A 57,671-nucleotide genomic window follows, 5' to 3' on the forward strand; every position below is an offset into this window, starting at 1 on the left:
GCACCCTAAAACGCCGTGTTGAGCGACGGGTTTCCCCAGGGAAAAGCCCTCCACGGTGGCCGTGGAGGGCGGGAGTGTCGCCGCTCGGTGCGCGGGGACCGGCAGGCGGTGGCGGGACCGGGAGGTCCGGGGCCCGGAGGGGCTCAGAACGGGTAGTCGACCAGGACCCAGGTCGCGAACTCGCGCCACCGGGCCGCCGCGGCCTGGTGGGCGGGGTGGTCGATGTACCGCTGGAGCGCGTCCGTGTCGGCCACCGACGAGTTGATCGCGAAGTCGTAGGCGATGGGCCGGTCGGTGACGTTCCAGGCGCACTCCCACGAGGCCAGCTCCGGGATCTGCCCGCCCAGCGCGCGGAACGCCTCGACCCCGGCGACCACGCGCGGGTCGTCGCGCCGCACGCCGTCGTTGAGCTTGAACAGGACGAGGTGACGGATCACGGGAACTCCTCGGCGGAACGGAACTCCGGCCCCGCGGGGCCGGGCGGAGGTGCGGCTACTCGCCGCCGTTGGCGACCCAGGTCATGAAGTCGCCGATGGCCCGGGCGGCGTTCGAGATGCCTTCGAAGCCTATCTGCACGTAATCCGCAGCCTGGGCCGGGTCCGTGATGATCACGTAGAGCAAGAAGACGACGACGACGTACAAAGCGATCTTTTTCGCGTGCACCACGGTGGTGCCCTCCCCTGTCGTCCAGCCTGGCACGTCCCCCGTCACCGGCGGTGCAGTGTAACCCGGGACCAACGGCCCTCCCATGGAGGCCCTTTGTCCATCGTGCGGCGGCCGGCGCTGCGGCAGGCTGTTACCCGAGCCCGGCGGGGTCTGGCAGGAACCCGCGCGGGGCTCAGGGACGAACCCCTCTGCGGGGCCCGGAGCGCACCGCGTGTCCCCTGGTGACGGTCCGGGCTTGGGGAGCGTCCTCATGGGAGGGGCGGCGAACCCCCGTCGCCGTCCCTCCCGCCAACGACCGGCCCCGTGACGCCTTCGTGGGGGAAGGCGTCACGGGGCTCATCCGTTCCCGGGGGACGGCAGCCGGGCGGCTACCGGAGGGTGCGGAGGAAGACGTCCGCCCTGCCGTTGGTGTCGCCGGGCACGAGGTCGTCGGCCGCGGAGGTGAAGACCACCCGGCGTCCGCCCGTGCTGACGGCGTCGACCCCGGCCGAGGCGGGCCGGTCGGTGACGATCTCGTCGGTGCCCGTCTCCAGGTCGCGCAGGGCGAGCGGGGCCGGTCCCGTGGTGCCGGACGGGGTGTGGAGCAGGTAGCGGCCGGTGGGGTCGATGGCCACGCCCTGCACGCCGGGGACCAGCAGGGCGGTGCCCGAGGCGGTGTCGTGGACGTGGGTGTCGGGGCCCGAGAGGTAGACGACCTTGCTGCCGTCGTCACTGAGTTGGACCAGCGACGCGGCCTTGGCCGGACCCTCGATCGGGCCGGCGACCGCGTTGCTCGTCCGCTGCCACAGGAAGACGTCCCGTTCCCCGCCGTCCTGGTAGGCGAGGACGCCGGCGTCGGCGCTGATGGACGGTCGGGTGGATGCGGTGTTGTGGACGACGTCGATGGTCCGCAGGGCGCCGCCGAGGGCGGCGTCGCGGATCTCGATGCGCTTGTTGGTCTCCGGGCGCCGGAAGCTGACGCCGAACGCCTGGTGCTCCTGGCCCGTGCCCATCGCCGCCTCGCAGGCGTGGACCGAGCAGGTGTAGGCCGTCCACCACCCCCTGTCCAGGTGCGATTGGTAGAGGGCCATGTGGTTGAACCGGTATCCCAGGTGGGCGACGATCTGCCCGTCGCTGCTGAGCATCCCCGGCCCCGCCGGGCCCCAGTCGAACTTCCTGTTCTGTCCGGTCGCCGTCTCGCGGACGAACACCGCCTCGTTCCTCCCCCCGCCGCCGGGGGTGAGGTTGTCGGCGTACGACGAGAAGACGATGCGGTGGCCGGCCGGTGCGATCGAGGCGGCGGAGGAGTCGCCGTTGGCCTGGGTGCCGTCGGTCGCGACGCTGACCCGCTCGACGCCGGTCCGGCGGTTGTCCCCCGCGTCCGCCGGCGCGGCCGAGGCCGCGCCGGGCGGCAGGACCGTGAGCGAACAGACGACGGCGACGCCCAGTGCGGCTCGCAGCCGTGTGGTGGTGCCCCGGTTCGTGTTCCCTCTCATGTTCCCCCCAGGGAGTCCCTCCACCGGTACCGCACCGGCGGAGGAGCAGCATGGAACCGCGCCGTCGATCCGCGGTCAACGCCCGTGCGCCGCGGGCCCCGTGGGGAGGCCCGGTTTCGGTCAGGTGCGAGCGGTGCCCCCGCGCCCCGGGCACACCGGGCGGCGGGGCTCCGGAACGGGGGAGGCGATCGTCACCGGGCGCCCCAGGAGAAGTCGTGTGATCCTGCGGCGCTCGGGGTGCGTCGCATGGTCGTCGTAGGTGGGTTGAGGTGTCATCGGCCCAGCACGATGTGGCCACACGGCTCGCCCCGCTGATTTCACTGCCGCAGAGGCGGGCCGTGCTTCACCCTCCGTAGAGGGTGGGCAGATCGACCAGGAGGACGTCGTCGCGCCGGGCGGCGAGTTCGGCCAGGTCGGGGTGGAAGCCGTGCAGGGAGTACAGGGCCAGGGTGGTGCCATCGATGTCGTACCCCTGTTCGGCGAGGAGGGTGCGGATGTGTTCCAGTCGCTGGAGGTCGCCGGTTCCCCGGCGGGCGGAGGTCGCCTTGGCCTCGCCGAGGAGGGCGATCCTCGCCCGGGGCGTCTGTGGGCGCTCGCCGGCGGCCAGGGCGATGACATCGACCTCGTGCTTCGTCCGGGCGGCCTGGTCGGCGACCTCGGTCGTACCGATCGGGCCGGGCAGTCCACTGGGCAACAGGGTGTGGGCGTAACGGCGGGTGAAGTCGCGGGCCAGGTCCTCGAAATGCGGGCCGAGGATCTTGGAGTTGAAGGTCGGAGCGGCCTGCTGCCACACCTGCTCGACGAAGCCCTGTTCCACGGCGGCTGCCTGCGGCAGGGTGATCAGTTGATTGAAGCGGATGACCGGGTCGGCGAGGGTGATGACCGGATGCCGGGCGCGGAGGATGTCCTGTTCCCGCTGGATGTACCCGGTGGACTCCAGTACGCCGAGCGGGTGTGCGACGGCAGTGCGCGGGCGTTCCAGAGCCGCACCGACCTTGCTGGGGGTCGTGGCCCCGTTCGCGATCGCGGTGAGGGTGTCGTAGTACAGCGTGTGCTGCGTGATCCTCGGATCCTCGCGCAGCAGATGCTCGGTCTCGGTCCGTGAGTACACCGCCCGGCCCGGGTCAAGGAGCGTCCGGGCAAGCCATCCGTCGAATCCGTCGTCGGGGTGCGGGCGGGCGGCCACCGGACGGTAGCCGGGTGCCCCGCCGAGAACGGCGTGTACCTTCAGCGCGGTCAGCTGGTCTTCGATCTGCCAGAAGTCCCGGCTGGCCCGGTAGTCGAAGGGGCCGAGGCGCACGTCGACGACGGCCCGGCCGCGCAGCGGTTTCGTCCCTGAGAGCAGCTCGTGCATGACGCTCATCGCGGAGCCGCACAGGATCAGGCGCGGGCCCGGTCCGGCCCCGGGCCGGGCGCCGCGCTGACGCTCGTCGTAGAGCTGCTGGAGCAGCCCTGGGATCTCGGGTGAGTGCTGGAGCAGATACGGCAGCTCGTCGATCACCAGCAGGGGGTGTGGTGAACGGGCTGCCACATCGAGGGCGTTGGACAGCACGTCACGCCAGTCCGTCAGCCGCAGACTCCCCGGCCGCAGGCCGGCGTGGGTGGCGACCGCGTCACTGAACCGCTGGATCGCGGGCAGCCGCCCCTCTTCCCGGACCGCCGTCACATACAGACCGCCGACCTGCTCGGACAGGGCGTGAAGCAGGTACGACTTCCCGTGCCTCCGCCTCCCGGACACGATGCCGAGCCGCATCGCGGGATCCGGATCAGTGAGGAACTCCGTGAGAAGACCCCACTCCCGGTTCCGGTCCACCACATCGTCCGGCTTGGTCGGCAGATTGCTCTTCACTGGGTCTCCAGCACATCCACTACGACGGATTTCGTCCACATCCACTGCGACGGATTTCGTCTAAGTCTACTTAGACAGAATCCGTCGTGCTGGGATTCATCGGGCCTGCCCCAGGCGTGGCGTAGAGGGATCGACGGGGACGGGGCGACCGGACATGCCTCGTGCCCAGGCCCGGCAAGGAGGAGGGAGGAGGCGGGAGGGCCGCCGTGCTGGCACATCACCACGCAGAACACCCCCTGATCGCGTTTCCGCAGATCAGAGGGTGTGAGAGCGGTAGCGGAGGGATTTGAACCCGTTCACGTGACCGGTCTCACCTGCGGTTTTTCCTGAGAGTCGGAAAAAAATCGGGGCGTTTCCACCCTCCTCAATCCCGCTCGATCCGTTTCCGTCGGGTTCGGTGTTGACGTGTCAACACCGGATGGAGGGGGTTCCGGGAGGGAACGCGGCCCCGGGTGGTTCCTCCAAGGCGGGTGATTCGTTGACGGGGAGAATCGAGTGGGCAGCACCTCACTCCATCCGCATGTGACCGGACATGAGCAGGCTCAGCAGTTCCTCGCGGTACGCATCGAGTGCCATGACGATCGCGGAGTGACTCCGGAGCCGTTCATCCAGCAGGTACAAGGTGTGGCCGATCTTCTCGCGCTCTGCTTCGGGCGGCAGCGGCACAGGCAACTTGGCCAGATCGTTGGCGGAGAGTGATCGTACGGCTGTTCCCGTAGCCCAGCGGTCGATCCAGCTCTGCGCTGCCGGGCTTGTCAGGAAGCCGAGGAGATAGGTGGACCAGGAAGGAGTGAGGGGGCGGATTCTCATCAGGTGAGTGCCGAACAGCCAGCCGTTCTCGGCGTCCGTGACCAGGGCGCAACGCCCCACGGTGCCACTGCGTGTCATCACCAGGTCCCCGGCTTGGAGCCGGTACTTCGCGTATGCCTCAGCCGCCTGCGGGGACAGCACCTCGGTGTCCTGGTGCAGAAGGCGATGGCCGCTGATGTTTCTCGCGCGAGCTACCCGGGGCCCCTCTCCACCTTGATCCTTTCTGCCCTGCCATGGGCCTCCTGGACCAATAGAGATCTTGGCCAGGTCTCCGAACGGGGCCTCCGACCAACCGGGGGGAAGGTCCGTGCCTGGTTCGCGAGTGGGGATCACGAGATCCCCGGTCCTCTGACCACCGGACCACTCCAGCTCGGCTTCGAGCGCTTTGAGCCGGTCTGCGGCCGACCTCAACCGTTCCATCCGCAGCGCGACGGGCTGTCGGGTGGCATCCGCGGCGATGAGCGGCGTGTCCGGTACGACGGCGGTCTGCGGAGTGAGCCGATACCCCCGGTCACGTATCTCCGCGAGCCCGAGGGCCCGGCTGGGCACGGAGACGGTGCCGCCGGAGCACCGTTTGCCGGTGACCTCCCCGCCCCGCCAGGCGATGTAGGCGTCGACCAGCACCGAGATGTCCGTCTCGGAGAGCTCACGTGAGGCCGGGCCCGTCATGACACCGAGCGCTGATCCGTCGATGAAGAGAACGTCCGGGCGACGGACCTTCGGTCTGGTCAGTATCCATACGCTGACAGGGATCGACGTATTCGTGAACAATTGGGATGGCAGTGCGACGATGCATTCGACGACACCGTCCTCCACCATCGCGGTGCGAATCTTCCGTGCGCGGCCCCCGACGAAGGCAGCGCCATTCGGCATCACCACGGCCGCTCGCCCGCCCGGGGCGAGTCGGGACACCACATGCTGGAGCCAGGCGAAGTCGCCTCGGGACCCGGGCGGCCCATAGTGCCAGTGCTGTTCCCCGGCGGCGGTCGAGAGCTTGAACCCGAAGGGTGGATTGGTGGCGATCCAGTCCGCGCCGTTCTGCCACCCCGGTTGGGGAGCGGTCGCCTCGACCTCCATGCCGTACGCGAGTTCCGCTCGTTCCGTTTCATGGAGAGCGAGGTTCATCCGGGCGAGGGCCAAGGCGTCGCTGCCGGGAGAGGTACCCGTAACGTGAGGTGTCGCTTCGGCAGGCAACGTGGCCAGCATGGCCGTCAGTACTTCTCCGGCCCGGCAGAACGGGTCGTGCACATGTGCCGGCGGGGGGCCCGTGGCTGCCAGCAACAGGGCCATTGTCCGCGCCACGGACCTCGGGGTGAAGAACTCGCCCCCGTCCCGCCGCCCGTGTGCGCTGCGGTAGTGATCGACCAGCAGGTCGAACACTTCCGCGCACTCCACCCGTGACGTCGGCCCCTGACGGAAGAAGACTTCTGCGAGGGCCGTGCTCCCCTCGTGGCCTGTGATGCGCTGGTTGAAATCAAATACGTGCTGTGCGGCCCCGACCAGGGACATCGCCGACGATCGGGCGTCGTGATCGCTACCCCACACGAACACCATGGCGAGCAGCAGTTTCAGATACTCGTCGGATACCACCTCTCCGCGGAACCGATCCTGCTGGGACAGGAGGCCACGAACGAACTCCGGCGAGCTGAAGCGGTTGTCACCCAGTGCCTGGCGGAATCGATGACCGAATGTCGTACCCGGCAGCTCGCCGTCCCGCCGTCCGCTCACCGCGATGGTGCGCCGGTCCAGCCAGGCGGCGATCTCGTTGGCCCTGAAGACATCGACGCCCGGTCGATCGAGCGATGGCACTGGCTGGGGGAAGTCCGAATGCCGACGCTCCCAGTTGGTCACGGCAGGGCGCTGGACGCCGGTGAGGCGCGCGATGTCGCTGCGGGTGACGGTGATCCGGCCGAGATTCGTCACGGGTGATTCCTCCGAATCAGAAGCGGGTGGGCCGGGTGCCGTCGAGGGTGGCCGCGCGGTCGGCCAGTACCCCGGGGAAACGGTCCATTCCCTTCGCCTCCGCCATCAGCTCGGGACTGAGGTAGCCGAGCATCCGGTAGATCTTGACATGGTCGGCCGAGAGGTCACGGTGGTGTACGGGTTCGTGATGCATGATCCTGTTCCGCATCAGTACCAGAGAGGACAGTCCGTCGTGGAGGCTCCTGCGCGGCTGGTCCAGAAAGGGAAACGCCCGGTGAAGGGTGGGTACCCAGAGACTCCGGTCGTAGCGTCGGCTCAGCAGGGAGACCCAGAAGCCGAATGAGAGCTCCGCCATCACGCTGTCCGGTGCAGGGACGATTCCCCGCCGCCCGCACTTCCGGTGGGCATCCGTTACGAGGCGCTGGGCCTGCTGGTCGAGAGGGGCCGCGTGCCACCAGTCCGGGCGACCGTACCGGTCGGTCAACTGATCGTGCAGGGCGTTGCGCAGTGCCAGTTCGAGACAGTGCAACGGGCCGTAGAGAGCAGCGGCGGCCTCGACGTTCCACCAGTACAAGCGAACTGCGGTCCGCGGCTGCCCCTGCGCGGCCAGGAGGTACTTGCTCAGACGCGGCCGGGAGAATGCCCGGACCAGCCACACCGGCAGCTTGTCGATCATGAGTGTCCCCCTCTGGACATGGCTCCGCCCCGCGGTGCCGTTACAGGATTGGGCGGCGGTGGTACCGTGAACACGAAAGCCCCGGGTCCGCCTCTGCTCTGCATGCCGCCCGGGGCACGGCCTCGACGAACCCCCGGCAATGCTCATCAGCTGCCGGGGGTTCGCTGTTTCCCCCTCGTTCTGCGGCGTGATGAAGGTAGCGAAGGCCGCGGAGAGTGCGCAAGCGCAGTGAGGTGCGCTGGAAATTGTTAATGGTCGTGGAGGTGAGGCCGCAGTGGACGGTATTGCCCGGGGGTGGAGTGGGGAGACATGTCACGTCGCGATGCAAAACACCCCCTGATCGCGTTTCCGCAGATCAGGGGGGTGTGAGAGCGGTAGCGGAGGGATTTGAACCCTCGGTGACGGGTTACGCCACACTCGCTTTCGAGGCGAGCTCCTTCGGCCGCTCGGACACGCTACCGGGAGAGACCCTACCCCAAGGTGGGGCGTGCGCCGAAATCCGGTTGCCGCCCGGTCCGGGGCGGTGGGGCGGGGGTCAGCGGCCGGTGCGGAAGAAGTCGGTGAGCAGTCGGCCGCATTCCTCGGCGAGAACGCCGGCGACGACCTCCGGGCGGTGGTTGAGCCGGCGGTCGCGGACCACGTCCCAGAGGGAGCCGGCGGCGCCGGCCTTCTCGTCGCGGGCACCGTAGACCACGCGGTCCAGACGGGACTGGACGAGGGCGCCCGCGCACATCGTGCAGGGCTCCAGGGTGACCACCAGGGTGCAGTCGGCGAGGCGCCAGTCGCCGAGCGCGGTGGCCGCCCGCCGGATGGCGACGATCTCCGCGTGGCCCGTGGGGTCGCCGGTGGCCTCCCGGTCGTTGTGGCCGGTGGCGAGGGTGTCGCCCCGCGGGCCCAGCACCACGGCGCCCACCGGGACGTCGCCCCCGGCGAGTGCCGCCCGTGCCTGCTCCAGGGCCGTCCTCATGGCCCCTTCCCAGGGGCCGCGCACCGCATCGCTCACGGTGGCCAACCTACCGGCGCCCGGCGGCACCGGCGCCCGCCACCGGGCCGGTGCCGCCGGGCCGCACGGTCAGCGCACCGCTTCGAGGAGCTCCGAGGCCCCGAGGGCCTCGGCGATCCCGCCCAGGGCGTCGCCCGGGTCGAGCGCGCGCAGTTCCCGGTCGGAGACGCCGAGGTCGTCGAGGAGGTTCGCGTCCCCGAGGGGTCCGGTGGCCACCGCCTCCTCGGCGTCGGTCCCGGCCCCGGACTCCTCTCCTCCGGAGGTCGAGCCCTCCGGCTCACCGTCCTCCGTGCCGTCGAGATCGAGGGAGTCGAGGTCGACGTCGTCGTCGCCGTACTCCCGTCCGATCAGTTCGTTCGTCAGGATCTCCCCGTACGAGCTGCGGGACGCGGCGACGGCGTCCGAGACGTACAGACGGGGGTCGTCCTCACCGTCGACCCGGACGACCCCGAACCACGCGTCCTCCTGTTCGAGGAGGACGAGGACCGTGTCGTCGTCCTGCGAGGCTTCGCGGGCCAGGTCGGTCAGGTCCGACAGGGACTCCACATCGTCCAGTTCCGTGTCGCTCGCTTCCCACCCGTCTTCGGTGCGCGCGAGCAGTGCGGCGAAGTACACCGTGACTCTCCCACTGGTCTGAGGCGTGCCGCTTGGGGTTCCCCCCGGCGGAGGTTGCGGGTGGGGCCAACGGTACGCGTGCCCCGCCCAGTCGGAATCGTGGCAGAAACCGGAGCGGGAGGAGGGGTCTTCGGCTCGCTGCGTGCGCGTCGCGTGCTCCGCCCGGGGTGCGCGCCACCTCGGGCGACCGCCGCCGCGACCCTCCGCGCGCCCTCGCGAGCCGGTTCCCGCCCGGGCGGGAACCGGGTCCCGGGCCCTCTGGGCGTCCCGTGCGGGGCGGCGGGGCGGGATCCTCCGGACCCCGGGAACGTGTTCGGCGTCACGTTCGTGTCGGCCGCGGCGGTGCGGGGGATCAGCCCCGGAACGTCCGCATGCGCATCGCTTGTCGCATCCGTGCCGCGCGCGCCCGGCGGGGCCGCACCCGGCGGCGCAGTTCCCTCGCCTCGACGAGTTCGCGGAGGAACTGGGCGCGGCGCCGGCGGCGTTCGGCGTCGACGGGCGGGGTTCCGGCGTTCTCCGCACCATTGCGGGATCGTTTCGGCATGACGTCTCACTCCCCGGCGGTCCGCGGGCGGTCCGCCGGTTGCTCGGGGACGGTGTGGGACGCGCCTTCCCCCGATCGGCGGTTTCGATGCCGGAATCGGCTGCTCGGGCCCCGGTTACTGTGGGGGGATGCGTCTCCACGTCGTCGACCACCCCTTGGTCGCCCACAAGCTCACCACCCTGCGCGACCGCCGCACGGACACCCCGACCTTCCGGCGGCTCGCCGACGAACTGGTCACCCTGCTCGCCTACGAGGCGACCCGCGACGTGCGGACCGAACGGGTGAGCATCGAGACGCCGGTCTGCCCGACCGCGGGGGTGAAGCTCTCCCACCCCCGTCCGCTGGTGGTGCCGATCCTGCGGGCCGGGCTCGGGATGCTGGACGGCATGGTGCGCCTGCTGCCCACCGCCGAGGTGGGCTTCCTGGGCATGATCCGCGACGAGGAGACCCTCCAGGCGTCCACGTACGCCACCCGGATGCCGGAGGACCTCTCCGGCCGTCAGGTGTACGTCCTGGACCCGATGCTGGCGACCGGCGGCACGCTCGTGGCCGCCATCCGGGAGCTGATCCGCCGCGGCGCCGACGACGTCACGGCCGTGGTGCTGCTGGCCGCGCCGGAGGGCGTCGCGGTGATGGAGCGGGAACTCGCGGGGACGCCGGTCACCGTCGTCACGGCCTCGGTGGACGAGCGCCTCAACGAGGCGGGCTACATCGTGCCGGGCCTCGGTGACGCCGGCGACCGGATGTACGGCACCGCCGAGTAGTCCCGGGCGCCCCTGCGCCGCGGGGCCGCCGTTCGGCGGGCCCGCGGGCGGGTCAGCGGCGGCAGTCCGCCGACCGGTCGGCGGACGGCGCGGGGCTCGGCGCCGGGTCGGTCAGTGCGGCGAGGGCGCGGGCGGCGGCGGCCTCGGGGGCCAGCTTGCCGAAGGCCGTGCCGATGATCAGGTCGACCTCGGCGGAGGCCCGGCCGTCGGTGCGCTGCTGGGCCTCGGCGAGCTGGGCGGCGAGCACCGGCAGCGCGGTCTTCGCGGTGGACTTCCCGCCGAGGAGCAGCGCCGGACCGGGCACCTTCTTGTCGTACTGCCGGGTGGCGTTGCCCACCTCGCCGATGGTGAAGCCGCGTTTGCGCAGCTCGTCGGCGGTCTTCTTGGCGAGGCCGCTGCGCGGGGTCGCGTTGAGGACGTTGACCTTGACCGCGGCGGGCTTCGGGAGGACGACCGCGCGGGGCTTCGCCGGGGCCGGCTCCTTCCGGGCGGCGTCCTCCGCGCAGCCGGAGGCGGCACTGGCCCGGTCCCCGCCGCCGGTGAAGACGTCCACGAGCTGGAGGGTGCCCCAGCCGATCACGCCCGCGGCGGTGAGGGAGGCGACGCAGGCCAGGACGACCCTGCCGCGGCGGGGCCCCCGCCGCATCCGCGGGTACTTGCCCCCGGTGATGCGGTACTCGCCGCCCATGCCGGGGGGTGTGAGCATGCTCATGTGCGCAGCGTAGTGCCGTGCGCCGGCAATGCCTACTAAACGATCATCCGAGGGTGAACCCCGTGACCCGAAAGGGGCAAGGACGCGGCGCCGCCGTGACCCGGGGCCACGGCGGGTGCGGCTCAGTCGAGTTCGAGGACGCGGGCGTGCAGGACCTGTCGTTGTTGGAGTGCGGCCCGGACCGCCCGGTGCAGCCCGTCCTCCAGGTACAGATCGCCCCGCCACTTCACCACGTGGGCGAAGAGGTCCCCGTAGAAGGTCGAGTCCTCGGCGAGGAGCGTCTCCAGGTCGAGTTGGCCCTTGGTCGTCACGAGCTGATCGAGGCGGACCGGGCGTGGCGCGACGTCCGCCCACTGCCGGGTGCTCTCCCGGCCGTGGTCGGGGTACGGCCGGCCGTTTCCGATGCGCTTGAAGATCACACGGAAAGCCTACCGGTCAAGCCTCTCCGGGCGCAGCCAAGGCGGGCCGGTGCGAAGCTGGTGCATAGCGCACATCGGGGGATCAATGCGGCGGCGTTCGCGGCGCCGGACCGGGAAACAGGGGCCTGAACGATGAGTGAGAGCCAGTCGAACGCGGCGCCGTCCCCCGGAGCCGGGCCCCCTCCCGCCGACGGGACGCTGCCCGCGCCGGCCCGGGAGATCGCCGCCGGGTACGCCTTCGCCGGCCCGGCGCTGGACCTCGGGGCGCTGGTGTGGGACGGCGCCTGCCGACCGGACGCCCCGGTGCGGCTGCCGCTGACGGTGCTCAACCGGCACGGGCTGGTCGCGGGGGCCACCGGCACCGGCAAGACCAAGACGCTGCAACTGATCGCGGAGCAGCTCTCCGCGCAGGGCGTGCCGGTGTTCCTCGCGGACGTGAAGGGCGACCTGTCCGGGATCTCGGCGCCGGGGGAGCCGGGCGAGCGGGTGCGCGCCCGGGCCGCCGAGGTGGGGCAGGCGTGGGAGCCGGGCGGCTGTCCCACCGAGTTCTACGCACTGGGCGGGCTCGGGCACGGGGTGCCGCTGCGGGCCACCGTCACCAGCTTCGGGCCGGTGCTGCTGGCGAAGGTGCTCCAGCTGAACCGGACCCAGGAGCAGTCGCTCGGGCTGGTGTTCCACTACGCGGACGGCAAGGGGCTGGAACTGGTCGACCTGAAGGACCTGCGGGCGGTGGTGGCCTTCCTCGTCTCCGACGAGGGGAAGGGGGAGCTGAAGTCGATCGGCGGGCTGTCCAGCGCCACCGCCGGGGTGATCCTGCGGGCGCTCACCGCCTTCGAGCAGCAGGGGGCCGGGGTGTTCTTCGGGGAGCCGGAGTTCGACACCGGCGAGTTCCTGCGGGTCTCGGCGGAGGGGCTCGGGACGGTGTCGCTGCTGGAGCTGCCGGCGGTGCAGGACCGGCCGCAGCTCTTCTCCACCTTCCTGATGTGGCTGCTCGCCGACCTGTACCACGACCTGCCGGAGGTGGGCGACCTCGACCGGCCCAAGCTGGTGTTCTTCTTCGACGAGGCGCACCTGTTGTTCACCGGGGCGTCCACGGCGTTCCTGGAGGCGATCACGCAGACGGTGCGGCTGATTCGCTCCAAAGGGGTGGGGGTGTTCTTCGTGACCCAGACGCCGAAGGACGTGCCCGCCGAGGTGCTCGGGCAGCTCGGCAACCGGGTGCAGCACGCACTGCGGGCGTTCACTCCGGAGGACCAGAAGGCGCTGCGGGCGACGGTGCGGACCTTCCCCCGCTCCCCGTACGACCTGGAGGAGTTGCTGACCTCCCTGGGCACCGGCGAGGCCGTGGTGACGGTGCTCGGCGAGAGCGGGGCGCCCACTCCGGTGGCGGCGACCCGGCTGCGGGCCCCCGAGTCGCTGATGGGTCCGGTGCCGGTGGACGCCTTGGACGCGGCGGTGCGCGGTTCGGCGCTGTACGGGCGGTACGCGCAGGCCGTGGACCGGGAGTCGGCGTACGAGAAGCTGAACGCCCGGGCGCCCGCGCCGGCGCCCGAACCGGTCCGTGAGCCGGCGCCCGCGCCCGGTGCCCCGGCTGGTGCCGGGGCGGGACGGGAGCGGGCGGAGCCCTCGTTGGTGGACCAGGTGGTGGGCAGCGGGGTGTTCACGTCCCTGACCCGGTCGCTGGGGACACAGTTGGGGCGGGAGATCAGCCGTTCGTTGTTCGGGACCGCCCGGCGGCGGTGAGCGGGCCGCGGCCCGGCCTGGTGTGCGGGGCCGGGCCCCGGGCCGCATGATCGGAGCATGGACGTGAACCTTCACCTCGCGCAGGAGCCGGCGGCGGACGCCTTGCTGAGCCGTAGTCCGCTGGCCGCGCTCGTGGGGATGCTGCTGGACCAGCAGGTGCCGATGGAGTGGGCCTTCGCCGGGCCGCACACGATCGCGCAGCGGATGGGGCGGGAGGACCTGGACGCGCACGAGATCGCCGAGCAGGACCCGGAGGCGTTCGCCGAGCTGCTGGCGCGCAAGCCCGCGGTGCACCGCTATCCGGGGTCGATGGCGGGGCGGGTGCAGAACCTGTGCCGGTACCTGGTGGAGCAGTACGACGGGCGGGCCGAGGCGGTGTGGGAGGACGCGGGCAGCGGACGGGAACTGGCGAAGAGGCTGGGCGAGCTGCCGGGGTTCGGCAAGCAGAAGGCGCAGATCTTCCTGGCGCTGCTGGGCAAGCAGTTGGGGGTGCGGCCGACGGGGTGGCGGGAGGCGGCCGGGGAGTACGGGGCCGAGGGGAGCTACCGGTCGGCGGCCGACATCACCGGGCCCGAGTCCTTGGCCCGGGTGCGGGCCCACAAGCAGGAGGCGAAGGCGGCGGCCAAGCGGGCCGGGGGAGCCTGAGGCAGGGGCGTGCGTAAGGGGCGGAACCGGGCTGAGAGCCGCCACAGCCCGGGTCCGCCGACGGGCGCACGGTCACTGGGAAGGACCGTGCGACCACTCCCGCCGCTGGCGCCGGATGCCGGTGCCCGGTGTGCCGGAGAGATCCGGGGGAGTGGGCCGGACCTCCATCACCGCGCTCCTCGCGTCGTCAGGTGCCCCCGGGGTGACTCGTAACCCCGGGGGCGTTGAAGTTAGGTTAGCCTAACCTCAGGTGATCTGGCGAGTCCGGAGGAAGGACCGGGTGTCGGGACCGTTCGGGCCCTGCGGGTCGATCAGGAACCGTGGACGTACCTCCGCAGGTGGCGGGCGGTCAGGGACCGTTCCGCGCCCGGGTGGCCGTCGGCGCTGCCGACGAGTTCGGTCGGGGTGCCGGTGAACACCACCTGGCCGCCGTCGTGGCCGCCGCCCGGACCGATGTCGATGATCCAGTCGGCGTGGGCCATCACCGCGAGGTGGTGCTCGATGACGATGACCGAGTTGCCGTCGTCCACCAGCCGGTCCAACAGGGCGAGCAGCTTGTCCACGTCGGCCAGGTGCAGCCCGGTGGTGGGCTCGTCCAGGATGTACGTCGAGGACTTCTCCGCCATGTGGATGGCCAGCTTCAGGCGTTGGCGCTCGCCGCCGGAGAGGGTGTTCAGCGGCTGCCCGAGCCGCAGGTAGCCGAGCCCGACGTCGTTCAGCCGGGACAGGATGCGGTGCGCCGGGCCGGTGGGGAAGAAGGCGTGCGCCTCGGCGGCCGACATGCCGAGCACCTCGCTGATGTTCTTGCCGTCCAGCCGGTACTCCAGCACCTCGGGCGTGTACCGCCGCCCCTCGCACTGCTCGCACACGGAGGCCACCCCGGCCATCATCGCCAGGTCGGTGTAGACCAGGCCGACGCCGTTGCATCCCGGGCAGGCGCCCGCCGAGTTGGCGCTGAACAGGGCCGGCTTGACGCCGTTGGCCTTGGCGAAGGCGGTGCGGATCGGGCTCAACAGGCCCGTGTAGGTGGCCGGGTTGGAGCGGCGCGAGCCGCGGATGGGCGCCTGGTCGGCGACCACCACCCCGTCGCGGTGCGCGAGGTGGCCGTGGATCAGGGAGCTCTTGCCGGAGCCGGCGACCCCGGTGACCACGGTGAGCACGCCGAGCGGCACGTCCACCGAGACGTCCCGGAGGTTGTGCAGGGTGGCGTGCTCGATGGACAACTGCCCGGTGGGCTTGCGGACCTCGGTGCGCAGCGCGGCCCGGTGGCCCAGGTGGCGGCCGGTGAGGGTGTCCGAGGCGCGCAGCCCGGCCACGTCGCCGGAGTACTGGAGCAGCCCGCCGTCCGATCCGGCGCCGGGGCCGAGGTCCACCACGTGGTCGGCCATCTCGATGACCTCGGGCTTGTGCTCCACCACCAGCACTGTGTTGCCCTTGTCGCGCAGGCGCAGCAGGAGGCCGTTCATCCGCTGGATGTCGTGCGGGTGGAGTCCGGTGGTGGGCTCGTCGAAGACGTAGGTCACGTCGCTGAGCGCGGAGCCGAGGTGGCGGACCATCTTCACCCGCTGGGCCTCGCCGCCGGAGAGGGTGCCGGAGGTGCGGTCGAGGCTGAGGTAGCCGAGGCCGATCTCCACCAGCGAGTCCAGCAGGTGGACCAGTCCGGCCAGCGCCGGGGCGACCGAGGGGGCGTCGATCCCGCGCAGGAACGCGACCAGGTCGCTGATCTGGAGGGCGGCGCACTCGGCGATGTTGCGGCCGTCGATCCGGGACTCCAGCACGGCCCGGTTGAGTCGGGCGCCGGCGCAGTCGGGGCAGGTGGCGAAGACGACGGCGCGGTCCACGTAGGCCCGGACGTGCGACTGCATCGACTCGCGGTCCTTGGAGAGGAACGAGCGCTGGATGCGGGGGATCAGGCCCTCGTAGGTGAGGTTGCTGGTGCCGACCTTCACCTTGGTGGTCGGCTTGTGCAGCAGGTCGTGCAGTTCGGTCCCGGTGAACTCCGCGACCTTCTTCGCCGGGTCGTAGAAGCCGGACTCGGCCAGCACCTTCCACGGCCAGGAGTCGACGGCGTACCCCGGGACCAGCACGGCGCCCTCGTTCAGCGAGAGCGAGCGGTCCACCACCTGGTCGACGTCGATCTCGGAGACCTGGCCGAGGCCCTCGCAGGTCGGGCACATGCCCTCGGCGTTGTTGAAGCTGAAGGCGTGGGCCGGGCCGGCGGGCGGGGTCCCGATCCGGCTGAAGACGATCCGCAGCAGGGTGTACGCGTCGGTGGCGGTGCCCACCGTGGAGCGGGAGTTGGCGCCCATCCGCTCCTGGTCGACGACGATCGCCGCGCTCAGACCGCGCAGCGCGTCCACGTCGGGGCGGTTGGGCGGCGGCATGAACGACTGGATGAAGCTGGTGTACGTCTCGTTGATCAGCCGCTGGGACTCCGCAGCGACGGTGCCGAAGACCAGGGAGGACTTGCCGGAGCCGGAGACCCCGGTGAAGACGGTCAGCCGGCGCTTGGGTATGTCGACGTCGACGCCGCGCAGGTTGTTCTCGCGGGCGCCGCGGACCTCGATGTGGTGGTGGCCGTCGGCCGCGGTGTGCCGCGCGGCGTCGGGGGGCGTGCCGCCCGGGGTGGTGGTGCGGTGTTGGTGGTCGGCCTCGGCCGGCATGACTCTCCTCGGGCGCCTGGCGGCGGCGTGCTGGGCCGCCTGCGGGTGGTGTCGGCGGCCCAGGGTACAGGAAACTGAATACGCTGTACGCAAATGGTGTGGGCAGGCCCCGGGCCGTTCCCGCCGGTCGGCGGGGCGTCACCCGGACGGCGCCCGCGGGTCGCCGGCCGGCCGCCCCCGGCGGAACGTGGGGACGTCGTGTCCTTCCCCAGACCAACCGGACGGTGCGAGGTGGCCGAGTGAGCGCGATGGACGTACCGGAGGACGCCCCCCGTGGGACGGCACGGGAGGAATCCCGGGCCGCCGCGGCCAAGGGGGCGGCCAACCCCACCCTCACCTGGGTCATCCTGGCCCTGATGACCACCGCATCGGTGGCCAGCCTGCGGGCCGCCCCCACCATGGCCGTCTACGGCCTGGCCTGCGTGTTCCTCTACCTGCTGCCGGCGATCGTCTTCCTGCTGCCGACCTCCCTGGTCTCCGCGGAACTCGCCTCCGGCTGGAGCGGCGGCGTCTACCGCTGGGTCAGCGAGGGGCTCTCCAAGCCGCTGGGCTTCCTCGCCGTCTGGTGCCAGTTCGCCATGACGATCTTCTACTACCCCAGCCTGTTGGCCTTCGTCGCCAGCACCATCGCCTACATCATCGATCCGGCGCTCGCCGCCAACGGCGTCTACACCGCCATCGTGATCATGGTCCTGTACTGGACGGGCGTGTGGGTCTCCTCCCGGGGCACCAAGACCCTGGCCGGACTCTCCTCCTGGGGCCTGATCATCGGCACCCTGGTGCCCGGCACCCTGCTGGTGGTCCTCGGGCTGGTCTTCCTCGGCCAGGGCAACCCGTCCGCCGCGCCGATGGACGCCGCCAACCTCTTCCCCCAGTGGACGGGCCTCGCCAGTCTCGTCCTCATCGTCAACAACTTCCTCAGCTACTCCGGCATGGAGATGAACGCCGTCCACGTGTCCTCGCTGAAGGACCCGCCGCGCGAGTTCCCCAAGTCGATGTTCCTCGCCATGGGGCTGGTGCTGCTGATCTTCATCCTGCCCGCGCTGGCCATCAGCTGGGTGGTGCCCGCCGACCAACTCAGCCTCACCGCCGGCGTGATGCAGGCGTTCGACGCCTTCTTCTCGTACTTCCACATCGGCTGGCTCACCCCGATCGCGGCCGTCGCGCTCATCGCCGCCTCCCTCGGAGGCATGCTCACCTGGCTCGCCGGCCCCTCCAAGGGCCTGCTGCTGATCTCCCGCGAGGAGGGCTACCTGCCGCCCTTCCTCCAGAAGCTCAACCAGCACGGCATCCAGCAGAACATCCTGGTCACCCAGGGCGTCGTGACCACCGCCATCGCCCTGATGTACGCGCTGATCCCCAACGTCTCCAGCGTCTACTGGATCTTCTCGGTGATCACCACCCAGGTGTACCTGATCGTCTACCTGCTGATGTTCGTCGCAGCGGTACGGCTGCGCAGGACCCAGCCCGACCACCCGCGCGGCTACCGCGCGCCCGCCCTGCCCCTGCTGTGCGCGGTCGGACTGCTCGCCTCCCTGGCCGCGCTCGCCATCGGCTTCGTGCCCTCCTCCCAGTTCGGCGGCGGCAGCGTGTGGGCCTACGTCGGCATCGTCGGCGGCGGCCTGGTCGTCCTCGGCCTGCTGATCCCGTTCGCCTTCCTCAAGCTCCGCAAACCCAGTTGGCGCACCCACGTCGGCGAGGACGCCGCCGAGGGAGAGGGGAGGACCGCATGAGCCCCACCCGCTTCGCGAACCAGCACAAGTGGATCTACATAGGCGCGATCCTGCTGCTCGTCGCCCTGGTCGTCATCGGCATCGTCCAGTACGAGGCCGTGCGCACCACCAACGAGGCCCAGAAGAAGGCCGAGCAACTCGCAGACATGCTGGAGGCGGACGGCTTCCGGCGTCCCGACCCCGAAGCCGTCGCCCGCACCCTCGGCACCGACGGCGGGCCCGTCTGCCAGGACCCCGACGCCGCCCTCAAGTCCGCGCTGTGGAAGGTCAACCTCTCCAACGGCGCCACCGGCCCCGGCCAGCGCCCGGTGATCTCCGACCGGCAGGTCGTCGAGGCCGAGGCGATCGTCCTCGGCGTCTACTGCCCCGACCAGCTGAAGCAGATCCAGGACCGCATCGACGACCTCAAGACCTCCGACACCGTCAGGCGGTGACCGATGACCGACCACCCCACCCCCGACCCGGACGGGCTGGGCGCGGCCGTCGCCGCCCTGATGGACCGGGCCCGCACCGACCTCGCCGACCTGGTCGCCATCCCCTCCGTCGCCGACCCCCGCCAGTACCCGCCCGAGGAGTGCGCCCGGGCCGCCCGCTGGGTCGCCGACGCCTTCGCCGCGGTCGGACTGCGCGACGTCCACCTCGCCGAGACCCCGGACGGCAGCCACGCCGTCATCGGCCACCGACCGCCCCCGCCCGGCGCCCCCACCGTCCTGCTCTACTGCCACTACGACGTGCAACCCCCGCTCGGCGAGGACGCCTGGCACTCCCCGCCGTTCACCCTCACCGAACGCGAGGGCCGCTGGTACGGGCGGGGCACCGCCGACTGCAAGGGCAACATCGTCATGCACCTCACCGCGCTGCGCGCGCTCGGCGAGGACGGCATCCCGGTGGGGCTGAAGTTCGTCGCCGAGGGCTCCGAGGAACAGGGCACCGGCGGGCTGGAGCAGTACGTCGCCCAGCACCCCGAGGAACTCCTCGCCGACGCCCTGCTGGTCTGCGACACCGGCAACGCCGCGGTCGGCGTCCCCACCGCCACCACCTCGCTGCGCGGGCTCGCCAACGTGGTGGTCACCGTGACCACCCTCGCCGGCGAGATCCACTCCGGCATGTTCGGCGGCCCCGCCCCCGACGCCCTCGGCGCCCTGGTGCAGGCCCTCGCCTCGCTGCGCGACCCGGACGGCGGCACCCGGATCGACGGACTCCCCGCGGACGGCACCTGGGACGGCGTCGGCTACGAGGAGGAGCAGTTCCGCCGCGACGCCGGCGTCCTCGACGGGGTGCGGCTCACCGGCACCGGCACCGTCGCCGACCGGCTCTGGGCCCGGCCCGCGGTCACTGTCCTCGGCATCGACTGCCCGCCCGTCGTCGGGTCCTCCGCCGCCGTCCCCGCGACCGCCCGCGCCCGGGTCAGCCTGCGGGTCCCGCCCGGCACCCACCCGGACACCGCCCGCGACGCGCTCACCGCCCACCTGGAGCGGGCCGTGCCCTGGGGCGCCCGGGTCACCGTCGAGGCCGAGAGCGGCGGCTCCCCCTTCCGCGCCGCCACCGACGGCCCCGCCTACGCGGCCCTGGACCGGGCCATGACCGAGGTCTACGGCCGGCCCATGGAGTTCCTCGGCCAGGGCGGCTCCATCCCGCTCTGCAACGTCTTCGCCGAGACCTACCCCCGGGCCGAGATCATCCTCATGGGCGTCGAGGAACCCCGCTGCCTGATCCACGCGCCCAACGAGAGCGTGGACCCCTCCGAGATCCGCCACATGGCCGAGGTGGAGGCCCGCTTCCTGCGCCACTACGCGACGGCGGCCCGGGCACCGCGGGCGTGACCCGGCCGCCGCCCACCGGCCACCGCGCCGACCCGGTGCGGCGCTGGACGGCGATCGGGGGCGCGGTGGCCCTGCTGGTCACCGCCTACTTCCTGGTCCCCGACCGGGCGCTGGGCCCCGAGCGACCGGTGCTGAGCTGGACGCTGCTCTCGCTGGGGCTCGCCGTGATCGCGCTGCTCATCCTGCGCCACATCCGGGACGTGCTGCTGGAGCGCGAGGGCACCCATCCGGCGTTCGCCATCATCGTCCTGATGTGCGCCACGGTGCTGGTCTTCGCCGTCGCCTACCGGGCCCTGGCCCGGGACCCCGGCGAGTTCGACGGACTCGCCACCCGGGTGGACGCCCTGTACTTCACCGTCGTCACCCTGGCCACGGTCGGCTTCGGCGACATCACCGCGCGGGGCCAGTCCGCCCGGGTGGTGGTGATCCTCCAGATCGTCTACACCTTCGTCTTCCTCACCGCGGCGGCCACCGCGGTGACGACCCGGATCCGCTCCCGGGTCACGTCCCGCTCGGCCGGGCGCCGTGCCGGTCGGCGAGCTCGCTGATCCGGGCGGCCAGGGCGGTGTCCTTCGCGGTGATCGCCCCGCCCGCGTCATGGGTGCTCAACGCGAAGCCGACGGTGGCGTACAGGATGCTGACCGCGGCGTGGTGGTTCGCCCGGTCCTCGACCGCCGCCACCGCCGCGTACAGGGCGGGCAGGTCGCTGCGCTCGACGGCGTAGGACGCGGTCAGCTCGCCGTCCCGGACCGACCAGCCCGGCAGTCCGGCCAGGGCCTCGTCCAGTTCGGCGGGGGTGAGGGGTGCGGTGGGGGGCACGGGGCGACTCCTGGGGCGTGGGTGCGGCGCTGGCGGTCTGCTTCCGCCGTTTGTACACCGACGGGCGGCCGGTGGTCCCGATTCGTACGGGCAGGGGCGCGGTGGGGTCGGGCGACACCGTCCGCGTCACGGTGGGTGGACCGGCGCCGTCCGGAGTCCGCGCGGGCACGTACCGCTTCCCGCCCGGCGGTGGACGTGAGGCGGGCCTGCTGTGCCTCGGCCAGGGCCCCGGCCGTCTGCCCGCCGCAGAAGAGGTCGTGCCGGGCCACCCGCACAGGGCGCCCGTGACGATGGCGGCCCGCCTTCCCCCACCCAACACCGCTTCAGAGTGGCGGCGACCTGCTCGCGGGCCTAGTCGTCAGATCACCGGCGGGCGGCCCAGCCGGGTCATCCGGGCGACGGTCCGCCACCGCATCGGGCGGCGGGGCCCGCCGGAGGTGCGGACGCCCTCCCAGAAGCCGCCGGCCCAGGCCCGCAGGCCGGGCGCCGAGCGGGTGCGGGCCACGGTGAGCAGCGTCCAGGTGCCGAGGTAGGCGGGGACCAGGGGGGCGGGCAGGTTGCGCTTGGCCAGCCAGACGCGGTTGCGGGCGGTCATCCGGTAGTAGACGGCGTGCCGGGCCGGGGAGGTCTTGGGGTGCTGGAGGAGCACCGCGGGCTCGTAGACGATGCGCCAGCCGCCGTCCAGGGCGCGCCAGGCCAGGTCGGTCTCCTCGTGGGCGAAGAAGAACTCCTCCGGCCAGTCGCCGACCCGGTCCAGCATCCGCATGGACAACGAGTGGCCGCCGCCGAGGAAGGTGGTGACCTCGCCGCCGCGCATCGGGTCGGAGGCGCGCAGCCGGGGCACGTGGCGGCGGGCGGTCTCGCCGTGCTCGTCGGCGATGCGGAACGCGACGACGCCGAGGCGGTCGTCGGCCGCGTGCAGCGCGGCCAACCGGCTGAGCACGTCGGTCTCGACGAGCAGCCCGTCGTCGTCGAGGTCCACGACCACGTCGACGTCGCCGAACCGGCGCAGCTCCGCGATCGCGACGTTGCGTCCGCCGGTGACGCCGAGGTTCTCCTCCAGTTCCACGCCGTGCACGTGCGCGGGAAGCTCCGGGAGCGGGGCGCCGTTGCCCACCACGACCACCCGGGTCGGCGCGAGGTCCTGGCGGGCCACCGAGTCCAGCAGGGCGCGCAGCTCCACGGGGCGGTTGCCCATGGTGAGGATCGCGATGCCCATGCGCGGGTGACCCATTGGTGAACTCCGTCCGTACGCCGCCTTGCCGGAGGCCGAGCCTACCCGCGGGCGGCCCGGCGACCGGCAGGGCGGGGCACGGTACGGGGCGCGGGGTCAGCGGACCGCCCCGGCGAGGGGGCGTTCGGGGTCCCGCTCGGGGCCTCGGGCGGGGCGTGAGCCCGGCGCCGACCACCGTCCGCCGTCTCGGGCTCTCCCCTCGCGCCGCGGGCCCCCAGCCCGCCGGGCGCACCGGGCTGGGGGGCGCACGCCGGCGCAACGCCAGGCGCGCCGGGCTGACCCCGTGGGGGACCCCGGCCGGACGGGGTGTGGGGCCGCCGCGCACCCTGGTGTCCGCCGGCGTGCGCCCGCGCTCGACGAACGCCGCCCGCTCCCAACAGCACGCCGGTGGAGCTCTGCTGACCGGAGGTCAGTCACGGGTGGCCGGATAGAATCGACGGGCGGACGGCGATCGGTGCACGGGGGTTCGGTTGCTCACCTGGTCTGGTGAAGAGGTGCGGAGCGCGGGCCGCGCCCTGTCCGCCTTCCTCCTCCGCGAGGCCCCGGAGCCACCGACCGGAGCACCGGAAGGCGCCCCGGAGGAGCCCGGCCGACCCGGCGGGTCCGGCGGGTCCGGGGGTCCCGCCGGTTCCGTCCGAGCCGTCGGCCCGGACGGCTCGCACCCCCCGTCCGTCCCGGAGCTCGTGCCGCTGGCCGTCGCCGCGGTCCTCGCCCTGCGCCGGCGCGCGCTCTTGGGAGCGGGCGGCCCGCTCGCGCCGGAGTGCGCGTCGGAGGCCGGCGCGACGGCCGCCGACCCGTACCGGGACGGCGGCCTCACCACCCGCCTGATCCGCGCCGCCCGGGCCGCCGACTCCCCGGACGGCCCCGCCCTCGCCGACCTGCTGCGGTGGGCGGCCCGGCTGTGGACCGGTTCCCCCGTCCCCGCGGCGGACGCCGTGCCCGCCCCGCTCGCCCCGGTCCGAGAGGCGGCCACTCATCCCGGGCCCGACCCGGACGCCCCGCGCACCGCGGACGGAACGCCCCTGCTGACCGCCCTGGCCCGGGCCGCGCTGGACGCCGTCGAACCCCGCTCCGCCCACCGGGTCGCGACCGCCGTCCGCGACTGGGGCCCGCCCGCGGAGGAACTGCGCCCGCACCTCGCCCCCCTGGACGAACTCCGCCGCCGGGCGGCCGGGTTGGTCTCGGGCACCCCCGGAGCCGCCGCCGTGCCGGACCCGCTGCGGACGGCCCTGGAGGCGGCCTTGGAGGCGGCCCTGGACGCCGGGGACCTCCCCCGGGCCGAGGCCGCGGTGGAGCACCTCGCCCGGGAACACCGCCGACTGACGGTGACGCACCGGCTGGCCGAAGCCGAACGGGCCCTGGCGGCGGTCCCCGGGCCCGCCGCCAGGGAGGGCCTCGCCCACCCGGACGCTTCCCCCGACCCCGACCCCGACCGCGCCCACGACCTGCGACTGCACCTGCGCACCGCCCGGATGTACCTGGCCGCCGGCGACCTCGACACCACCGAGCAGTACCTCGACCTCGTCACCCGCGCACTCGCCCCCGCCGTCGAGCCCACTGCCGAGCGGCCCACTGTCGGGCCCCCCACTGCCGAGCCTCCTGCCGTCGAGCCCCCGGCCCCCGCTCCCGCCGTCCCGTCGGACCCGTTGCCGCCCGCCGCCGCACTGCTGGACCGCACCTCCCCGGGCGCCGGCGACGTCCTGCGGGCCACCGTCGGCGACCCGCACCGCTGGCGGCTCTGGCACCACCTCGCCCGGGACCTCGAAGCCCGGGGCGACACCGAGGGGGCCGCGGCGGTGTACGCGCTGGGCCGTCCCCCGGTGCCGCCGCCCGGCCCCCGCCGGCCCCCCGTCGCGCCCTACCCGGAACTCGAACTCCTGCCCCTGCTGGACGAGCCGCCCGGGGACGCCCCCGTCGACCGCTCGCCCGCCGCCCTCGCGGACCACTACGCACGGGCCGTCGCCGAGGGCTCCCCGGTGGCCCTCGGCCGGGCCGCGGGCTGGTACGTACGGGCCGGCGACCCGGGCGCGGGGCTGGAGTTGTACCGCGCGCACGCCCACGAGCAGTACTTCGGGGCCGCCGCCGTGTGGAACCTCGCCTGCGCCTACGCGGCCGTGGGCGCCGAGTCGGAGGCCCTGCACGCGCTGCACGTCTTCGCCCGCATCCTGCCGGGCGCCGCCGACCCCGGGCAGCGCGCCGCCCTCGACGCGTACTGCGCCCGGCGCGACACGCCCTCCCCGCTCCCCCGCGCGCCTGCCCCCGAACCGGACGCCGCGCCCGCCGGGGAACCGGACGGCGCCGGCGAGCCGGGAACCACGGCCGCGCCGGAGCGTGCCCCGGGCGCGGGGGCCCCGGTGGACGAGCCGGCGCTCGCCGCCCGCGCCAAGGAGCTCCACGACGGGGGCCGGACCGACGAGGCCGTGACCCTCCTGGAGGAACTGCTCGCCGCCAACCCGTCCGCCCCCGCCGCCTACCTGCTGATGCGCATCCACCGCGAGCGCGGCGACCTGTCGTCCGCCCGGGTGACCGTCCACCGCATCGCCGGCGCCCGCGGCGAACTGAGCTGGCGCCACCACGTGGAACTGGCCCGCGTCGCCCTCGACCGCCGCTGCACCGACCTCGACGAGGCCCGCACCCAACTCGCCCGGGCCCGCGCCAAGGGCGCCGGACCACACTGGACCCAGCCCCTGGAGGAGCGCCTCGACCGGGCCTCGGGCCACCCCGCGGAGGCCCCCCTGCCGCCCCGGGGCCGCCCGGACCCGCCGGCGCACGGGCGCGGCCACCACGGGCCGGGGCCCGAGGAGCCCGGCGTGGCGCAGGCGCTGCGCGAGGGCCGGCTGCCGGAACTGCTGGCCGAGGCCCGCTCCGGTGCCCCCCGCCCCGGCCGGGACCTCGCCACCGTCCTCGCCCACCTGCGGACCCTCAGGCTGAGCGTGCCGCCGCCGGCCACCCTCGACCTCGTCATCGAGGCCGTCATGGAGGTCCGCGACGACTACGCGGCCCGCGACCTGGCGACCTGGCTGATGGACCACCGCTACTGGGACGAAGCTGTCGAGGTGCTCCAGAGCTGCGTGCCGTGGATCTCCCCGGAGCGGCTGCCGCGCGTGGTGCACCTGCGGGACCGGGCCGCCCGCGCCGGCGGCGTCCTGGAGGAACTCGACCCCGTCTGCCCGCCGGTGCGCGAGGACGCCGGGCAGCCGGTGCGCGCCGACCGCCGGGAGATCCCGCCGCACCTGGTGGTGATCGTGGAGCCGGAAGCCTCCTTGCTCCCCGTCTGGCGCGCCCAGAACGCCTCCACCGCCACCCCCGACGACCGGGCCGACCTGTGGGTCGAGGCCGTCCGCGCCCACCCGGTGGCCTTCGGCAACGCGCTCGGCCACCTCGTGGCCGCCGGCCGCGCGGAGGACGCGCTCCGACTGCACAGCACCTACGCCGAGGAGCTGTGGCTCACCGCGGGCGCCGCCTGGAACCTCGGCTGCGCCTACGCCGCCACCGGCCGCCTCCCGGCCGCCGCCGCGGCCTTCGCCTACCAGGCCAGGGTCGCCACCCGCCCCCACACCGCGCCCCGCCTCCAGCAACTCACCGCCCTGTTCGACGAGGTGGGGCGCCCGGTGCCGCACCCGCCGCACTCCGCGCCCCGGCCCGCGCCGGTGCTGCGCCGCCCGCCCGAGCCCGGCACCGCGCCCAGCCCGCCCCGGGCGGCGCTGCACATCACGGAGGCCGAGTCCACGGCGGCCCGGCTGGTCGCCCAGTGCCGCAACGAACCGAGCACCCACCACTTCCGGCTCGCCGCCGACGCGGTCCGCAAGGCGATCCGGCTGGACCCCAGCGGACGGGAACGGCACGCGGCGGCGGTGCGCGAACTGTTCGCCCTGCGGGCCCCCGAACCGGCCAGCGCCGCCGCCCTGGCCATGGTGCTGGAGACCGCCCAGCTGACCGGCGAGGCGTGGGAACTGCTCGCCCGGTGGATCGACGAGCGGGCCGCGCACCCCGAACTCCTCGGCCCCGCCGTCCGCATCGCCCGCCGGGTGGACCGGGTGGGCGAGCTGCGGGAGGCCCTGCTGCGGCACCTGCGCCCCGAGTCCGGGTTCGAGCACCACCTGACCCTCGCCAAGGCCAGCCACGAACTCGACGACCCCGCCGGGCGGGCCCGCCACGCCCGGCGGACCCTGGACCTCAACCCGAGCTGCGCCGAGGCCGCCTACCTGCTCGATCCGCGGGGGCGGGCCGAACAGGCCGAGAAGGCCGGACACGCCCCGCCGGTGCCGGTCGACGCCGCCACCCCGCGCGCCGAGGCCGTCGCCCTGCTCGCCCGGGCGTACGCCACCGACCTCGACCCGCTCGACCGGTACGCGCTGACCCGGCTGCGGCCCGCCACCCACCGGACCGCGCTGCGCGCCACCCTGCGCGAGGGCAAGAAGGGCAGCCTCGCCGAACGGGTCGCGCCCCCCGCGCTGCTCGCCGACGCCGAGCCGATGCTCACTGCCGCCGCCGCGGGGGACTGGGAGGCCGCCGCGGTGCACGCCCGGGCGCTGGTCTCGGGGCGGCCCTGGCACATGGGCGTCGCCAACGCCGCCGCGATGTGCCTGATCCGGCTGCACGACCTGCCCGAGGTGAGCGCCGGCGAGAGGGCGCAGATCGACGAGGAGGTCCGCGGACTGGCCGCGATGGCCGGCGACCCCCGGGTGCGCCGGGACGTTTTGGTCCGCCTCGCCTTCGCGCGCGGCCGCTACGAGGAGGCCGAACGACGGCTCGCCGCGGTGCCGCGCTGGCAGCTCAGCGATCCGGACGTGTGGGCGCTCGCCGCGCTGCGCGCCGGCGCGAGCATGTGCGCCCGGCCCGCCGCCGCCGCCGCGCTGCTGCTGGAGCACGGTCGGCTGCGGGCCGGCGTCCCCGGCCGGCGGGCCGCCGCCGTCGCCGCCGTCCTCGCCGCCCGGGCCGGCGACGACGGGCTGACCGATGCGGCGATCACCGCCTACCGGCGGGCCGAGGAGCGCGCCCGGCACCCCGCGGACCTGGTGACCGACGCGCTCGCCGTCGACTTCCCGGAGGTCCTCAACAGCGCGGGCTCCCCGGTGCTGCCGCCGGCGCAGGTCGACCGGGTCGTCGCCCACCTCGCCGAGGACCCGCCCCGGCTGCTCGGGTTCCTGCGCCGCACCGGCCACCACACCGGACGGAAGGGCCCCGAACAGCGCCGGGAACTGGTGGCCCGGCGACTGCACCTGTTCGAGGCGTACGCCGCGAGCGGCCGGATCGGCGCGGCGCTCGGCCGGCTGGCGGAAGCGGAGGAGTACGGCGCGGGCCGGCGCACGGTGAGCGCCCCGCTGGAGCGGTTGTGCGCCCGGCACGGACACCGCGACCCGGCCGGTGCGGCCCGGGCACTGCTGGACCACGGGCCCGGTGCGCCGGGCGCGCACGGCGCCCGCGGGTCCGCGCAGCGGACGGCGCTCACCGCCCTCGCCGAGGAGATCGCGACCACCCCGCCCGACCTGGAACTGCCCGACCGGGTCGCCCGGTTCCTGACCGAACTGGCCCGGGGCGTGGACCCGCTCGCCCGCGTCGTGGTGGACCGGCTCGCCCCCGTCTGGGACGAGCAGGCCCGGCTGGTGCTGGCCGCCGCCCGGCTGGTGCCCGTCGACGCCGCGGACCCGCGGGACCCGGACGGCGACCCGGTGGCCGGGCTGATCGTCCGGACCACCGCGGTCCTCGCGCAGAGCGATCCGCTCGCCGAGGACGTCCTGCTCGGCCGGGGCCCGTACGGGGCCTGCGTGCGCACCGTCCAGCGGGCGCTGCGCGCCCACTGGGAGCGCAGCGTCACCCTCCGGTTCCAGCAGGGCGTGCCGGTGCTCTCCCGGTCCCGGGCGACCCGGATCGGGGAAGGGCCCGTCGAGGCGGTCTTCGAACTGCGCACCGGGCAGCAGCCGCCGCGGGCCGCCGAGGTCCGCCGGGCGGGCGCCGCACAGGGCTGGGAGAGCCACGAACCGCCCGCGGACGCCGCCCTCCAGGGGCTGTTGGTCGTCGAGGGGCGGGACGCCCGGGCGGAGGCCGTCACCCTGGAGCTGCGCTGGCGGTTCGCCGACCAGGGCTGGTCGCAGCCGGTCCGCTACGAGGTGCCGGTGGAGACCCTGCCGCGCCGGGACGCGGTGGGCCGCCGGTTCGACCCGAAGGCCCGCACGGGACGGGAGATGTTCGTCGGTCGCCGGCGGGAGAAGGCGCAACTGCGGCGGACCTTCGCGTACGTGACGGAGTCCCCGGTCAGCCCGCAGCTGATCACCGGCTCCCGGCGGGTGGGCAAGACCTCCCTCATCGAGGACCTGCGCCGGCTGGACGGCCCCACCGGGGTGCTGCTCGCCCCGGCCCAGTGGCCGGTGCCGCACCTGTTCCCGCTCCTGGTCAGCGGCCAGTCGGCGCCCCACCCGGTGCGCGATCCGCTGCGGCTGGTCATCGCCGAGGCCGATTCCCGACTGCGCTGCCTGTACCCGGACCTGGACCTGGCGCCGGTCCTGGAGGCGGCCCCGCCGGCGGGCGCCGGGCCGGTCCTGGTGCCGGAGTTCGCGAGCTGGTGGGAGGCGGTGCGCAGACGGGTGTGGCCCGGCGAGGCGGTCAAACCGCTCGTCGTGGTCGACGAGTGCCAGGAACTGCTGCGCGGCTACCGGTCCGACACCGAGGCCAAGCGCCAGGCCACCGGGGTGCTGCGGGACCTCGGTCAACGCGGCGAGATCGCCCTGCTGTTCAGCGGCTCGTGCACCTACTCCCAACTCCAGGCGCTGCTGGCGGGGACCCTGATCGGCACCGACATCTCCGCCGCGCTGCCGATCGGGCTGCTGGACTCCTCGGACGCCCTCCAGGTCATCCACCTGGGTTTCCCCGACGAACGGGACGGGTTCTCCGTCGAGGTGCTGAACGGGTCCGCGGTCGCCGCCTACGAGGCCACCCTCGGCCACCCGTACCACCTGCACCTGCTGGGCGAGGCGTTGGCCACCTCGCTGGAGGAACGGGGGCGACGGGTGGTGGACCCGCCGCTGGTGCACGAGGCGGTGCGCCGGGTGGTCGACACCGAGGGCGCGGTGACCGGGCTGCTCGACCAGTACGACGCCCCGGGGCCGGTGCCGCTGCTGCTGTTCGAGGTCGCCGACCGGCTCAAGGACAGCCGCACCGAGAGCGCCCTCAAGGAGGGCTGGAGCCAGGACAAGTGCGAGGAACTGGCCGACTACATCGACCTGGGGCTGCTGCGCCGCGAGGGCGGGAACCTGGCCTGGGTCAACCCGATCGTGGAGCGCTGGTTCGACGGCGACCGGCTGCCCGCCTCCCCGCAGGACGCGGTGCTGCACCACGCACGACTGGAGGTCACCCGCCGCGGCACCCGGGACGGCCACCTCGTCTACCAGGTGCGCGACCCCGAGGGCGTCCGCTACCGGGCCACCCACCTCGCCGACGGCGACCCGCAGGCCGTCGCCCGCCGGTTCAACGAGGTCGCCCGCGCCACCTCGGCGCTGCCGGAGCGCTGGGCGGCGCACGGCAGTTGGCTGCTCCAGCCGGACGTCACCGGCCGCTCCCTGGACCACTACCTCAACCCCAAGGAACGCGTCCCGGTCCGGGAGGCCGTCCGCTGGATCATCGACGTCTGCCGGGTGCTGGACGCGGTGCACCGGCACACCGGGCTCCCGCACGGCGACATCCACCCCGACCACCTGGCGCGCGACGGCGAGGTGCGGATCACCGGGTGGGGCCACAGCGGCACCTTCGACCAGGAGCGCCCCGGGGTGGCCCTGCACACCTGGACCTCCGACTACTACGGGCCCCAGTGCCAGCCGGGCGGGCCGCGCACCACCCGGCACGACACGGTCGCCCTGGCCGCGCTGCTCCACCAACTCCTCGACGAGGAGAGGCGGTTGCCCTGGCCCACCGGACCCACCGCCCACGGCGTCGAGGCCGACGTGATCGCCGAGGGCCCGGTCGGGGACGTCCTGCACGCCGTACTGGCGCAGCCCCGCCACCCCCGGCACACCAGCCCCGCTGCCCTCGCCGAGAAGCTCCAGGCGGCCCTGCTCGCCCTGCCCGAGGAACCCGAGCCGGAGGACACCGCGCCACCGGCCCCCGTCGTCCAGCAGCTGACGTTCCTCGGCCCGGTCGGCGCGGTCACCGGTGCCGGCGCCCGGGTGGACGTCGGCCGGGTCGGCGAGCCCGGTGACCGGGACGCCCCTTGAACTCCCGTCGCCCCGCCCGGGGCCGCGGGACCCGCACCACCCAGGAGGAGAAGGACCCATGGCAGAGGTACGGAACACCTTCCACGGCCCGGTCGGCAGCGTGTCCGGCGACGGCGCCAAGGTGAGCATCGGCAACGTCGGCGACGGCGTCGGCACGGTCAACGAGGGTGGCGCGACCGCCGCCGACTCCCCGGCCCTGCTCGACCTCATCGCCCGGCTGCGCGTCGAGATCGCCGAGGTGCGGGCCCAACTGCCCGACCGGGACGCCGACGAACTCGTCTCGGCCGTCGACGACCTGGAGGAGGAGGCCCGCCAGGAGGAGCCGCAGCCGAGCCGGTTGAAGCGCTTCGCCCGCAACGTCCGCGACATCCTCGCCGACGCGGGGGAGACCCTCGCCCCGTTCGGCACCGCGGTCGGGATCTACACCGCGCTCGGCGGCTGACCCGACCCCGCGGCATCAGGGCAGCACCACCGCGCCCAGCGGCCGTTCACCGCCGGGCAACCGCCGGGTGGTGCCCCGCTCCAGGTCCACGACGGTGACCCCGTCCCAGTACCCGGCACGGGTGAACCCGCCGGTGACGTAGGCGGTCCGGCCGTCCGCGGACACCGCCACGTCCTCGTGCGGGCCGTCGAGCGGAACGATCCGCTCGGCGCCGTCCGGGGCGCGCACCGTCAGCGAGGCCCCGCCCGTCGCCTCCCCGATCGGGCCGGTGCCCACCACGAGGAGGGTGCCGTCGGCGGTGAGCGCCGCGCCGTGCTGGTGGGTGTCGGCGGTCATCCGCTCGACGCCCACCCGCCCGGTGCGCGGATCGAGCACCGCGAGCCGCTCGCCCTCGAACGGCAGCAGCAGCCGCCCGTCCCCGCGGACCACCGCGTAGTGCGGCTTCAGCCAGGAGCCGAGGCCGCCCTCGGTGCCGTAGGGGGCGACCTCGAAGCGGCGGGCGGTCAGGGTGTCGGCGCGGACCGCGGTGACGTCGAAGGAGTCGTGGTTGGTGGCGTACACCTCGCTCCCGTCCCGGGACACGTCCACGTCGAAGGGCCGGCGCCCCACCGGCACCGTCTCCACGACCTCGCGGGTCGCGGTGTCGATCACCTCCAGCACCCCGGGCCCGTCCGGCACGTTGACGCCCACGTACAGCCGCCGCCCGTCCGGGGAGAGCGCGATGCCCATGCCGCCGCCCCGGTACTCCCCGTCGGTGACCGGCCCGGTCGCGGTGCGGTACGGGACGCGGCCGAGGGACTTCCGGGACCGGGTGTCCACCACGGCGACCCCCTCGGCGGTGGCGACCCAGGCCCGCCCGTCCGCGCCCAGCGCCAGTCCGTAGGGGGCGGTGCCCACCGGCACCGAGTCGAGGGGCCCCCGCTCGGGGTCGAGGAAGGTGACGGTGTCGGCGCCGAAGTCGGCGACCAGCAGGGTTCCGGAGGGCGTGCGCGCCGGCGGAGTGCCCCGGGGCGCGGGGGCGCTCGACGCCTCCGCGGTCGCCCCCTCGTCCGCAGTTCCGGCCGGCGCCGAGGCAGGGGCGCATCCCAGCAGCAGCGCGCCGGCGAGCAGCACCGCGACCGCCCCGCCGGTCGGGCGCCCCGGGCGCAGCACGCTCACCGGGCGTCCCGCAGCACGGCGGCCAGTTCGGCGAACCCGCGCCGCTCGGCGTGCGTCAGCGCGGTGACCCCGTCCCGGTCGGCGATCCCCGGGTCGGCGCCCGCGGCCAGCAGCACCGCCACGATCCGCCGGTACGGCTCGCCGCCGTCCCCGAGGATCACCGCCTCCAGCAGGGCCGTCCACCCCAGGTCGTTCACGTGGTTCACGTCGATCGAGGTCTCCGCGAGCACCGCCTCGACGTAGGCGAGGTGGCCGCGTTCGCTGGCCGGGATCACCGAGACCCCGCCGAAGCGGTTGCGGACCGTGACGTCCGGCCCGGCCGGGAGCAGGGTCCGCAGCATCGGGACGCTCCCGGTGACCCCGGTCACCAACCAGGCGCTGTCCCGCCGGTCGTCCTGCGCGTTGGGGTCGGCACCGGCCTCCACCAGCACCCGAGCGGCGGCCACGTGGTCGCCCAGCGCCGCCACGAGCAACGGCGTGCGTCGGTGTTCGTCCCGGGCCTCGACGGCGGCTCCGGCGCGCAGCGCGTCCCGCACCGCGTCGGCGTCGCCGTCCGCGGCGGCGGCCAGCAGGCGCCGGTCGGCGGTGGTGTCACGGTCGGCGGGCATGGGCGGCTCCTGTCCTCGGCTGGTGCGGCCGTCGTCGGGAGGGGCCGCCCGGTGACGCCGCCCCGTCCGGGACCGCGCCACCTCCCACTTTGCCCTCCGCGCCCCCGCGACCGGGTCCCCACCCCGGCCCCCGGCTCCGGGCCGTCCGGTGGATCGGGGGGTCGGCCGATCGGTCGATGCGCACCGCCGGGGTCCGTGCTCGACGCGCCCGGGGGACGGGCGTCAGGGCAGCAGGGTGGTGCCCGGGCGGTCGGCGACCAGGGCCCAGATGACGAAGATGTCGATGGCGATGACGATGATCGCCCAGATCGGGTAGTAGGGCAGGAAGAGGAACTGGGCGATCAGGCTGAGCGAGGCCAGCACGATGCCGGTGATCCGGGCCCAGTTGGCGTTGCTGAGCAGCCCCCAGCCGGTGAACACGGCGATGACGCCGAGGATCAGCAGCAGCCAGCCCCAGCCGGTGAGGTTGATCTCGTACACGTACGAGCCGACCCGCTCGTACACCTCGTCCTCGGCGATCGCGGAGATGCCCTGAAGGATCGCCAGGACGCCGTTGCACAGCAGGAGCACTCCGGCGAACAGCACTCCGCCCGCGACCCATCCGCCGCGCGGGTCGGGCGCGGGGGCGCGTCCGTGGTTCCACGGGGTGCCCCCGGCACCCTGAGGGGTGCCCGCTTGCCCCGCCGGAGGGGGCGTCTCGTCGCTCATGGGAACCCTTTCGTCTCCACGGCGGCCTGCGGCCACCGCAACGGAATCTCGCCTTCCACCGTGATCCGATCCGGTGCGCACGGCCACACGGGTGACTCCGTCCGGGTGACGCCGGCCGGACCGGCCGGGCTCAGCCGAGCGGTGGCGGGGCCGGCCCCTCCTCCGGTCCGGGGGTCGGCGCCGGCTCCGCCACGAAGGTCACCACGGCGAGCGCGCACACCAACCCCAGGCCCAGCCCCACCAGCACCCCGGGCGTCGGCCACGACCACAGCACCAGGGCCAGCGCCGCCGCGGCCACCAGCCCCCACCCGAGCGCCGCCCGGTACCGCCCCGCCCAGGGGCCCACCGGACCGGTCCGGAACCCGGCCCGGTCGGCGAGCCCCCGGAGCGCGCCGATGCCGTCCGCCCACACCTCCCGCACCGCCCGGGCCCGCCGCCCGCCCCCGGTGACCCAGGCGGCGAACGCGACCACCACCCCCAGGGCCCCCACCACCCGCACCGACGCCCGCAGGAACCGCACCAGGGCGTCGTACACCGACCCGGCGGCGCCCTGCGACACCCCGGCCGGCAGCGCGTCCAGGTACACGGCGCGGAAGACGGTCAGCCCGACGCCCAGCAGAGCCACCGCACCCGCCACCCCGAGCGCACCGACGACCAGGGCGCGCCGGCGCCGCCGGGCCACCAGCACCCCGCCGGCGACCAGCACCGCCGCCACCACCGGCAGCCAGTTGCCGAGCACCTGGAGCACCCGGAACCAGACCCGCACCTCACCGAGCTGCTCGCCCCGCGCCACGGTCAGCTCGGTGTGCACCTCGGGAATCCGCCCGGCGACGGTGAGCCCGTCGTCGACCAGCCGTTGCTTCACCCGCTCCACCACCGGCCCGAGGTCGACGGTCACCGTGTCGTCGGTCAGCTGCACGGCACCGCCGCCGCTGCCGGTCAGCGCCCTGTCGACGGCGTCGTGCGCCCGCCGGTTCGCCTCCGTCCACAGCTGCCGGAAGGCGTCCGACCGCGCCACGTCCAGGGCCCGGTCGTGCACGAAACCGCGCACGGCGCCCTCCAGCGCCCCGCCCGCCTCGCCGAGCGCCCGGGCCAGCCGCGGCCGGTCCGCCGGTGCGACCCCGGACAGCAGCGCGGGCAGGTCGAGCCGGGTCATCAGCGCGGCGGTGACCCGGTCGGCCGCCGCCTCCTGCACCTGAGGGTCGTCGGCCAGCGGGGCGACCGTCGCCACGTACCGGTCGGTGTTCCCGACCTCGTCAGAGGCCCAGGACGCGAGGACGGACAGCGGGGCGAGGACGCAGCCGAGGGCGATCAGCAGTGCGGCGAGGGAGGCGCGGACCCGGTGGTGCCCGGTCCGTTCCCGCTCCTCCTCCAGGGCGGCCACCCGCTCCCGCAGCGCCGCGAGTTCGCCGCCGGCTCCGTCGTCGCGCACGGGCCCGACCTCCCCGTCACTGGCCACGGGCGCCCTCCTCGAACGTGCGGTGCGACGGGCCGGGCGTGGACGCCACCGGCTCCCGGCCCGCTCCGCCCCGGTCCGGCCAGGCTCGGGTACCGCGCGACGGCCCGCGACCCCGGCCGGTGCGACCGGGTGAGACCCGACCTTCACGGTCCTGTCACAGGGCGCGGGGGAGGGCCGAGGTCCCTTGCCTCCCCTTCCCGTGCCAGGTACCTTGCAATGCATGGAACAAGGTGAGGCAAGCACGACAGCGGCCGAAGGGAAGGTGGTCAGCCAACTGCGCAAGGGCGTCCTGGAGTACTGCGTCCTCGCCCAACTGCGGGACGGCCCCCGCTACGGAGTCGAACTCCTCGAAGGGCTCGCCGCGGTACGGGTCATGACCACCAGCCAGGGCACCATCTACCCGCTGCTGTCCCGGCTGCGCCGCGAGCAGCTGGTGGACACCTTCCTCCGCGAATCGCCCAGCGGCCCCGCACGCCGCTACTACACCCTGACCCCGACCGGACGGTCCGCCCTCGCGGAGTTCGCCGCGAGCTGGCCCCCGTTCCGCGACGCCGTCGACCACTTCCTGAGCTCTGGGGGGACCCACGCATGACCACCACGCCCGTCACGCTCGACCACCCGCTGGTCCGCGCCTACCTGGACACCCTGCGCCAGGAATCCGCCGTGCTCTCCGCGCTCCGCCGCGAGGAACTCCTCGCCGACCTCGGCGAACACATCACCGCCTCCCTCGCCCGCACCGCCTCCGACGCCGACGTGCGCCGGGTCCTCGACGAACTGGGCGACCCGCGCACCATCGTCACCGCGGCGCTCGCCGAAGAGCCCCCCGCCCCCGCCCGGCCCGTCCCCACCCGCCACACCAAGGGCCTGCTGTGCCTGCTCTCCCTCACCGGCGCCCTCGTCGCGCTCAGCCCCCAGGTCGGCACCCTCGCCCTGCTCGTCGGCCTCGTCCTGCTGTGGCGCGCCCCCGAGTGGGAGAACCGCGCCAAGGGCATCGGCACCGCCGGCGTCCTCGCCACCCCGCTGCTCCTCCTCGGCTTCGGACTGCTGGCCGCGGGCCGGATCGGCCCGGTGGAGATCCTGCTCAGCCTGATCGTCTGGCTGACCATCCCGACCCTGACCAGCGTGTACCTGTGGCGCCAGGCGGGCGCGCGGGCGGGCTGAGGGGCGGACTGAGGGTCGGGGAGGGAGGCGGGACGCGTTGGCGTTCGGCCTCCCTTTCCTTTGCTGAGGAAAAGGAGGAAACAGGAAACTTCCGTTCAGCCCAGCGAAATCCCCCTGAGGCATGCCAGACTCGGCGTCAGTCCCGGCCGGACCTGATGACGTAACTGCCTTGCTCACCTTGGGAGGAGAGGTCGGTGGAAGCAGATCTACGTTTCGGTGCTGAATTGCGTCGCCTGCGGCAGAGTGCCGGCATGACGCTGGATGATGTTTGCCGTGAGGTGAACTACAGCAAAGGTCATCTCAGTAAGGTGGAACGCGGCGACAAGAAGCCCAGCATGCCGCTCGCACGTGCTTGTGACGCGCTCTTCGAGACGGGTGGCAGGCTCGCCGGGCTGGTCGGCCCACCGGGGAAGTCACCCGGCAGGCCGCGCCGAGCCAGACGGGACGTGCTCGCCACGGGCGTCGGTTCCTTCCTGGGAACCCTGTTGGTCGCGGAAGGGGCGCCCCTGCCTCCGGGAGGCACCGTGCCCCCGGCCCACGTGTTCCGGGACCAACTCGACCACATGCGCAGGCTGGGCCAGAACAACGACCCCGTCACCGTGATCCCCCCGCTCCGTGCCCAGACGGTCGCCCTCACCACCCTGGCCGCCCACACCACGGGCCGTGACCGTGCCGAACTCCTCCTCCTCGCGGCGCGTTCCGCGGAGTTCACGGGGTGGATGGCACAGGAGGCCGGAGACGCCCGGGGTGCGCTGGAGTGGACCGCGGAGGCCGTCGAACTCGCGCAGGCGGGTGGTGACCGACACCTGAAGGACTACGCCTTGGTCCGGCAGGCGCTCGTCACCTTCTACGACGGACGGGCCCAGGAGACGATCGCCCTCGCCGAGAGGGCCCAGCGGAGCGCTGCCCCGCCCCGGGTCCGTGGATTGGCGGCCCAACGAGAGGCGCAGGGCCACGCACTGGCCGGAGACGAGAAGGCGTGCCTCCGAGCTCTCGACCGGGCACGCGGGTTGCTCGTCGATGACGACACGGTGGACGGGGCACCCGTACTCGGCCCCAGCAACCTCCCGGACCCCGTCGCCATGGTGACCGGTTGGTGCCTGTACGACCTGGGGCGGCACCGGCAGGCAGCAGCGGTGTTCGAGAAGGAGTGCGCCCGCCTCCCGCGGCACGCGGTGCGGACCCGGGCCCGCTACGGGCTCCGCGGAGCACTCGCGCACGCCGCCTCCGGAGAGGTCGAACGGTCCTGTCAACAGGCCCGAGAGCTGCTCGGACTCGTCGAACAGGCGCCCTCGGCGACGATCCGGGCGGACGTACGCCGACTGGACCGGGAACTGGGGCGGTTCCGGTCCCATCCCGCGGTACGCGAGTTGCGCCCTTCCCTGGCGCACGCGCTGGGTTCCGGCCGCTGAGCCCTGCCCGTCGCACCGTCCGGGGCACGCCCGTACCCCTCGTGACGGGTGTGCCCGCTCGCTCCGTGTCCTGACCGGAGGGGCCTCACCCCGTCCGGACCGAACCCGCTCCCCGGGTTCCTACCCACACCGTTCCATCCACCGAAGGAAAGCGCCATGCCCAAAATCTTCGTCAACTACCGCACGGGTGACGCGGAGATCACCGCGGGACTCGTACAACGTGAACTGTCCCGGGTGTTCGGGGACGACAACGTCTTCTTCGCCAGCAAGTCGATCGGATCCGGCCACCGGTTCCCCCAGGAACTCCTCACCGCGGCCCGGCGGTGCAAGGTGCTGCTGGCGGTGATCGGGCCGAAGTGGCTGGAGGCGCGCTCCGACGACGGTCGCCCCGCCCTGGAGGAACCCGAGGACTGGACCCGCAGGGAGATCCTGGAAGCACACGAGACCGGAGCCGTCATCCTGCCCCTGCTGGTGGGCGAGAGCGCCCGCCTCCGGGGCGAGGACCTTCCCCCCGAACTGGGCCTGTTGGCCGAATGCCAGTACCTCAGGCTCAAGCACCGCGACACCACGGCCGACCTCTCACGGCTGATCGACGACCTCACCCGGCTCGTGCCCGACGCGCTGCCGGCACCGCGCGTGCCGCAGGGCGGCGCGACCCCCGTCGAGGAGCCGAGGACGGAACCGGTGGACGGTCGACCCGCCCGCATGCGGGCCGGGGTGATCAAGCACCGTCAGCGGGGCGGTATCGGGAACCTCAACGGCGACCTGGGGACGTTCGTCAGCGAACCCCAAGGTCCCGTGCACACCGGGAGCGGCCACCTGTACCAGGCTCACGAGCAGCACCTCGGCCCCCGGATCTCCGGTGACCGGCAGGCCGTCAACTACGTCGCGGACAACCACGGAACGGTGTCCCAGCAGTCGGAGCGCGAGGCCCCCCACGCGGCCGGGGAACGGTGAGCGGCCCGAACGCGACGGTCAACGACCCCCGGGGCCCGGTCCACACGGGCAGCGGGAACCAGTACATCTGGATGGTGGGCGAGAACGAGCGTCTGGTCAGGGCGGGACGGACCCGGCTGACCATCGTCCGCGAGCACCGACGGAGACTGGCCCGCAGTTTCGTGCGGCCGGGCGGATACACACGTGCCGCCGGGCACCTGGCCGAACCCGGCGCGGTGGTCCTGCTGTCCGGTTCTCCCGGTACCGGCAGACGCACGGCCGCCACCATGCTGCTGGAGGAGGTCCGGGGCGTCACCGCCCCGGTCGAGGACCTGCCCTCGACCGGGGACGAGGAGGCGCCGGGTGTACTGGCCGGAGGGCGCTACCTCCTGGACCTTTCCGACGTCGCGGACACCGACATCGCGTCCGCGCAGGACGTCCTGATGCGCTACCGATCCGAGGTCGAGCGCCTCCACGCCCGGATGGCGGTCGTCCTCCCGTCCGGGTCGGAGTGGATGCTCCGGCCGGACCTGGCGCCGCTGGTCGTCCGTCTGGAACGGCCCTCGGGCCGTGCCGTCTTCTGTAGGTGCCTGAAGGCGAACGGCATCGAGATCGAGCCGGACCTGCTGGACGACGTGAAACTGCGCCACATGTTCGAGGCCGCCCCCCTGCACGAGCTGGGCCGGCTCGCCGCACGGGTGGTGGACATCCGTGACAGCGGTCGGTACGGGGCCTCCTTCGCACGATGGTTGGAGGAGGCGGTCAAGGCCGCGACGGACCGGGCGGGCGAGGTCGCGGCGCAACTGCGCGAGCGCCGCGGCGCCGGGCAGCGGGCGTTGCTGCTGAGCACCGCCATGTTCAGCGGAGGCTCCGCCGAGGTGGTGCAGAGCGCCGGTCGACTCCTGCTGGAGACCCTGGAGATCGAGGACGACGACCGCGGCCTCGACCGGGCGGACCTGAGCGAACGGTTCGAGAAACTGTCGGTGGAACGCGACCTCGACGGTCGGGTGAGGTTCGCCCGCCTCGCGTACGACGGCGCGGTGCGACGGCACTTCTGGGAGAACTTCCCCGATCTGCGGGACGCCTTCCGCAGTTGGACGGCCGGATGCGTCCAGCTGCGGGAGCTGACGGCCGAGGACCGGATGAACCTGGTGGGGCGGTTCGCGGAGGAAGCCCTCGCCGCAGGACGGCCGGACGACCTGTGCACCCTCGTGGAGACCTGGACCCGGGGGCCGGGACGTCGATTCCGGGCCGAAGCCGCCGCGGCCCTGGAGCAGGGACTCAGCCACGAACGGTACGGTGCCCGGTTCCGCGAACGGGTACGGGTGTGGGCGGCGGGCAGCATCCCTCCCGACCTGGCGCGCGTCCTGACCGACGTCTGTCAGCAGGTCATCGCCGCGACCCATCCGGAACAGGCCGCGGTCCGGCTGCGCCACCTCGCGCTCCGCCAACAGGGGCCGGAAGGCGCTGCCGCCCGAAGCGCGCTGCTCGACATCGCCCGGAACGACGCACAGGTCTTCGTGCGGCTGACGGACCGACTCGTCAAGCAGCCGCTCTCGGACCCCGCGGTCGAGATCCTGCTGGGACTGCTGGATCCCCAAGGGCTCCGCATGGGGCTGCCGCCCCAGCAGTTCGTCCTGGCCTGGCGGGCGGTCCTGCTCACCAGGACGAGCAGGGAGTGGGCCCCCCTGTTGTCCGACTGGCTCACCGCACTGGTCGTGGGAGCTCACCCGGAGGACCTGGTCACCCGCGGGGTCCTCCTGGCGACCGGCGGCGACCGCTCCCTGTTGCACGCCCTCTACGCGACGGCGTGCGCCTGGGAAGGAACTCCGTCCGCACCACGACCCGGAGCGGACCCGCCGGCAGCGGCACGGGCACGGGTCGCGGAACGGTTCTGTCAGGAAATCGACCGGGTGCTCGGTGTGGCGGAGGAGCCCTCCACCACACCCGGCCCACCATGGACAAGGGAGTACGCATGAGCCCCCGCACCCTGCGGAGTTGGCTGTCCATCGGACCCATCGTCGGTACGCTCGTCATCGTGGCCCTGCTGGACTGGCCGGGTTGGTCGTGGTACGCCCTCCCCGCGGTGGTGGCGGCGGTACTCCTGCTCGCCTTCCTGGTGCCGGACCTCGGGGAACGCGTCCTGACGGCGGCGCAACCGGAAGGGTACGAGGACGACTTCGTCCCACCGACCGAGCCCCCGTTCCTGGAAACGGTCGTGTCCGACGTCCAGGTGCACAGCGCGGTGGACGGGTATCCGTTCCTGTTCTCGGCGGTGGTCCGCTGGCAGCCCAATCCGGCCCGTGCCGCCACCCCGCGGGGCGACCTCCCGGCCATGGCGGTGGCAGCCCTCCTGAGCCGGGCGGAGCAGCACACCCGCGCGGAGCACCCCGACCGGGGCGAGTTCCTCGGCCACTGGCTCGCAGGAGTGCTCGGGATGCCCGCACTCGACGACTCGGGAACGGTGGTCGCCTACGCCACCCAGGTGCGGATCGACCTGAGGCACGCCGACCGGACGCGGCTCGCCGAGTTGGAGGAGCTCCGGAAGAACAGGAGTCTGCGAGACCTCCAGCGGGAGGAGGAACGCGAGCGCCGTGAGTACCTCGGATCGGAGGTCCTGAAGTCCCCGGGAAGCGCCGTGGTGTGGTGGCTGTCCCGGCACGAGGAGGAGACGGAGCGGGCGATGGCGATGATCGGACCGTTGACGTGCCTCTCGGCCGTCGCGAACGACCAGGAGATCCCCGAGCGGTACCGGGAAATCCTCGACCCGGAGCCGTCGTCCTTCGCGAGCGAGCCGAGCGGAGGCTTCGAACATCCGGAACCTCCGGACGGGGCCGCTCCCCGAGGAGGCGCCGCGGACGCCGGGCACGAGCGCATGGCGAGCATGCTGGGCGAGATGGAGTTCCCCCAAGGCGACGACGAGCGCGCCGCCTTCGCGTACCGCCTCGCCCGGATGCGGAGGGCACCCGGCGGTCCGGAGACGGCCGATCACGTCTTCGGCAGGGCCGCGGGACCGCCGACCGGTGATCACGGTGCGACGGCGGCGCAGCCCGGGGGCGACGAGCCTCCGACCGCATGGGGGGTACCGGACGAGGGAGCCCGGGACGCGGTCGGGGGAACGCACCCGGCCGAGGACCGGAACACCACCCACGACACCGGCGCCCGCCCGGCGGCTGACCTCTGGTTCCAGAACGGCCAGGACCGTGCGTCCGAATGACGTCCACGGGCGAGTGGCGCCTGGTGACCCCCGCCCGACACCGCCCCCCCGTCCCCGGCTTGACTGGAGCTGCCGGCGCCGAACGGGCCCGGCAGCGCAGGGGGACGCATGGGGACCTGGACACGGCGAGGCCTACTGACCGGAGCCGCCGCCGCGGGGTTCGCGCACACCGGGGGCGCCGCACCCGCCCGGGCCACCGGTCGGGCGCGGCACCCCCGACGGGACGAACTGACGGCACGCCTGCGGGCGTTGCCCGGCCTGCGGGTGGTCGAGGAACGGGCGGACGCCCCACCGGGCTACCGCCACCTCGTCCTCGGGCTGTGCCAGCCGGTCGACCACGCCCGTCCCCGGCGCGACACCTTCGAACAGCGGCTGACCCTGCTCCACACCTCCGCCACCCGCCCCACGATCCTCTTCACCACCGGCTACGAGGCGGTGCTCGCCCCCCCGGCTCACCGAAGCGGCCACCCTGCTCCACGGCAACCAGGTCCAGGTGGAGCACCGCCACTTCGGCACCTCCCGCCCGCCGGGCACCGACCTCACCCACCTGACGATCCGACAGGCGTCGGACTCGGCAGCAGCGGACCCACTCCGGCCGCCCCTCGGGACGCAGCCTCACGGGCCTTCTGCGCCCTCTCGTCGCCACTGACGGTGAGGGCGCGGCTGCAGCGCGGAAGCAGGTGCCCACGAGACACCGCTACGGACGGATTCCAGCCGCTCGCGAGAGTGGAAGAGGTGTCGAGCCCGCCGTCCTACGACGGGCGGCGCGGTACGAACGCGCGAAGGAGAGCTCTGCCGTTCCCGGGAACTGCAACCACTCACGTCGAAGGGCCCCGCCGCAAGCGGTGGGGCCCTTCGACGTGAGTTCCCGGTGAGGCACTGGCGGAGGATGCGAGATTCGAACTCGTGAGGGTTGCCCCCCAACCCGCTTTCCAAATGTTCGTACGGGGGTCCGGCGCGGGCCGTACCCGTCCTGACCTGCGGCGGAGCGTTCGGGGTGGACCCGTCCGGACGGGCCTGGACGGTGGTGAATGAGACCAGAACTGAGACCACTAAGCGCTGCACTGAGCCTGGTAGCAGGCTGGCTTTGCTCAGCTTTGAACTGCACGGACGCCACGGACGCGACCTGGGCGATCTCGCTGGAGTGATCGGAGTCCTCCAGATGCGTGGTGCCCTCGCGGCATCCTGCTGCCGAGCAGTTGGCGGACCTCCATGACCGTCCAGAACATTTGTCTGCCGTCGGCCTGGTAAGAGTGCATTGCCATGAAGTCTTCATTGCAGTTCTATTGAGGCATGCCATTGCCCGTACGCGTGATAGCCCCCGGTCACCTTGTGGCGCTGCGGGAGCAGGCCGGGCTGTCGAAGGCGGAACTTGCGCGGCGGATCGGGGTGTCTACGCGCATGGTGTTCTTCTATGAGAACGGACGCCACACGCCGACCCCGCAGCGGTTGCAGAAGATGGCTGCGGCGCTCCGCTGCGATGCGGAGGAGCTCACTGGGGTCCGCCGTGGAGACGAACGGCTCGTCGACCTGCGGTTCGGTGCTGGCCTGACGCTCGACCAGGTGGTGGAGCTGCTACGTCGGACGGCCGTCGGGCGTGACCTCTATCTGTCGGCTCCGAGGCTCTCTGCCTTGGAGCAGGGGCGACCCGTGCTCGGCCGGAATTGGCGCGACGGTGATGTGGTGGGACGGCTCCCTGCCGCGTTGGCCAAAATTTATGGTGTGCCCGTGCGCATGGTTGTGGATGCCTGGATGCGTACCCGCCCTGACGAGCCGGCGCCGGTGCACCCGAGGAGGCGGGCTCAGGAAGGGGCGAGCGGCTCCGCCGATGCTGCCTGGGAGTCTTTGAACGAGCGGCAGCGGGTCTACCTCGGTGAGGTCTTACGGGACGAGTGTATGACGGAGACAGAGATGTGGATGCGCCGGACGCATCATCTGCCCGCGCCACGCCCAGCGGAGTGGCGCAAGCTTCCTCTGGCTCTTCGTGTACCAGCGCACCTCGTGGGCTATACGCGGCTCCAGGAACGGTTGCGACGTAGTGGAGTTCACGACCCCGGAGTCGGTGCGACAGTGCATGCCTTGGAACGCCGAGGACTGCTGGTGACCAGTACTGACGTGGTGCAGCATCCGGTAGCTGGCGAGGTGACTCGCGTTCGAGTGGAGCTGACGAGGCGAGGCAGGGCCGCCGCGCGCGCCGGACTGGGCGAGCCCGCGGAGCAGCAGCCGGACATGCCGCTGTTGTCCGAGTGGCTGTGGGGCGTCATGGCCCGGGTGGCTGGGGCAGGCCCGGACGGGCTGGAACGTGACGCGCTGTCTGGGAGGGCTCCGTTCTACCTGGGCGTTGGCTACAAGAACAGGTCCGCGGGGCGGCCGAGCCGGGGATTCATCGACGAGGTGCCGGTACTCGCGGACGGCGGGAGTCACGTCACTGGCTACCGGTGGAAGCTGACCCCGGTGGGCTTGCGACACGCAGCTGAGTACCTGGAGGAGTACCGCCGACGCTATCCGCGAGTCGATACCACAGGTATCGCGACGCTCGCTGACGAACCCTCATAATCCTTCAGTTCCATACGAGGCCAGGCGAATTGTCAGTGGCGTCTCTTACCCTCTGGGCTCATGACGAACGCGACGAACAATGATGTTCGGTCGGTCGACGAGCTATGGGTGAAGTCCCTGGTGGCGCGCTCGGTGCTGCGTGCTGCCAACGCGATGACGGCCCCCGACAAGTCGCCCTCCCACCGTCTCAGGGTCTTGATGGAGTGTCACGGAGAGCTGCTCGCCGCGCGGGGCCCAGGCAGCGAGCTGTCCTTTGCCGACTTTCGACGCCAAGTGCGTGGTGACCCCTCCCAGCTCCTGCCCGAAGGCGTCCCTGGGTGGGACGTCGACGAACTATGCGTGGTCGATACCGACGGGCACGTCACGGAGGACGCCTTTGACATCGCCGCAGAGCAGCGCCTGGTGCTCCGCATCCTGCAAAAGAGAGGCCGGGGCGCTGGCCTGCTCAGCGGGCAGGACTTGGACGACGAGGTCGCGCAAGAAACGGCCTTCGCCCAGCTGTGTAAGGCGGGCAACCAGAAGGTCTACGAGAGCGGACGTACCGATCTGATCCGCTACCCGGCGGGACCGGTGAGCGAACTGAGCGAGCTGCGGCTGCCTCCGCTGGTCGTGGACCTGTACAAGGACATCCCCTATGCCTCGAGGTACCGGGGCTGGTGGTTCGCGTGCCCCGTGTGTCGGTGGCCGATGCGCGTCGCTCTGCGCCGCGAAGCGGGTCAGCAGGTCGGCGTGGTCGACTGCTGGCACGAGCCGCACCAGCAGATGGGTGCCACCTACCGCTTCCGCCCCGTCGAGGGGATCGTGCCGCCCGAACTACTGCCGGGACCGCCCCCGCCACCTCCGGACGACCGGGAAGCAGTGCTCTGGCCCGACGTGGAGTACGTCCCGGAGGCAAGACCTGTTGAGGGGCACAAGGCCCTAGTGCGGGGCGTGTGGCGGTACACCTGCATCCCCGGACTGCCGGAGCTGGCACTGCGGGACCGGCTGGTCGAACGCGGCCTGAAAGTGGATCTCTGGCCCGCCCTGGACGCCTACGACCTGTGCGTGCACGTCGGGCGTAAGCGGACGAGGAAGAAGGAGCAACTGCGCGTCGACGTGAAGGACTACACCTCGGGCACCGCGCTTGCGCAGCTGATCCACGCGCAGGAAGGCGACAGCGGGGGAGCGGAGTGGCTGGTCATTCCAGACCACCGCGCTACTCAGGTGCACCTGCTGTCCGGAGTGGGGAAGAAGTACGGGCTGAACGTAGCCACGGCGTCCGAGTTCGGCGCGATGGTCTGCGAGCGTTCGGGGGTGGCCTGGACGTGAGCGAGCCTTCCGTGGAACAGACGACGCTGTGCGCCTCCCTCGCACTGGCCGCCCACTACTTCCCCGAGACGTCTGAGGACAGCGATGCACCCGCTGCCCCCTTCCGGAAGGCGGCCTTCCTGCTGTCCGGGCAATTCCGGGCCTGGGACCGGTGGCCGGAGTTGACGAGCGAAGAACGCGGACGCATCGTCGACGTGTACCGCAACGCTCCCGGCAAGTTCGGCGACCTACGGAACTTCACCCCCGCCGCCCGGGCACTGCTCACGGATCTCGGTGACGAGGACCCTGGTGAGCCCCAGAAGCTGCTCACCTTCGAACCGGCGGGCGGAGACCCGCTCACCGCCGAGGCAGCCGTTCCGCGGGTCGGCGGTGACCTGCTGGCTTACGTCGATCGACAGATTGCCCGGTACCGGCGGCCCAGTGCGCGGCCGAAGCCCCCCGAGTTCGCCGGCCCCGGATTCTGGAAAACGGGGGAGATCAGCGTGCAGGGCGTCGGCCAAGTGCATGGCCAGCTGACGATCCCCACCTATCCCGGCTTCACCGAGGCATTCGGCCATGACCGGCTGCCCCATGTCGACACCGCGTCCCCGCTGGACGACCTCCGTATTCCTACGGACGAGCTGCTCGAACTGGCCGCGCAGATCGAGAGCCGTGAGCCGGAGGAGAAGCGCTATCTCCATGCGGTCCTCAAGGGCCTGTTCTCCGTCCTGCAGACCTCCGACTCCATCAGCCCGCAGGAAGCGCTGCGCATGACGGCTGGGGGACTGGAGATCTTCCACGCGCCGACCGGGACGGGCAAGAGCGTCTTGGTGCGCGTCCTGGCCGCATGGTTCGCCCAGCAGGACCACCGGGTGGCCATAGTGCTGCCCGACATCAAGGCGGGCCTGGCCATCACCCGCAGGATCCAGTCCGATCTGCGCGTCCTGCAGGATCTCGACGTCATCAAGCACGAGACCGGCTGTGCGCACCTGATGTCGTCATCGGGCATGCACGACCGTGCGCACAAGCTGGCCCGGCTCATCGACGAGGACCCGCAGACACCGGGAGAGTGGGGCGAGAACGGCGAACGGGACGTGGACCCGCTCTCCTACGGGTGCGCCCAGCAACCACTGCTGGAGTCCAACGCCGACTACCCGCCTGGGCGGGAGCCCTGCCTGTCTCTGTACCGGCAGGAATTGGGCGCGTCCGCCTGCCCCTGGATTCCCACGTGCGGCAAGTTCGCCCCCGTGTACGAAGCCTGCTCGGCCCACGTGGTTGTGACGAACCACTTCGCCTTCCTCAAGGGCAACCTGCGGATCGGCGTGAACCTGGACGGGCGTCCCGTCCAGGGGGTGAGTGTTGCCGAATTCGCGCTGCGCACCTGTCATGCAGTCCTTGTCGACGAAGTCGACCAGTTCCAGTCGAGGGCAGTGGACCAATGTGCCGGCGAGGTCGTCCTTCACTCGCGGAGGCACTGGACGGCGGCCCCGCAGGAGATGGACACGGATGCGAAGCGGCTGCCGATTTCGGCCGAGGCCAACCTGCTTCCGTCGGTCGGCCAGGTACGGCTGATGGCGGAGTTCCTGCTGCTCGCCGTATGCAGCAACGCGCTGCGCCTGGACGTCAGGGATGACGAGCGCGCGAGGAACCGCGTGCCGGACCGTACCGGGCTGCGCTGGCACCTGGCCCGCGGCCGTGACCGGCAGCTGATCCGTCTGCTCTGGCCGGACCTGGCCACCTCCGGGGAGGCGGATCTTCCAGCCGACCTTGCTCGGCGCCTCCAGGACCTCATGCCCGCCCGCTACCTGCAGCCACGCGCCACGGAGACCGATCCGACGGAGGTGGGATGGGATGAGGTGCGCCGCGCTCTGGAGGCGTTGGTGGCTCCGCGCGGCCAGCAGCTGCTCGACGCCGTGAAGCTCGATCTGCACCGGCTGCTGGAGTCACGGATGAAGGGCCCGCATCAGCGTGCCCAGGCAGTCAACTTGCTCGTCACTCGGGCGACCATGACAGAGTTGGACGAAGCACTCTCCGAACTGCGCGCCTGCGTACAGCATTACCGCCCCTCCGGGCTTCGCTCCGCGCAGCGGATCGCGGAGACGCTCAGTCCGAGCGCCGTCTCGGCCGTCCTCCCGCTCGGCCTGTTGGGGCGCTCGATCACGGGATATCGGGTAACCGGCCTGGACAAGCGGGAGAGCGAGGCCGAGCTCGTTGCGCAGAGCATCGCGGGCGACCCGCACACCTTCACCGCCGAACTGGGCCGCGTCGTCTCACTGTGCCTGGCCGGGGTCGAGCGTCCCGTCATGGGGTTGTCCGCCACGGCGTACTTTCCTCAGGCGGTGCGCGAGCACGTCCACGCGCCCGTGCGCTGGTGGATGACCGATGCCCAGGCCCGTTCGATCCGCGCTCGGCGCCACCGGATCGAGTACGGCGAGGGACACCCCATGTACGGCGAGCCGATCAAGATTTCGGGCCAGCACCCCAGCCGCAAGAAGGGCGCCTTGATCGAGCTCGGCACGGAGCTGTACGACCAGTACATCCACCGGGAGCTGGAGCGGCAGCGTGCCAAAGACAAGGACCGCGCGCACGTCCTGGTCGTGGCCAACTCCTACCAGCAGTGTGCCTGGCTAGCCCGAGGCATCGCTCAGGCCGGCACCTACCGCGAAGGGCTCTGCGTGGCCGTGCGGGACGGCGACCGGCACAACCCTGACCCCGACCTGCCTCGGGAGAACATCGCCACTCGCCTCACGGCCGAGCAGTTCGAGGACTTCCCCGCGCACGGCAACGTCCTGGTCGTCCCCTTGGCCCTCATCGCCCGCGGTCTGAACATCGTCGTCGGTATCCGCTCCGCCGTGCGCTCGGTCTACCTCTGCGTCCGACCTTTGGCATTGTTCGCCGAACCCGCGGAGATGTACGCCAGCGTCAACGCTGCCGGGCTGCACGCACTCCCAGAGGGCGGCGCCGCCGACCCCGACGACGCGCTGAAGGAAGCACGCGCCGCCGCGTGGCAGCGGCTCGAACTGATCCTGCGCGCGACACCCCAGTTCACCTCCATGCCGAAGTCGCTCCAGGAGGAGGTCGTCGCGGGTGTCGTCGTCGACCTGATCCAGCTGGCCGGACGGGCACGCCGGGGCGGCACCGAGGCCGTCCTGCACCTGGTCGACTACGCCTTTCACGAGGACACCTGGAGCTCCGACCTGGAAACCGTGCTGCGCCGCATCCACGAGCAGTGGCCGCCAGCGGTGAAGCGACAGATGAACGACCTGTACGGGGAAGCCCTGAACGCCTTCCTCTCCTACGCGGGCATCGAACCGAACCTCACCCACTGAAATGAGAAGAGAAGAGTGAACGACCAGAACCTCGAGCCGGGCAAGTACCTGCACGCACTGGCCTACCGCTGCACTCCCGCTCTGGTGGGGGACGCGACGGTTCACCTGCGCCGGCTGGACACGGAGACGGCCAAGCTGTGGGGCACCTTCACCAACCAGTGCAGGAAGCGCTTCGGCAAGGAAGAGGCCCAGGCGCCATACAGCATCGCCACGACCGTGCTCCAAGTGATCACCGGTGGGTACGTGCACTTCGAGCCCTACGGTCCGGCGCCGTTCCTGGTGTCCCGACAGCCGATCGACAGCAATCTCCTGTCCAAAGCCTTCGCCCTGACCCACGGCCTCGCCCTCGGCCAGCCGGTCGAGACGATCGACCTGCGGCAACCACCCGAGCTCGCACGGCGCATCGCGCGGACTCCCGAGCGGGAATTCGCGCTGAAGGAGCACCTGGCAGGGGCCGACGGAGAACAGCCGGACGCCCCGAACTGGCTTTACCAAAGCGCGGGTTGGGGGCTCGCGGAGCGTCTCGCAGCCGTTCCCTTCCAGCTCTCCAACGGTCGAGAGATCATGCTGCGTCCCGACACGACCGGCGGCCTGGTTGCGTTGGACGACCCTTGGGAGAACGAGGGCGGCGGTCGCTACGCCGTGTGCCGCACGGCGGTGCGGCTGAAGACGCTGCCGAACGTGCAACACCCTGTGTTGCTCCTGGATGCGCGCGTCTCTCGTATTTCGTCCTCGCTGATCTTCAGCTCCACGGCACTTGCCGTCCAGCCCGGTGAGGGTCACCCCATCCTGGAGGTCAAGCTCAACGGGCGGGGTGGAATGAAGACGATCCCGCGGCAGACCCTGGAAGCACTCGGCCGGTTGGAGATGGACTACTCGATTCTGCAGTCCATCGCGAAGCGTTCCCAGCAGGAGCAGAAACTTCGCGAACAGGCCAGGGCCTTCAAAGAGAGGCTTCAGTTCCCCCGCGAACACCCCGGCCAGATCTGGCCTATCCCAGCGAAGAACTACCAACACCCCATCGGAACCGGCGTCGGCATGCACCACCTGCGGCTCCTACGCGCCCACGCAGACGCGGCCTTCGGCGATGATGCCCAGCGCCTATCCATGCGCCAGTCCACGATGACCCTGCCGCGACGCCCCACCGACCCTGAGAAGGTCTCGGCCCAGGAGTACAAGCGCCGGAAGGAGGAGCGCGAGCTGACCGGCAGCAAGGAGCCGCTGCTCTCACGGGGCAGCCTCTTTCCGTCAGCAGAGTCGCTCTGTGCCTCCGTCGACGAGGCCGGCTTCAAGAAGCTCCGCATCGCTTGCCTCTGGTACCGGGATGAGACCCGGCAGCGCATGCTGCAGACGTTCTGCCACGCGTTCGGACTCAGCCCCGCCGGCCTGGACACCCAAGAAGGCGTCGAGCTCGACCTCTACCAGGGACGCATCACCGCCGCCTTCCACTACGTGCCGGACTTCTTGCGACCAGGTCGCGGGCGGGACCGGGCAGAAGCACTGGGGGCCGTTGGTGCCTCACTCAGGTCTCGCGACGGAGTCCTGGTCGGCGCATGGTGTGAGACCGAAATTCCGCACGCCGACGACTTCCCTGGTATCGACGCTCGCGACCTGGACGATCTGGACGCCAAACCGCAGACCAAGGCCGTCATGGCCCGCCTCGACGTCCCGTCGCAGTACCTGAAGGGCCGCGGGAAGGAAGGCGTCATCGAGCCGAACAGCGAGGACCACGCGGCACAGATGGCGCTCCTCGACCTGTACCGCTCGCTCGGTGTCATCGACGAGCGGATCTCTAACGCCCTTCAGAGCAAGAGTTCGTTCCCGGTCGACCGGCTGGCGCATGTCGGCGTGCATGTGCGACAGCAGAATCGGCGCTACGGCGAGAAGGGCGAGCCGAAGATCGTCGTTACGGCCACCGCGCTGGTCCCACCACAGTCCTCGCAGGGAGCATGGTCCCTGCTCGGCTGGAGCTCCGCGGCCCCGGTATGGCGGCCGTATCGTTCGGCTCAGAACGCCTTCCACACCCACCCGTATCCCGAACCCTCCGCAGAGACTACGAGCTATCGGCAGAAGTGGGACGGCGCTGCCGACATGGTGGAACGCGCCTTGGGCGACCTTGCCGACGAACTGGACGGCGTGCCCTACACGGTCACAGTGGATGCACAATCTGCGCGACGCATGTGGGAGGGCCTGCAGAACGTACGCCTCGGTGAACATCTCGGGCAGGCAGGAACTGATGGTAAGAGCAGCCGATACCAGCTCCCTGGGGCACGGCTCGGCCAGGACGCCCCGCTGGCCGTCATCCGTCTCAACACGGAAGACGAGGAGGTGCCACAGCCCGTCAGCGTTACCCACCTGGGCAAGAAGGAAGGTGCCGAGCCGGTCGAGAAGGACACCTCGACGCTGCTCTTCGAAGTCGCTACGGACTTCGGAACCCCGGTGTGGCTGCTGTGCAACGTGCCTCGCGCCTACGACGGCAGCGGCGCCGGCCGACTGGGCTCCAAGCGCACCCGGTGGGAAGCGGAGAAATCTGTGCAGTCAGAGGACCGGTCGAAGCGCCGCAAAGGCGAGATGCCGCAGAATTTCTACGCCATGACCGCCACCGAGATCCTCCCCATCGGGGGACCCTCCGACGAGGCACGTGAGGCGCTGTCGGCCATGACCGCACGCCTGTGCCACCAGACCCTCTTCTGGTCCGACCGCTCCCGTTACCCGGTGCCGCTGCATGCGGCACGGCAAATGGACCTCGACCACCCGCAGTACCGGCGCGAGGTGGCTGATGCGGAGCCAGGAAGTGGGGACGAAGGCGAAGAAGCGGAAACAACCGTGTAGAGCAGCGACGCCGTGAACTGGTGAGGGGATGGAACAGTTCGCTCTATCTATCCCCGAGGCAATGGGCGTGGGCCATCGCCTCTGAAGGAACCTCATGGAGTGCTCAGTTCCATCAGCTGGTTTCGCAATCACGGGGCGACGGGATCAACAGACCTGGCTCAATGGACCCATGGAGATGGGTGAGCACTGGGCCTACCGAGCGAGGCCGAAGGAGCTGGGCGGCCCGGTTCGGCGGGTCGGGGTCGTACGGGTAGGCGGTCGTGGCCGGGCTGATTGGCTCCACGTGCGGTTTCTCGACGGTGACGACGCCGGACTGCAGGAGTGGGTCGACACGACTTCCCTTGTGGCGCGCTGGGAGGAGGTCGAGGCGTTTCGTGCGGACGACGCGAGCGAGCTCGCTCTGGCCGAGGCGTCGCGGCACGTGCGGGGGAGTGCCGACTTCGAGGCTGCACGGTTGATCCTCGGGTTCGTCCGCCCGAAGAACAAGCTGCGGCTGCGGCGCAGTGTCGCGGACGCAGGGATCCTGGAGATGGGCAGTCTCGACGGCAGCGCTCCCCTTGTCGGCATGGATCTCGCGGAGCTGCGAGGCGATCCGATGGTCTACGAGAACCGTGACGGCCTGTGTCTGGCTGGGTGGCCGGTCACCGAGCGCATCGCGCACCAGGTGGCTGGCCGTCTCGCCGACGACATCCTTCCGGAGGTGGACCGCAGGCAGCAGGCCATCGATCAGGAGCGCACGCAGTCCTCCTGGTACTCCTACAGCCGCCGGGACGACCGCAAGCTGGACGCGGAAGCGGCCGTTCTGCGGACCGTTCGTGAGTGGTGTGGCCAGGACAAGGCCGAGCGCTACGACGAGCTGGTTGCCCCTGCGGGACGAGGTCGTCCGGCTCGGGAAGCTCGTGGAGAAATCGGTGAAGGCCCTACGTGACCGCGGGCACGGTGTCATCGCCTCCACCATTGAGCGCGACCTCGGGGTCCATGTCTCCAGCCTTGGTCCAGACGTTCGTCGGTGAAGCCGCGCCACCGCTCAGGTTCCGGCTTGGGCGGTTCGGCTTCCGCCTTGGGCTCTTCCGTCTTCGGTGGCTTCTCTTTCTCCGGCCGCTGCGGATGCCATCCGTCGAGGAAGGGCCGTAGCTGGTCGCCCGTGGGTTCCGCGTGGAGGCTGTGGGCGGTCAGGATCCTGCCGGCCACGGTCGGGTCGATCTGGTCGGCCTCCGTCCTCCCCCACGCTGACCACTCACGCAGTCGTCCGGCTTCGTGGGCGTCGTCCGAGGTGGAGGCGGCCTCATCGAGCGTGGCGCAGAAAGCCCGCATCTCCGCCGCGGCCCGCCACTGCGCCAGGGCGGTGCCGAACCGGTCGACCCGTACGGCATCCACTGCCTTGATCGTCGCGACGCTGAGCGCCGCTTCCCACTCTCGCTGCGTACGCTCCTTCTTCTCCGCCGCCTGGCGGCGGCGCTCCTCTTGCTCCGCGGCCTCCCGTCGGCGGCGTTCCTCCTCCTGCCGTTCCCGCTCCTCACGCTGCCGCCGCTGTTCCGCCTCCCACGCCAGCCTGGCCTGCTCCACTTGCTCCGCGTGGGCCTTCAGGGCTCGGAGGACGGCGTCGATCTGGTCCTCCAACGGCTTCTTTGCGCTGTCGGCCCATTCCTTCTTCCAGCCGTACCCAGAGCCTTGGCTCACGTGCAGTTCCAGCTCGCCGGATGGCTCGAACCGGTGCGCAGGGGTGACTCGCTGCCAGTCGTACGTCCGCCGGCCCGGCTGCGTGGGCACGTACCGGACCTGCTTCTGCCGTTCCTTGAAGCTGATCTCGTATGTCCTGCTGTGGACCTTGAGCAGCGGCCTCGGCTGCCTGCGCTTCTTCGACACCGCGATGTCGCCGTGCAGCGCCCGGGCCTGCTCGGCGAGGAGCCGAACGAGGGAGAGCACTCGTGGGAGTACTTCGTCTGAGATCTCGAAGGCGCTGTGGTCTGCGGTGACCGCCGTGATTACGTCCTCGATGTCGATGATCACTCGGCTGCGGGCCAGGCGGATCCGGTTCCACTCGGTATCATCCTCGCCTGTCACCCGGAGCAGGCCGAGGAAGAAGTCTCCCTTCGCCCGCCCGCTGTACTTCAGGTGGTAGCCCTCCGGCGCACACTGCCGCGCGGCGTCGAACGCCCGGCGATAGCGGGCCCGCTCCCCGTCGCTCGGGTCCGGGATCCGAAGAAACCGACCGGCCTTCTGCACCTCCGCGATCAAAGCCGCGCCGATTTCCGCTGGCGACTGCCGTGGCGGCTTCGCCGGGCGTGCCGGCGCCGGCTTCGCCTCGGGTGGGGGCGTCGCCCCGACGGGGAGGTGCCGCAGCCTCCGGTGTCGGCTCGGCGGTTGCCGGTCGTTGCTTGCGCGGGGCCGGCTCGGGCCGGTCCGGGTGGTGGCCGTGTTCCAGGTAGAAGCGACCGTCGTCGGTGATCTCCGCCTGCCACTTCCCACCATGCTTGGGCATGGTGATGAGGCCCCGACCCTTGAGGGCACGGGCGGTGTGGGCAAGTTCCGGGCTCGCCGAGGTGACGGGATCCGTTCCCTCTCCGATGCGGGTGAGCAAGGCCAGCTGTCGATCGTTGAGCGGCGACCATCGGTACATGGTGACCGTCGTACCGGTCCCGTCGAGCGCCTACAAGCAGAATGGCGATGTTCCCGCCTCCGCCTGCCGAGCAAATCCACGACGTGAACTTCCGACTGCGCCTTCTGGGGGGGAGCCGGACCCGCTGTCGGCCAGAATGCGAGCCAGGAGCTGACAGGCCCTCGTGGGTTAGACCGCTGCTCTGGTGTTTGAGCCATGGCCGCCGTGTTGTCGTCGCGCACTCGGGGCTGGCTGGATTACCGGCCGCTCGGAGGCTTCGGCCACGCGCTGCCCTCCTTCGCGGCGGTGAGGATGTCGCCCAGGCGGAGCCAGGCAGTCGGCCCGGAGTAGGAGGCGGGGCTGGTGGCGAAACGCGCCCAGGCTTCCTCGTCTTCGCCGAGCGCGGTCGTGACGACTGACGCGACCGCGGCGTGAGCCGTGCCGTGCTCGGGACCACCGACGGTCAATGCGGCCCAAGCGGGCAGCGCGCAGATGAGTTTCGTATCGCACTCGGGGAGTCTGAGCACTTGCCGAACCCATGCCTCGCGGAGGTGAGGGCCGCCCCCGAGGCGCTTACGCAGGCCAGCGGTGACCTGGAGCAGCGCCTCCTGTGGTGAAGAGTGCCGTCCCAGCACGTCGGAGAATCCGAGCTTCGGCCGGTAGCTGTCGCGATTGACGAACGACAGCAGCGCCTTCTCGACGAGCTCATCGTTTCCGGCGTGGCGGGAGAGATAGTCGTCCAGCACTTCGTCGGAAGCGGTTGCCAGATCTCGTACGGTGACCTGCTGTGGATCGCCGAGCGCCGAACTGCGGGCAGCTGTGGTCGGGTCCCCGAGGATCCGGTCGATGGCGGTGCGAAGATCGGCAAGCTCGCGATCGTGCTGATCTGTGGCGAGCTCATTGACCTCCCAGCTTCGACGAGGCTGTGGTCTCGCATGCCGTAGGACAGCACGAGCCTTGTCCTTCACCTCGCTCGTCACCTGAGGGAGGTGAAGGAGCATGGAGTGCAGCCATCGCAAATCGCGGGGAGTCCGTCGGCCAGGCTCAGGGTCGGTTTCCCAGAGCTCCAGAGCCTCTTCGGCTACTGCCGCGAAACGCTCGCCGAGCGCCACCAGCAGTTCCTGCGGCGCGCGCCAGGTGTGCGCGCGGCCGAATCGGTCCTTGGCGTCGAACGGGGTGAGGAGGTGTCGCCAGGAGGTGGCGGCCCTGGACTCCACCCAAAGGACTGCGGCCCGCAGCCCCGCGGAGCGGACTTCAGGGGACTCGTCGAAGAACTCCTCGACGTGGCGGCGCTCCTTCGGGGACAAGGATGCGAACCCACCGGCAAGCCGCGAGCGCACATCCGCCTCCGAGGCGCCATCCCGGAGTAGCCGACTCATGCGCGTGATCAGGGAGGCGCGAGGGAAGTCCGCAAGGTCGCGAACGGCGATCTCTTCGAGGAGGGAGCCCTCGACGTCCCAAGGGATGGTGCCGAGCAAGTGCCTCCGGATGTAGTGGCTCGCTCGGGTGCCCTGCGCCCACTCGATCAACTGACGATGACGGTCGATATGGACTCGCGTGATCGCCTCCCACATCGAGCTGCCCGCGTCCAAGGTGGCCATGTACGCGTCGAATCGGGCAATGACATCGCCGTCCCCCTCGTCCAGCCGTGGGGAGGAGGGAAGTACGGGCAGCAGGCCAAGAGCGGCGGCGAAGACCGAGTCGTCGAGCATCGGCTCACGGAGGATGACTTGTGCCGTGCCGGGATTTTCAAGGAGCGCCGGCGTCATCGGCTGGCTATGCGGTCCACGCCGACGCAGCTCGCTGACAACCGCCGCCGTCAGTGTCGGCCCGCGGTCCCGTCGGCCGAGTGCGCTGAGTTGGGCTACGGAGCAGCGGCGCAGCGTCTCCGCGCGCAGTTCGTCCGGGCATGAAGGATGGCCGAGCGCCGCGGCGGACAGGTGCATCGAATAGCTCGCGTAGGAGGCGGCCTGCTGCCGAAGGTCGCTGTCGATCGCGGCGCTGAGCATCCATTCAGGAGCGGAGGCACTGAGCGCCCCACGAAGAAGCGCGAGCAGGAGGTCGTCGCGCGCGCTTCCCTCAGGTAGCTCGTGTGCTCGGGCCACCGCCATGCCGACGGGCGGTGAATCCGGCCCGGACTGCGCGGCGATGGCACGTAGGAACTCGATGGGCAGCCCTGAACGTGGCTCTTCGACGGTCATGGTTCTTCCCCCACGTTGATCACAGCACGTCCGCCCATGGTGAGCCACACCACTGACAGCGCGGGCGATATGACCTGATCAGGTCAGGGACGTGGTGGAAATTCAGCCGCGGTCCGACAGGGCTGTCTACTCCAGGTGCTGCACCGCCTAACCTGCGGAGCATGATTCGTGCGGTGGTGTTCGACGTGGGTGAGTGTCTTGTCGACGAGACCCGGGAGTACGGGACCTGGGCGGACTGGCTGGAGGTGCCGCGGCATACCTTCGCGGCGATGTTCGGGGCGGTCATCGCGCAGGGGCGCGACTACCGCGAGACGTTCCAGGAGTTCCGGCCGGGGTTCGATCTGACCGAGGAGCGCGAGAAGCGCGCGGCGGCCGGGAAGCCGGAATGGTTCGGCGAGGACGACCTCTACTCCGATGTGCGCCCCACGCTGGCCGCGCTGCGGGAGGCCGGCCTGTGGGTGGGCATCGCCGGGAACCAGACCGTGCGTGCGGGTGGCCTGCTGCGCGGGCTGGACCTTCCGTCCGACCTGATCGCCACCAGTGACGACTGGGGGGCGTCGAAGCCGGACGTGGAGTTCTTCGACCACGTCATCAAGGCGACGCCTGCCGGGCCGGGCGAGATCCTGTACGTCGGCGACCGGCTCGACAACGACATTCGCCCGGCCGTGCAGGCGGGGCTTCTGACAGCTCTGATTCGGCGTGGGCCGTGGGGCACGATTCAGCAGCGTGACCCGGACGCGGACTCGATCACCACGATGCGCATCGACTCGCTCGCGGAGCTGCCTGAGAAGATCGCCAAGTTCAACGCTGGAGAGCGCTGACAGTCGTTCCCCAGTCGTAGAGACGATCGTCGAGGTCTCGGACGCACTGCTCGTTCTGCCATGGGGCGAGCGTGCGTCGGACCTCGCGGATACGCTCCATGCCCGTGGCGTACCAGGTGATGGCGAGCTGGTCGAGGGCTTGCACGGCGTACCGGCATGCCGCCTCCGGGTGGCCGTCCGCGGCTTCGACTGCGGCGAGATCACCGAGGACGACCGTGCGCTGCTTGTCCGACTCGGGCGGCAGATCGTCGAGAACCTCCTGAAGAGTCTGGCGGGCTTGTGGCAGGTAGCCGGCCTTCAGCTGCGTGTTCCCCTTGAACGCGGACAGGCGCACGGGGCTGAACCAGTCCAGCCACTCAGGGGTGGGGTGCTCGGAGCCAGAGGAAAGGGCGTCCTCGGCGTGTCCGATCAGGCGAAGCGCGGCGCGAGGGTCGCCGCATCGGGTCTCGCATTCCGCCTCGACTGCATCCAGCCATGCCCAGTGCTCCGCGGAGGCGTCTCCGCGTCGAGCGTAGGTGCGGGCGGCCATCATGCGCTCGATCGCCGCTTCCCGGTCATCGGTCCAGCCGGGGATAAACGCCATGTGGGCGAGGATGGCCGATCCCAGGAGGGGGGCGTCGGC

At 72.0% G+C, this 57,671-nt stretch carries 42 protein-coding genes, 1 tRNA gene and 1 pseudogene (1 of these 44 only partly in view); 22 read left to right on the plus strand and 22 right to left on the minus strand.

All coding sequences use genetic code 11. The features are described from left to right. Positions 1-143: 143 nt before the first annotated feature. The 10 genes from ACSMX9_RS14835 to ACSMX9_RS14880 form a co-directional block, all read right to left on the minus strand. Positions 144-437, minus strand: coding sequence for a Dabb family protein (locus tag ACSMX9_RS14835; protein WP_351248817.1), 294 nt, complete (start codon positions 435-437; stop codon positions 144-146). A gap of 55 nt (positions 438-492) precedes the next feature. Continuing rightward, positions 493-711, minus strand: coding sequence for a hypothetical protein (locus tag ACSMX9_RS14840; protein ID WP_366117088.1), 219 nt, complete (start codon positions 709-711; stop codon positions 493-495). A gap of 323 nt (positions 712-1,034) precedes the next feature. After that, a complete protein-coding gene (locus ACSMX9_RS14845; RefSeq protein WP_445402773.1) occupies positions 1,035-2,141 on the minus strand; it encodes a hypothetical protein in 1,107 nt (368 codons plus the stop codon). 343 nt (positions 2,142-2,484) lie between these two features. Beyond that, positions 2,485-3,990, minus strand: coding sequence for an AAA family ATPase (locus tag ACSMX9_RS14850; RefSeq protein WP_445402774.1), 1,506 nt, complete (start codon positions 3,988-3,990; stop codon positions 2,485-2,487). Positions 3,991-4,497: 507 nt separating this feature from the next. Beyond that, the gene (locus ACSMX9_RS14855) at positions 4,498-6,723 is read right to left on the minus strand and encodes an N-6 DNA methylase (RefSeq protein ID WP_445402775.1); all 2,226 of its coding nucleotides are present in this window, start codon (positions 6,721-6,723) and stop codon (positions 4,498-4,500) included. 16 nt (positions 6,724-6,739) lie between these two features. Then, the gene (locus ACSMX9_RS14860) at positions 6,740-7,399 is read right to left on the minus strand and encodes a hypothetical protein (protein ID WP_445402776.1); all 660 of its coding nucleotides are present in this window, start codon (positions 7,397-7,399) and stop codon (positions 6,740-6,742) included. 372 nt (positions 7,400-7,771) lie between these two features. Then, positions 7,772-7,859 (minus strand) — tRNA-Ser (locus ACSMX9_RS14865). A 75-nt stretch (positions 7,860-7,934) separates the two neighbouring features. Further along, positions 7,935-8,366, minus strand: a complete 432-nt coding sequence (tadA, locus tag ACSMX9_RS14870) for a tRNA adenosine(34) deaminase TadA (protein ID WP_351248829.1) — start codon at positions 8,364-8,366, stop codon at positions 7,935-7,937. A gap of 105 nt (positions 8,367-8,471) precedes the next feature. After that, positions 8,472-9,017, minus strand: coding sequence for a tRNA adenosine deaminase-associated protein (locus ACSMX9_RS14875; protein WP_445402777.1), 546 nt, complete (start codon positions 9,015-9,017; stop codon positions 8,472-8,474). A 352-nt stretch (positions 9,018-9,369) separates the two neighbouring features. After that, complete coding sequence (locus ACSMX9_RS14880; protein ID WP_445402778.1) at positions 9,370-9,561, minus strand: hypothetical protein; 192 nt, start codon at positions 9,559-9,561, stop codon at positions 9,370-9,372. 128 nt (positions 9,562-9,689) lie between these two features. On the opposite strand from ACSMX9_RS14880, the gene upp reads away from it, so the two are divergent. After that, a complete protein-coding gene (gene upp, locus ACSMX9_RS14885; RefSeq protein WP_445402779.1) occupies positions 9,690-10,325 on the plus strand; it encodes a uracil phosphoribosyltransferase in 636 nt (211 codons plus the stop codon). 52 nt (positions 10,326-10,377) lie between these two features. Here the strand turns inward: upp and ACSMX9_RS14890 are convergent, their stop codons facing one another. Beyond that, complete coding sequence (locus ACSMX9_RS14890) at positions 10,378-11,037, minus strand: LytR C-terminal domain-containing protein (RefSeq protein WP_445402780.1); 660 nt, start codon at positions 11,035-11,037, stop codon at positions 10,378-10,380. A gap of 122 nt (positions 11,038-11,159) precedes the next feature. Further along, the gene (locus tag ACSMX9_RS14895; protein WP_003949502.1) at positions 11,160-11,456 is read right to left on the minus strand and encodes a type II toxin-antitoxin system VapB family antitoxin; all 297 of its coding nucleotides are present in this window, start codon (positions 11,454-11,456) and stop codon (positions 11,160-11,162) included. A 132-nt stretch (positions 11,457-11,588) separates the two neighbouring features. Here ACSMX9_RS14895 and ACSMX9_RS14900 point away from each other — a divergent pair, with 132 nt between their 5' ends. Together ACSMX9_RS14900 and ACSMX9_RS14905 are read left to right on the plus strand one after the other, a co-directional pair. Beyond that, entirely contained in the window at positions 11,589-13,199 is a 1,611-nt protein-coding gene (locus tag ACSMX9_RS14900; RefSeq protein WP_445402781.1) for a helicase HerA-like domain-containing protein, read from the plus strand. A gap of 57 nt (positions 13,200-13,256) precedes the next feature. Then, positions 13,257-13,844, plus strand: a complete 588-nt coding sequence (locus ACSMX9_RS14905) for an HhH-GPD-type base excision DNA repair protein (RefSeq protein WP_445402782.1) — start codon at positions 13,257-13,259, stop codon at positions 13,842-13,844. 311 nt (positions 13,845-14,155) lie between these two features. Here ACSMX9_RS14905 and ACSMX9_RS14910 read toward each other — a convergent pair whose 3' ends face one another. Continuing rightward, positions 14,156-16,507, minus strand: coding sequence for an ATP-binding cassette domain-containing protein (locus ACSMX9_RS14910; RefSeq protein ID WP_445402783.1), 2,352 nt, complete (start codon positions 16,505-16,507; stop codon positions 14,156-14,158). A gap of 239 nt (positions 16,508-16,746) precedes the next feature. On the opposite strand from ACSMX9_RS14910, the gene ACSMX9_RS14915 reads away from it, so the two are divergent. The 4 genes from ACSMX9_RS14915 to ACSMX9_RS14930 are packed head-to-tail and all read left to right on the plus strand — an operon-like array spanning position 16,747 to position 20,611. Beyond that, on the plus strand, positions 16,747-18,240 hold the full coding sequence (locus ACSMX9_RS14915; protein WP_445402784.1) for an APC family permease: 1,494 nt from the start codon (positions 16,747-16,749) through the stop codon (positions 18,238-18,240). Beyond that, positions 18,237-18,674, plus strand: coding sequence for a hypothetical protein (locus tag ACSMX9_RS14920; RefSeq protein ID WP_445402785.1), 438 nt, complete (start codon positions 18,237-18,239; stop codon positions 18,672-18,674). The genes ACSMX9_RS14915 and ACSMX9_RS14920 overlap by 4 nt, the downstream gene beginning before the upstream one ends. 3 nt (positions 18,675-18,677) lie before the next feature. Then, positions 18,678-20,063: a dipeptidase gene (locus tag ACSMX9_RS14925; protein ID WP_445402786.1), complete on the plus strand. Its 1,386-nt coding sequence runs from the start codon at positions 18,678-18,680 to the stop codon at positions 20,061-20,063. Next, entirely contained in the window at positions 20,060-20,611 is a 552-nt protein-coding gene (locus tag ACSMX9_RS14930; protein ID WP_445402787.1) for a potassium channel family protein, read from the plus strand. The genes ACSMX9_RS14925 and ACSMX9_RS14930 overlap by 4 nt, the downstream gene beginning before the upstream one ends. Here the strand turns inward: ACSMX9_RS14930 and ACSMX9_RS14935 are convergent. Beyond that, on the minus strand, positions 20,565-20,882 hold the full coding sequence (locus tag ACSMX9_RS14935; RefSeq protein ID WP_445402788.1) for a 4a-hydroxytetrahydrobiopterin dehydratase: 318 nt from the start codon (positions 20,880-20,882) through the stop codon (positions 20,565-20,567). The genes ACSMX9_RS14930 and ACSMX9_RS14935 overlap by 47 nt on opposite strands. A gap of 358 nt (positions 20,883-21,240) precedes the next feature. Beyond that, on the minus strand, positions 21,241-22,116 hold the full coding sequence (locus ACSMX9_RS14940) for a glycosyltransferase family 2 protein (RefSeq protein WP_351248773.1): 876 nt from the start codon (positions 22,114-22,116) through the stop codon (positions 21,241-21,243). A gap of 683 nt (positions 22,117-22,799) precedes the next feature. On the opposite strand from ACSMX9_RS14940, the gene ACSMX9_RS14945 reads away from it, so the two are divergent. Together ACSMX9_RS14945 and ACSMX9_RS14950 are read left to right on the plus strand one after the other, a co-directional pair. Next, positions 22,800-30,323: a hypothetical protein gene (locus tag ACSMX9_RS14945; RefSeq protein ID WP_445402789.1), complete on the plus strand. Its 7,524-nt coding sequence runs from the start codon at positions 22,800-22,802 to the stop codon at positions 30,321-30,323. 58 nt (positions 30,324-30,381) lie between these two features. Then, positions 30,382-30,765, plus strand: coding sequence for a hypothetical protein (locus ACSMX9_RS14950; RefSeq protein WP_445402790.1), 384 nt, complete (start codon positions 30,382-30,384; stop codon positions 30,763-30,765). 15 nt (positions 30,766-30,780) lie between these two features. On the opposite strand, the gene ACSMX9_RS14955 is transcribed toward ACSMX9_RS14950, so the two are convergent. From ACSMX9_RS14955 to ACSMX9_RS14970, 4 genes are all read right to left on the minus strand, one after another. Next, entirely contained in the window at positions 30,781-31,917 is a 1,137-nt protein-coding gene (locus tag ACSMX9_RS14955) for a beta-propeller fold lactonase family protein (protein WP_445402995.1), read from the minus strand. A 2-nt stretch (positions 31,918-31,919) separates the two neighbouring features. Continuing rightward, positions 31,920-32,531, minus strand: coding sequence for an ankyrin repeat domain-containing protein (locus ACSMX9_RS14960; RefSeq protein ID WP_445402791.1), 612 nt, complete (start codon positions 32,529-32,531; stop codon positions 31,920-31,922). 222 nt (positions 32,532-32,753) lie between these two features. Continuing rightward, positions 32,754-33,239: a DUF7144 family membrane protein gene (locus ACSMX9_RS14965; RefSeq protein WP_445402792.1), complete on the minus strand. Its 486-nt coding sequence runs from the start codon at positions 33,237-33,239 to the stop codon at positions 32,754-32,756. Between the two features lie 130 nt (positions 33,240-33,369). Then, complete coding sequence (locus ACSMX9_RS14970) at positions 33,370-34,698, minus strand: hypothetical protein (RefSeq protein WP_445402793.1); 1,329 nt, start codon at positions 34,696-34,698, stop codon at positions 33,370-33,372. Between the two features lie 220 nt (positions 34,699-34,918). Between ACSMX9_RS14970 and ACSMX9_RS14975 the strand changes: the two genes are divergently transcribed. The 12 genes and pseudogenes from ACSMX9_RS14975 (at position 34,919) to ACSMX9_RS15030 (ending at position 52,441) form a co-directional block, all read left to right on the plus strand. Next, on the plus strand, positions 34,919-35,290 hold the full coding sequence (locus ACSMX9_RS14975; protein WP_351248953.1) for a PadR family transcriptional regulator: 372 nt from the start codon (positions 34,919-34,921) through the stop codon (positions 35,288-35,290). Further along, entirely contained in the window at positions 35,287-35,859 is a 573-nt protein-coding gene (locus tag ACSMX9_RS14980) for an HAAS signaling domain-containing protein (RefSeq protein ID WP_351248955.1), read from the plus strand. Before ACSMX9_RS14975 ends, ACSMX9_RS14980 begins: the two co-directional genes overlap by 4 nt. Positions 35,860-36,053: 194 nt before the next feature. Continuing rightward, the gene (locus ACSMX9_RS14985) at positions 36,054-37,271 is read left to right on the plus strand and encodes a helix-turn-helix domain-containing protein (protein WP_445402794.1); all 1,218 of its coding nucleotides are present in this window, start codon (positions 36,054-36,056) and stop codon (positions 37,269-37,271) included. Between the two features lie 156 nt (positions 37,272-37,427). Beyond that, positions 37,428-38,228: a toll/interleukin-1 receptor domain-containing protein gene (locus tag ACSMX9_RS14990; RefSeq protein ID WP_445402795.1), complete on the plus strand. Its 801-nt coding sequence runs from the start codon at positions 37,428-37,430 to the stop codon at positions 38,226-38,228. Beyond that, entirely contained in the window at positions 38,225-40,186 is a 1,962-nt protein-coding gene (locus ACSMX9_RS14995) for a hypothetical protein (RefSeq protein ID WP_445402796.1), read from the plus strand. The genes ACSMX9_RS14990 and ACSMX9_RS14995 overlap by 4 nt, the downstream gene beginning before the upstream one ends. Then, positions 40,183-41,424 (plus strand): hypothetical protein, encoded by a 1,242-nt coding sequence (locus ACSMX9_RS15000; protein ID WP_445402797.1) that lies wholly within the window; start codon positions 40,183-40,185, stop codon positions 41,422-41,424. Before ACSMX9_RS14995 ends, ACSMX9_RS15000 begins: the two co-directional genes overlap by 4 nt. Positions 41,425-41,532: 108 nt before the next feature. Beyond that, complete coding sequence (locus ACSMX9_RS15005) at positions 41,533-42,288, plus strand: hypothetical protein (protein ID WP_445402798.1); 756 nt, start codon at positions 41,533-41,535, stop codon at positions 42,286-42,288. Between the two features lie 429 nt (positions 42,289-42,717). Beyond that, complete coding sequence (locus tag ACSMX9_RS15010) at positions 42,718-43,980, plus strand: helix-turn-helix domain-containing protein (protein ID WP_445402799.1); 1,263 nt, start codon at positions 42,718-42,720, stop codon at positions 43,978-43,980. Between the two features lie 60 nt (positions 43,981-44,040). Continuing rightward, positions 44,041-45,288: a restriction endonuclease-related protein gene (locus ACSMX9_RS15015; RefSeq protein ID WP_445402800.1), complete on the plus strand. Its 1,248-nt coding sequence runs from the start codon at positions 44,041-44,043 to the stop codon at positions 45,286-45,288. Continuing rightward, on the plus strand, positions 45,285-48,596 hold the full coding sequence (locus tag ACSMX9_RS15020; RefSeq protein ID WP_445402801.1) for a hypothetical protein: 3,312 nt from the start codon (positions 45,285-45,287) through the stop codon (positions 48,594-48,596). The genes ACSMX9_RS15015 and ACSMX9_RS15020 overlap by 4 nt, the downstream gene beginning before the upstream one ends. Positions 48,597-48,611: 15 nt before the next feature. Beyond that, a complete protein-coding gene (locus ACSMX9_RS15025) occupies positions 48,612-51,428 on the plus strand; it encodes an RNaseH domain-containing protein (RefSeq protein WP_445402802.1) in 2,817 nt (938 codons plus the stop codon). Between the two features lie 169 nt (positions 51,429-51,597). After that, positions 51,598-52,441: pseudogene (locus ACSMX9_RS15030) on the plus strand (PE-PGRS family protein). On the opposite strand, the gene ACSMX9_RS15035 reads toward ACSMX9_RS15030, so the two are convergent. Beyond that, positions 52,371-53,654, minus strand: a complete 1,284-nt coding sequence (locus tag ACSMX9_RS15035) for a hypothetical protein (RefSeq protein WP_445402803.1) — start codon at positions 53,652-53,654, stop codon at positions 52,371-52,373. The pseudogene ACSMX9_RS15030 and the gene ACSMX9_RS15035 overlap by 71 nt on opposite strands. A 630-nt stretch (positions 53,655-54,284) precedes the next feature. Then, complete coding sequence (locus ACSMX9_RS15040) at positions 54,285-56,228, minus strand: hypothetical protein (RefSeq protein ID WP_445402804.1); 1,944 nt, start codon at positions 56,226-56,228, stop codon at positions 54,285-54,287. A 161-nt stretch (positions 56,229-56,389) separates the two neighbouring features. Between ACSMX9_RS15040 and ACSMX9_RS15045 the strand changes: the two genes are divergently transcribed. Further along, complete coding sequence (locus tag ACSMX9_RS15045; RefSeq protein WP_445402805.1) at positions 56,390-57,049, plus strand: HAD family hydrolase; 660 nt, start codon at positions 56,390-56,392, stop codon at positions 57,047-57,049. Here ACSMX9_RS15045 and ACSMX9_RS15050 read toward each other — a convergent pair. Further along, positions 57,030-57,671 carry the 3' portion of a transcriptional regulator gene (locus ACSMX9_RS15050; RefSeq protein ID WP_445402806.1) on the minus strand. 633 nt of this gene lie beyond the right edge of the window, so the window shows 642 of its 1,275 coding nt (coding positions 634-1,275); its start codon lies off the right edge, out of view; its stop codon occupies positions 57,030-57,032. The two genes, ACSMX9_RS15045 and ACSMX9_RS15050, sit on opposite strands and share 20 nt — an antisense overlap.

The sequence above is a fragment of the Streptomyces sp. LE64 genome (assembly GCF_052606915.1).

Coding starts and splice junctions, on each gene's coding strand:
- ACSMX9_RS14845 (WP_445402773.1), bottom strand. CDS start 2,141: ATGAGAGGGAACACGAACCGGGGCACCACCACACGGCTGCGAGCCGCA.
- ACSMX9_RS14860 (WP_445402776.1), bottom strand. CDS start 7,399: ATGATCGACAAGCTGCCGGTGTGGCTGGTCCGGGCATTCTCCCGGCCG.
- tadA (WP_351248829.1), bottom strand. CDS start 8,366: ATGAGGACGGCCCTGGAGCAGGCACGGGCGGCACTCGCCGGGGGCGAC.
- ACSMX9_RS14880 (WP_445402778.1), bottom strand. CDS start 9,561: ATGCCGAAACGATCCCGCAATGGTGCGGAGAACGCCGGAACCCCGCCC.
- upp (WP_445402779.1), top strand. CDS start 9,690: ATGCGTCTCCACGTCGTCGACCACCCCTTGGTCGCCCACAAGCTCACC.
- ACSMX9_RS14890 (WP_445402780.1), bottom strand. CDS start 11,037: ATGAGCATGCTCACACCCCCCGGCATGGGCGGCGAGTACCGCATCACC.
- ACSMX9_RS14900 (WP_445402781.1), top strand. CDS start 11,589: ATGAGTGAGAGCCAGTCGAACGCGGCGCCGTCCCCCGGAGCCGGGCCC.
- ACSMX9_RS14905 (WP_445402782.1), top strand. CDS start 13,257: ATGGACGTGAACCTTCACCTCGCGCAGGAGCCGGCGGCGGACGCCTTG.
- ACSMX9_RS14910 (WP_445402783.1), bottom strand. CDS start 16,507: ATGCCGGCCGAGGCCGACCACCAACACCGCACCACCACCCCGGGCGGC.
- ACSMX9_RS14920 (WP_445402785.1), top strand. CDS start 18,237: ATGAGCCCCACCCGCTTCGCGAACCAGCACAAGTGGATCTACATAGGC.
- ACSMX9_RS14925 (WP_445402786.1), top strand. CDS start 18,678: ATGACCGACCACCCCACCCCCGACCCGGACGGGCTGGGCGCGGCCGTC.
- ACSMX9_RS14940 (WP_351248773.1), bottom strand. CDS start 22,116: ATGGGTCACCCGCGCATGGGCATCGCGATCCTCACCATGGGCAACCGC.
- ACSMX9_RS14950 (WP_445402790.1), top strand. CDS start 30,382: ATGGCAGAGGTACGGAACACCTTCCACGGCCCGGTCGGCAGCGTGTCC.
- ACSMX9_RS14960 (WP_445402791.1), bottom strand. CDS start 32,531: ATGCCCGCCGACCGTGACACCACCGCCGACCGGCGCCTGCTGGCCGCC.
- ACSMX9_RS14965 (WP_445402792.1), bottom strand. CDS start 33,239: ATGAGCGACGAGACGCCCCCTCCGGCGGGGCAAGCGGGCACCCCTCAG.
- ACSMX9_RS14975 (WP_351248953.1), top strand. CDS start 34,919: ATGGAACAAGGTGAGGCAAGCACGACAGCGGCCGAAGGGAAGGTGGTC.
- ACSMX9_RS14980 (WP_351248955.1), top strand. CDS start 35,287: ATGACCACCACGCCCGTCACGCTCGACCACCCGCTGGTCCGCGCCTAC.
- ACSMX9_RS14990 (WP_445402795.1), top strand. CDS start 37,428: ATGCCCAAAATCTTCGTCAACTACCGCACGGGTGACGCGGAGATCACC.
- ACSMX9_RS15000 (WP_445402797.1), top strand. CDS start 40,183: ATGAGCCCCCGCACCCTGCGGAGTTGGCTGTCCATCGGACCCATCGTC.
- ACSMX9_RS15005 (WP_445402798.1), top strand. CDS start 41,533: ATGGGGACCTGGACACGGCGAGGCCTACTGACCGGAGCCGCCGCCGCG.
- ACSMX9_RS15010 (WP_445402799.1), top strand. CDS start 42,718: ATGCCATTGCCCGTACGCGTGATAGCCCCCGGTCACCTTGTGGCGCTG.
- ACSMX9_RS15015 (WP_445402800.1), top strand. CDS start 44,041: ATGACGAACGCGACGAACAATGATGTTCGGTCGGTCGACGAGCTATGG.
- ACSMX9_RS15040 (WP_445402804.1), bottom strand. CDS start 56,228: ATGACCGTCGAAGAGCCACGTTCAGGGCTGCCCATCGAGTTCCTACGT.
- ACSMX9_RS15045 (WP_445402805.1), top strand. CDS start 56,390: ATGATTCGTGCGGTGGTGTTCGACGTGGGTGAGTGTCTTGTCGACGAG.